The organism is Nonomuraea rosea, assembly GCF_039539705.1.
GTDB classification, from domain to species: Bacteria; Actinomycetota; Actinomycetes; order Streptosporangiales; family Streptosporangiaceae; genus Nonomuraea; species Nonomuraea rosea.
On the sequence record NZ_BAABDQ010000002.1, the window covers coordinates 1 to 55927 of the forward strand.

General features: G+C 70.9%; 52 protein-coding genes (1 of these 52 cut by a window edge). 19 read left to right on the forward strand and 33 right to left on the reverse strand.

Annotated features, from left to right (window positions below):
• The 3 genes from ABEA43_RS04080 to ABEA43_RS04090 all read right to left on the reverse strand — a co-directional run.
• The coding region (locus ABEA43_RS04080) for a protein kinase domain-containing protein (protein WP_345558804.1) at window positions 1-1162 on the reverse strand (1162 nt) is incomplete at its 3' end.
• Window positions 1163-1193: 31 nt separating this feature from the next.
• Window positions 1194-2168: a GNAT family N-acetyltransferase gene (locus tag ABEA43_RS04085; RefSeq protein WP_345558806.1), complete on the reverse strand. Its 975-nt coding sequence runs from the start codon at window positions 2166-2168 to the stop codon at window positions 1194-1196.
• Between the two features lie 118 nt (window positions 2169-2286).
• Window positions 2287-2532, reverse strand: coding sequence for a DUF2630 family protein (locus ABEA43_RS04090; protein ID WP_345558808.1), 246 nt, complete (start codon window positions 2530-2532; stop codon window positions 2287-2289).
• Window positions 2533-2570: 38 nt separating this feature from the next.
• On the opposite strand from ABEA43_RS04090, the gene ddaH (ABEA43_RS04095) reads away from it, so the two are divergent.
• Window positions 2571-3317 (forward strand): dimethylargininase, encoded by a 747-nt coding sequence (gene ddaH, locus ABEA43_RS04095; protein ID WP_345558810.1) that lies wholly within the window; start codon window positions 2571-2573, stop codon window positions 3315-3317.
• Window positions 3318-3572: 255 nt separating this feature from the next.
• Window positions 3573-5279, forward strand: a complete 1707-nt coding sequence (gene leuA, locus ABEA43_RS04100) for a 2-isopropylmalate synthase (RefSeq protein WP_345558812.1) — start codon at window positions 3573-3575, stop codon at window positions 5277-5279.
• 127 nt (window positions 5280-5406) lie between these two features.
• On the opposite strand, the gene ABEA43_RS04105 is transcribed toward leuA, so the two are convergent.
• The 3 genes from ABEA43_RS04105 to ABEA43_RS04115 form a co-directional block, all read right to left on the reverse strand.
• Entirely contained in the window at window positions 5407-5529 is a 123-nt protein-coding gene (locus ABEA43_RS04105; protein ID WP_345558814.1) for a hypothetical protein, read from the reverse strand.
• A 467-nt stretch (window positions 5530-5996) separates the two neighbouring features.
• The gene (locus ABEA43_RS04110; RefSeq protein ID WP_345558816.1) at window positions 5997-8180 is read right to left on the reverse strand and encodes a hypothetical protein; all 2184 of its coding nucleotides are present in this window, start codon (window positions 8178-8180) and stop codon (window positions 5997-5999) included.
• Window positions 8177-8419: a hypothetical protein gene (locus ABEA43_RS04115; protein ID WP_345558818.1), complete on the reverse strand. Its 243-nt coding sequence runs from the start codon at window positions 8417-8419 to the stop codon at window positions 8177-8179. Before ABEA43_RS04115 ends, ABEA43_RS04110 begins: the two co-directional genes overlap by 4 nt.
• Before the next feature lie 291 nt (window positions 8420-8710).
• On the opposite strand from ABEA43_RS04115, the gene ABEA43_RS04120 reads away from it, so the two are divergent.
• The 3 genes from ABEA43_RS04120 to ABEA43_RS04130 are packed head-to-tail and all read left to right on the forward strand — an operon-like array spanning window position 8711 to window position 13072.
• On the forward strand, window positions 8711-10108 hold the full coding sequence (locus tag ABEA43_RS04120) for an MFS transporter (protein ID WP_345558820.1): 1398 nt from the start codon (window positions 8711-8713) through the stop codon (window positions 10106-10108).
• On the forward strand, window positions 10105-12468 hold the full coding sequence (locus tag ABEA43_RS04125; protein WP_345558821.1) for a PEP/pyruvate-binding domain-containing protein: 2364 nt from the start codon (window positions 10105-10107) through the stop codon (window positions 12466-12468). The genes ABEA43_RS04120 and ABEA43_RS04125 overlap by 4 nt, the downstream gene beginning before the upstream one ends.
• A gap of 10 nt (window positions 12469-12478) precedes the next feature.
• Window positions 12479-13072, forward strand: coding sequence for a TetR/AcrR family transcriptional regulator (locus ABEA43_RS04130; protein ID WP_345558823.1), 594 nt, complete (start codon window positions 12479-12481; stop codon window positions 13070-13072).
• A gap of 11 nt (window positions 13073-13083) precedes the next feature.
• On the opposite strand, the gene ABEA43_RS04135 is transcribed toward ABEA43_RS04130, so the two are convergent.
• The 3 genes from ABEA43_RS04135 to ABEA43_RS04145 are packed head-to-tail and all read right to left on the reverse strand — an operon-like array spanning window position 13084 to window position 15020.
• A complete protein-coding gene (locus ABEA43_RS04135) occupies window positions 13084-13977 on the reverse strand; it encodes a hypothetical protein (RefSeq protein WP_345558825.1) in 894 nt (297 codons plus the stop codon).
• On the reverse strand, window positions 13974-14303 hold the full coding sequence (locus ABEA43_RS04140; RefSeq protein ID WP_345558827.1) for a PadR family transcriptional regulator: 330 nt from the start codon (window positions 14301-14303) through the stop codon (window positions 13974-13976). The genes ABEA43_RS04135 and ABEA43_RS04140 overlap by 4 nt, the downstream gene beginning before the upstream one ends.
• 24 nt (window positions 14304-14327) lie before the next feature.
• A complete protein-coding gene (locus ABEA43_RS04145) occupies window positions 14328-15020 on the reverse strand; it encodes a TetR/AcrR family transcriptional regulator (protein ID WP_345558829.1) in 693 nt (230 codons plus the stop codon).
• 132 nt (window positions 15021-15152) lie between these two features.
• Here ABEA43_RS04145 and ABEA43_RS04150 point away from each other — a divergent pair, with 132 nt between their 5' ends.
• From ABEA43_RS04150 to ABEA43_RS04160, 3 genes are read left to right on the forward strand one after another with little or no spacing between them, the layout of a single operon-like run.
• The gene (locus tag ABEA43_RS04150) at window positions 15153-15506 is read left to right on the forward strand and encodes a YrdB family protein (protein ID WP_345558831.1); all 354 of its coding nucleotides are present in this window, start codon (window positions 15153-15155) and stop codon (window positions 15504-15506) included.
• Between the two features lie 2 nt (window positions 15507-15508).
• The gene (locus tag ABEA43_RS04155; RefSeq protein WP_345558832.1) at window positions 15509-16420 is read left to right on the forward strand and encodes an NAD-dependent epimerase/dehydratase family protein; all 912 of its coding nucleotides are present in this window, start codon (window positions 15509-15511) and stop codon (window positions 16418-16420) included.
• Window positions 16417-17304, forward strand: a complete 888-nt coding sequence (locus ABEA43_RS04160; RefSeq protein ID WP_345558834.1) for a Gfo/Idh/MocA family protein — start codon at window positions 16417-16419, stop codon at window positions 17302-17304. The genes ABEA43_RS04155 and ABEA43_RS04160 overlap by 4 nt, the downstream gene beginning before the upstream one ends.
• 91 nt (window positions 17305-17395) lie before the next feature.
• On the opposite strand, the gene ABEA43_RS04165 is transcribed toward ABEA43_RS04160, so the two are convergent.
• The 4 genes from ABEA43_RS04165 to ABEA43_RS04180 are packed head-to-tail and all read right to left on the reverse strand — an operon-like array spanning window position 17396 to window position 21777.
• Entirely contained in the window at window positions 17396-18220 is an 825-nt protein-coding gene (locus ABEA43_RS04165) for a trypsin-like serine peptidase (protein WP_345558836.1), read from the reverse strand.
• 56 nt (window positions 18221-18276) lie between these two features.
• A complete protein-coding gene (locus tag ABEA43_RS04170; protein ID WP_345558838.1) occupies window positions 18277-19281 on the reverse strand; it encodes an acetamidase/formamidase family protein in 1005 nt (334 codons plus the stop codon).
• Window positions 19278-20645, reverse strand: coding sequence for an APC family permease (locus ABEA43_RS04175; RefSeq protein ID WP_345558840.1), 1368 nt, complete (start codon window positions 20643-20645; stop codon window positions 19278-19280). The genes ABEA43_RS04170 and ABEA43_RS04175 overlap by 4 nt, the downstream gene beginning before the upstream one ends.
• A 52-nt stretch (window positions 20646-20697) precedes the next feature.
• A complete protein-coding gene (locus ABEA43_RS04180) occupies window positions 20698-21777 on the reverse strand; it encodes a substrate-binding domain-containing protein (RefSeq protein WP_345558842.1) in 1080 nt (359 codons plus the stop codon).
• 49 nt (window positions 21778-21826) lie between these two features.
• On the opposite strand from ABEA43_RS04180, the gene ABEA43_RS04185 reads away from it, so the two are divergent.
• The gene (locus ABEA43_RS04185; RefSeq protein WP_345558844.1) at window positions 21827-22273 is read left to right on the forward strand and encodes a MarR family winged helix-turn-helix transcriptional regulator; all 447 of its coding nucleotides are present in this window, start codon (window positions 21827-21829) and stop codon (window positions 22271-22273) included.
• A gap of 178 nt (window positions 22274-22451) precedes the next feature.
• On the opposite strand, the gene ABEA43_RS04190 is transcribed toward ABEA43_RS04185, so the two are convergent.
• The gene (locus ABEA43_RS04190) at window positions 22452-23729 is read right to left on the reverse strand and encodes a Glu/Leu/Phe/Val family dehydrogenase (RefSeq protein WP_345558846.1); all 1278 of its coding nucleotides are present in this window, start codon (window positions 23727-23729) and stop codon (window positions 22452-22454) included.
• Window positions 23730-23943: 214 nt separating this feature from the next.
• Between ABEA43_RS04190 and ABEA43_RS04195 the strand changes: the two genes are divergently transcribed.
• From ABEA43_RS04195 to ABEA43_RS04210, 4 genes are all read left to right on the forward strand, one after another.
• Complete coding sequence (locus tag ABEA43_RS04195) at window positions 23944-25497, forward strand: alkaline phosphatase D family protein (RefSeq protein WP_345558848.1); 1554 nt, start codon at window positions 23944-23946, stop codon at window positions 25495-25497.
• Between the two features lie 6 nt (window positions 25498-25503).
• Window positions 25504-26235: a class I SAM-dependent methyltransferase gene (locus tag ABEA43_RS04200; RefSeq protein WP_345558850.1), complete on the forward strand. Its 732-nt coding sequence runs from the start codon at window positions 25504-25506 to the stop codon at window positions 26233-26235.
• Between the two features lie 80 nt (window positions 26236-26315).
• Window positions 26316-26891, forward strand: a complete 576-nt coding sequence (locus ABEA43_RS04205; RefSeq protein WP_345558852.1) for an RNA polymerase sigma factor — start codon at window positions 26316-26318, stop codon at window positions 26889-26891.
• On the forward strand, window positions 26884-28332 hold the full coding sequence (locus ABEA43_RS04210; protein WP_345558853.1) for a CU044_5270 family protein: 1449 nt from the start codon (window positions 26884-26886) through the stop codon (window positions 28330-28332). The genes ABEA43_RS04205 and ABEA43_RS04210 overlap by 8 nt, the downstream gene beginning before the upstream one ends.
• 225 nt (window positions 28333-28557) lie before the next feature.
• Here the strand turns inward: ABEA43_RS04210 and rocD are convergent, their stop codons facing one another.
• From rocD to ABEA43_RS04225, 3 genes are all read right to left on the reverse strand, one after another.
• A complete protein-coding gene (rocD, locus tag ABEA43_RS04215; protein ID WP_345558855.1) occupies window positions 28558-29772 on the reverse strand; it encodes an ornithine--oxo-acid transaminase in 1215 nt (404 codons plus the stop codon).
• 1 nt (window position 29773) lies between these two features.
• A complete protein-coding gene (gene ddaH, locus ABEA43_RS04220) occupies window positions 29774-30571 on the reverse strand; it encodes a dimethylargininase (RefSeq protein ID WP_345558857.1) in 798 nt (265 codons plus the stop codon).
• Window positions 30572-30694: 123 nt separating this feature from the next.
• Window positions 30695-31180 carry an Lrp/AsnC family transcriptional regulator gene (locus ABEA43_RS04225; protein WP_345558859.1) on the reverse strand — a complete coding sequence of 162 codons (486 nt, stop codon included), beginning with the start codon at window positions 31178-31180 and terminating at the stop codon, window positions 30695-30697.
• Window positions 31181-31272: 92 nt separating this feature from the next.
• Between ABEA43_RS04225 and ABEA43_RS04230 the strand changes: the two genes are divergently transcribed.
• Window positions 31273-33624, forward strand: coding sequence for a GH1 family beta-glucosidase (locus tag ABEA43_RS04230; protein ID WP_345558861.1), 2352 nt, complete (start codon window positions 31273-31275; stop codon window positions 33622-33624).
• Between the two features lie 34 nt (window positions 33625-33658).
• On the opposite strand, the gene ABEA43_RS04235 is transcribed toward ABEA43_RS04230, so the two are convergent.
• Window positions 33659-34624, reverse strand: a complete 966-nt coding sequence (locus ABEA43_RS04235; protein WP_345558863.1) for an isopenicillin N synthase family dioxygenase — start codon at window positions 34622-34624, stop codon at window positions 33659-33661.
• A gap of 95 nt (window positions 34625-34719) precedes the next feature.
• On the opposite strand from ABEA43_RS04235, the gene ABEA43_RS04240 reads away from it, so the two are divergent.
• Window positions 34720-35892, forward strand: a complete 1173-nt coding sequence (locus tag ABEA43_RS04240) for a hypothetical protein (RefSeq protein WP_345558865.1) — start codon at window positions 34720-34722, stop codon at window positions 35890-35892.
• 99 nt (window positions 35893-35991) lie between these two features.
• On the opposite strand, the gene ABEA43_RS04245 is transcribed toward ABEA43_RS04240, so the two are convergent.
• The 5 genes from ABEA43_RS04245 to ABEA43_RS04265 all read right to left on the reverse strand — a co-directional run bounded on the left by ABEA43_RS04245 (window position 35992) and on the right by ABEA43_RS04265 (window position 42280).
• Complete coding sequence (locus tag ABEA43_RS04245) at window positions 35992-37395, reverse strand: glycoside hydrolase family 16 protein (RefSeq protein ID WP_345558866.1); 1404 nt, start codon at window positions 37393-37395, stop codon at window positions 35992-35994.
• 213 nt (window positions 37396-37608) lie between these two features.
• Window positions 37609-38307 (reverse strand): vWA domain-containing protein, encoded by a 699-nt coding sequence (locus ABEA43_RS04250; RefSeq protein ID WP_345558868.1) that lies wholly within the window; start codon window positions 38305-38307, stop codon window positions 37609-37611.
• A 182-nt stretch (window positions 38308-38489) separates the two neighbouring features.
• Window positions 38490-39671: a hypothetical protein gene (locus ABEA43_RS04255; protein ID WP_345558870.1), complete on the reverse strand. Its 1182-nt coding sequence runs from the start codon at window positions 39669-39671 to the stop codon at window positions 38490-38492.
• 369 nt (window positions 39672-40040) lie between these two features.
• Window positions 40041-40760: a DUF5941 domain-containing protein gene (locus tag ABEA43_RS04260; RefSeq protein ID WP_345558872.1), complete on the reverse strand. Its 720-nt coding sequence runs from the start codon at window positions 40758-40760 to the stop codon at window positions 40041-40043.
• On the reverse strand, window positions 40757-42280 hold the full coding sequence (locus tag ABEA43_RS04265; protein ID WP_345558874.1) for a CDP-alcohol phosphatidyltransferase family protein: 1524 nt from the start codon (window positions 42278-42280) through the stop codon (window positions 40757-40759). Before ABEA43_RS04265 ends, ABEA43_RS04260 begins: the two co-directional genes overlap by 4 nt.
• Window positions 42281-42431: 151 nt before the next feature.
• On the opposite strand from ABEA43_RS04265, the gene recO reads away from it, so the two are divergent.
• Window positions 42432-43166 carry a DNA repair protein RecO gene (gene recO / locus ABEA43_RS04270; RefSeq protein WP_345558876.1) on the forward strand — a complete coding sequence of 245 codons (735 nt, stop codon included), beginning with the start codon at window positions 42432-42434 and terminating at the stop codon, window positions 43164-43166.
• Complete coding sequence (locus ABEA43_RS04275) at window positions 43163-43936, forward strand: isoprenyl transferase (protein ID WP_345558878.1); 774 nt, start codon at window positions 43163-43165, stop codon at window positions 43934-43936. The genes recO and ABEA43_RS04275 overlap by 4 nt, the downstream gene beginning before the upstream one ends.
• Here ABEA43_RS04275 and ABEA43_RS04280 read toward each other — a convergent pair.
• Complete coding sequence (locus tag ABEA43_RS04280) at window positions 43933-44340, reverse strand: AraC family transcriptional regulator (RefSeq protein ID WP_345558880.1); 408 nt, start codon at window positions 44338-44340, stop codon at window positions 43933-43935. The genes ABEA43_RS04275 and ABEA43_RS04280 overlap by 4 nt on opposite strands.
• A gap of 180 nt (window positions 44341-44520) precedes the next feature.
• Between ABEA43_RS04280 and ABEA43_RS04285 the strand changes: the two genes are divergently transcribed.
• The gene (locus ABEA43_RS04285) at window positions 44521-46119 is read left to right on the forward strand and encodes an ABC transporter permease (protein ID WP_345558882.1); all 1599 of its coding nucleotides are present in this window, start codon (window positions 44521-44523) and stop codon (window positions 46117-46119) included.
• A gap of 105 nt (window positions 46120-46224) precedes the next feature.
• On the opposite strand, the gene ABEA43_RS04290 is transcribed toward ABEA43_RS04285, so the two are convergent.
• On the reverse strand, window positions 46225-46752 hold the full coding sequence (locus tag ABEA43_RS04290) for a CGNR zinc finger domain-containing protein (protein ID WP_345559840.1): 528 nt from the start codon (window positions 46750-46752) through the stop codon (window positions 46225-46227).
• Between the two features lie 92 nt (window positions 46753-46844).
• On the opposite strand from ABEA43_RS04290, the gene ABEA43_RS04295 reads away from it, so the two are divergent.
• Window positions 46845-47762: a DMT family transporter gene (locus ABEA43_RS04295; protein ID WP_345558884.1), complete on the forward strand. Its 918-nt coding sequence runs from the start codon at window positions 46845-46847 to the stop codon at window positions 47760-47762.
• Here the strand turns inward: ABEA43_RS04295 and ABEA43_RS04300 are convergent.
• The 8 genes from ABEA43_RS04300 to ABEA43_RS04335 form a co-directional block, all read right to left on the reverse strand.
• The gene (locus tag ABEA43_RS04300) at window positions 47702-48091 is read right to left on the reverse strand and encodes a Fur family transcriptional regulator (RefSeq protein ID WP_345558886.1); all 390 of its coding nucleotides are present in this window, start codon (window positions 48089-48091) and stop codon (window positions 47702-47704) included. The two genes, ABEA43_RS04295 and ABEA43_RS04300, sit on opposite strands and share 61 nt — an antisense overlap.
• Window positions 48088-48960, reverse strand: a complete 873-nt coding sequence (locus ABEA43_RS04305; protein WP_345559841.1) for a metal ABC transporter permease — start codon at window positions 48958-48960, stop codon at window positions 48088-48090. The genes ABEA43_RS04300 and ABEA43_RS04305 overlap by 4 nt, the downstream gene beginning before the upstream one ends.
• Window positions 48960-49739 carry a metal ABC transporter ATP-binding protein gene (locus ABEA43_RS04310; protein ID WP_345558888.1) on the reverse strand — a complete coding sequence of 260 codons (780 nt, stop codon included), beginning with the start codon at window positions 49737-49739 and terminating at the stop codon, window positions 48960-48962. Before ABEA43_RS04310 ends, ABEA43_RS04305 begins: the two co-directional genes overlap by 1 nt.
• Window positions 49736-50659 carry a metal ABC transporter substrate-binding protein gene (locus ABEA43_RS04315; RefSeq protein WP_345558890.1) on the reverse strand — a complete coding sequence of 308 codons (924 nt, stop codon included), beginning with the start codon at window positions 50657-50659 and terminating at the stop codon, window positions 49736-49738. Before ABEA43_RS04315 ends, ABEA43_RS04310 begins: the two co-directional genes overlap by 4 nt.
• Window positions 50660-50983: 324 nt before the next feature.
• Window positions 50984-51844: a formate dehydrogenase accessory sulfurtransferase FdhD gene (fdhD, locus tag ABEA43_RS04320; protein ID WP_345558892.1), complete on the reverse strand. Its 861-nt coding sequence runs from the start codon at window positions 51842-51844 to the stop codon at window positions 50984-50986.
• Window positions 51845-51885: 41 nt separating this feature from the next.
• Window positions 51886-52728, reverse strand: a complete 843-nt coding sequence (locus ABEA43_RS04325) for a 2Fe-2S iron-sulfur cluster-binding protein (protein WP_345558894.1) — start codon at window positions 52726-52728, stop codon at window positions 51886-51888.
• Complete coding sequence (locus tag ABEA43_RS04330) at window positions 52725-54542, reverse strand: NAD(P)H-dependent oxidoreductase subunit E (RefSeq protein ID WP_345558896.1); 1818 nt, start codon at window positions 54540-54542, stop codon at window positions 52725-52727. The genes ABEA43_RS04325 and ABEA43_RS04330 overlap by 4 nt, the downstream gene beginning before the upstream one ends.
• 4 nt (window positions 54543-54546) lie before the next feature.
• Window positions 54547-55927 carry the 3' portion of a molybdopterin oxidoreductase family protein gene (locus ABEA43_RS04335; protein WP_345558898.1) on the reverse strand. It continues 521 nt past the right edge of the window, so only the last 1381 of its 1902 coding nucleotides appear in the window; its start codon lies off the right edge, out of view — the gene reads right to left on this strand; it ends in the stop codon at window positions 54547-54549.

The following is a 55927-nucleotide window of genomic DNA, read 5'->3' on the forward strand; positions in this document are numbered from 1 at the left end:
GCAGGCGCCGCCGCCAGCCGGCCGCCGCCGCCCGCACCTCGCTCTGGGCCGACCCGGCCGTGTCACGGTCGGCGGCACTGGGGGGCGCGGTCGCGGCCGCATCGCCGGGCGTGTGGGCGTAACTTGGCGCGTGCGCGTCGCCTGGCGCGTGCGCGTCGCTTGACACGTGGGCGTCGCTTGGCGTGTGGGCGTCGCTTGGCGTGTGGGCGTCGCCTGGCACGTGCGCGTCGCTTGGCGCGTGGGCGTCGCTTGGCGCGTGGGACGCAGCCGAAGGGCCCGTCGCCGCCGCGCCCGTGGGTCCTGCGCTTGCCAGGCCCGTTTCCGTGGTGCTGGAGGCGGCGGGGAACGGGTTCGGGGCTGGTGCGGAGGACATGCTGAGGCGGTCCATGAGCTGCTGCGCCGTGGGACGTTGGGCCGGATTCTTGGACAGCGCCGCCTGCACCAGCTCCAGCAGCGGCCCGGACAGCCCGCGCAGCTCCGGCGTCTCGTTCACGATGCGCAGGAGGACCGTGGGCACCGAGCCCGACCCGAACGGCGGGAGGCCGCTGGCGGCGAAGGCCACCGTGCTCCCCCAGGCGAAGATGTCCGCCGCCGGCCCGATCTGCGCGCCCGACACCTGCTCAGGCGACATGTACGACGGCGTCCCCACGATCGCGCTGCTCACCTCCGAGTCCGCGAGCTGCGCGAGACCGAAGTCGATGACCTTGGGCCCCACCTGGGAGAGCAGCACGTTCGACGGCTTGAGGTCGCGGTGCACCACCCCGGCCCCGTGGATGGCACGCAGCGCCATCGCCATCGCCGCGGCCAGGCCGTCCAGCGCCGACCCCCGCAGCGGCCCGGACTCCCGGACGGCGTCGACCAGGCTCTGCCCCTCGACGTATTCGGTGACCAGGTACGCCACGTCCCCCTCGGCGTCGGCGTCGAGCACGGGAGCCGTACAGAACCTGGCGACCCGCTTGGCCGCGGCGATCTCCCTGGCGAAGCGCCGCCTGAAGTCGGCGTCCGCGCTCATCCTGGCGCGGATCAGCTTGACGGCCACCCGCGCCCCGCCGGGGTCGCGCGCCAGGTAGACGACGCCCATGCCGCCCTCGCCCAGCCGGCCCAGGAGGGTGTACGGCCCCACCTGCCGGGGATCGCCGTCTTGTAACACCGACAAGGTCATAGACGGCCAGATTAGCGGCCAGGCTGGTGGATCACACGTCCAGCCGCCACTGGTTCCATTCGTCGAACAGCTCGAAGCCCATGGCCTCGTTGATGGCCAGCATGTGGGTGTTGGAGGTGGCGTTCCAGGTGATGACGCGTTCGAGGTGGGGCTCGCGCTCGCGCATCCAGAGCAGGTTGCGCAGCTTGAGCAGCAGGCCCAGCCGGTGGCCCCGGTGCTCGCCCAGCACCGTCGTGTCCGCCTGGTAGCACCAGCCGTCGGAGCGGTCGGCCGCGAGGTAGAGGCGTGTGTAACCGGCGGGCGCCCCGTCGGAGTCGCGGCGCGCGATCGTGGTGTAGCAGGTCTCGCCGCTGTCCGGGATCCGCCGCTCGTGGTCGCGGATGCGGTCGAGGCTGAAGTTCATGTCCTCGAGGTCGCCGTCGCGCGGGGCGTCGTTCATGCCGCCCGTCACGGTCACGAGGTCGGGCAGCAGCTCCGGGCCCGCCGGGCCGATCCACTGCTCCAGGCTGTAGCCCGGCACCTCGGGCACCATCGCCTCCAGGGCGGGCCAGTCGGCCGTACGCAGGTCGAGCGTGCGGCGGGCCTCCGTGAGCGCGACCGTCATGCCGTGGGCGCGGGCGAAACGGGCGCCCGCGCCGATCACGGGCGTCTCTGTCAGCATCAGCCGCCTGCCGTGGGCACGCAGCCGGCCCACGGCGTGCTCGAACAGGGCCGAGCCGAGGCCTTTGGTCCGCCGTTCCGGGCGCACCACGAGGGGCAGGACGGTGCCCACATGGGTGTTGTCGAGGAGGTGGAGCGCCAGGCGGTAGCCGCCGGTCACCTTGCCGTCCTCGACCACCGCCCAGAGCTCGGTCCGCAGGCCGGGAGTGTCCACGCACAGGTGGGCGCGGAAGCGGGCGAGCGAGAGCTGGGGGCCGGGGTCGTCAGTGGCGGCGGCCACGTACGCGTCGTGCAGGCCCGCGATGAGATCGCCCTGGCTGAGGGGGTCGATGGGCTGAATCACCATGCGCCCAGCAAAGCGCACGCATCAGCCCGGAGCGACCGAATTTCCAGCGGTGCGCCGGCCTGACGGCTACCGCGCCGCCGCCCACGACCGCCGGGGCCACGGACGGACCGCCAGGCTCTCACTGGCGGTAGTTCTCCACCTCGCTCACGGGGCGGGCGGCGGCGTTGTCCGGGTCCTCGCCCGCGCTGCGCCTGGCCCTGCGCTGCCTGAGCAGGTCCCAGCACTGGTCGAGCGCCGTCTCCAGCTCCTTGATACGGCTGCGCTCCTCGTCCGAGGTGACCTCGCCGGCCGTCAGCTTGCCCCGCAGATCGTGCTCCTCGGTGACCAGAGCACTGATCCTGGTGAGAATCTCGTCGTCCCGCATGAGCATGACTCTAATCACTGCGTGATAGAACACGCCCTATGTCTGGTATCGCGCTGGTAAGAAAGCCCGGCCCCCGGATCTCCGAGGGCATCGTCACCCACATCGAGCGCGAACCAGTCGACTACGAACGCGCCCTCGCCCAGCACGACGCCTATGTCGCCGCGCTGGCCGGGAGCGGGTGGCGGCCCGTGTACGTCCCGCCGGCGGACGAGTTGCCCGATGCGCCGTTCGTGGAGGACACGCTGGTGGTGTCGGGGCGGCTGGCCGTACTGACCAGGCCGGGTGCGGCGGGGCGGCGGCCTGAGGTGGAGGCGGTGGCGCAGGCCGTACGCGAGGCGGGGCTGACGGCGGTCAGGATCGCGCGGCCCGGCACCCTGGACGGCGGCGACGTGCTGCAGGCCAACGCCACCGTGTACGTCGGGAGGTCCGCGCGCACCAACGACGAGGGGATCGCGCAACTGGCCGCCCTGCTGCCGGAGCGCCGGATCGTGCCGGTGGACATGTCCGGCGTGCTGCACCTGAAGTCGGCGGTCACGGCCCTGCCCGACGGTACGCTGATCGGTGACCCCGGCCGGGTGGACCTGCCCGATCTGCTCGTACCGCCGGAGGAGCCGGGTGCGCACGTGGTGCCGCTGGGCGGGGATCGCGTCCTGCTGGCCGCCTCGGCGCCGAAGACCGCCACCCTGCTTGAAAGGCGCGGATTTATCGTGACGAGCGTTGATATTTCGGAGTTTGAGAGGCTGGAAGGCTGCGTCACCTGCCTCAGCGTCCTCGTACCGGACTGACGGGCTTTCTCGACCGGGCTTTCTCGATGGGGCCTGACCGATGGGGTTTGGCGGATCCAGGCCGAGCCGCCGACGCCCTGTGTTCAAGATGTGAGATCAGGGACGGCGCATCCCGAGACGTCTGGTACCGTGCATGGCATGCTGCGCGGACTCCTTCTTAGCTGCCGCGGCGGGGGCCTCTAAGGCCGGCTCCCTCGCCGCGGAGCGAGTCATGCGCGTCGGCCGCTTTCTTCCGACCGACGAGGAGCAGCAACCATGACCGCTCAGCAGCCCAGCAATATGCCGATCCAGCGCTACCAGGCATTCGAGCCGATCCGGCTGACCGACCGCACGTGGCCCGATCAGGTGATCACCAAGGCGCCCCGATGGTGCGCGGTGGACCTGCGTGACGGCAACCAGGCGCTGATCGACCCGATGGACCCCCATCGCAAGCTCAAGATGTTCGAGCTGCTGGTAGGCATGGGCTACAAGGAGATCGAAGTAGGCTTCCCCGCCGCCTCGCAGACCGACTTCGACTTCATCCGGCAGATCATCGAAGAGGGCCGCGTCCCGGACGACGTGGTCATCCAGGTACTGACCCAGGCCAGGCCGGAGCTGATCGAGCGGACCTTCGAGTCGATCGAGGGCGCGAAGCAGGCCATCGTCCACCTGTACAACTCGACCTCCACCCTCCAGCGCCGCGTCGTGTTCGGCCAGGACAGAGACGGCATCACCGCCATCGCGGTCGAAGGCGCCAAGCTGGTCAAGAAGCTCGCCGACGCGACCGACGTGGACGTCTACTTCCAGTATTCGCCGGAGTCGTTCACCGGCACCGAGCTGGACTACGCCGTCGAGGTGTGCGACGCGGTCAACGACGTGTGGCAGCCCACCCCCGACCGCAAGGTCATCGTCAACCTGCCCGCCACCGTCGAGATGGCCACCCCCAACATCTACGCCGACCAGATCGAGTGGATGCACCGCAACCTCAAGCACCGCGACTCGATCGTCCTGTCGCTCCACCCGCACAACGACCGCGGCAGCGCCGTGGCCGCCGCCGAGCTGGGCTACATGGCGGGCGCCGACCGCATCGAGGGCTGCCTGTTCGGCAACGGCGAGCGCACGGGCAACGTGTGCCTGGTCACCCTGGGCATGAACCTGTTCTCCCAGGGCGTCGACCCCGAGATCGACTTCAGCGACATCGACGAGATCCGCCGCATCACCGAATACTGCAACCAGCTGCCCGTGCACCCGCGCCACCCGTGGGGCGGCGAGCTGGTCTACACCGCCTTCTCCGGCTCCCACCAGGACGCCATCAAGAAGGGCTTCGAGCACCTCGAACGCGACGCCGCGGTGGCGGGGGTGCCGGTGGACGAGTTCACCTGGGCGGTTCCCTACCTGCCGATCGACCCGAAGGACATCGGCCGCACCTACGAGGCCGTCATCCGGGTCAACAGCCAGTCGGGCAAGGGCGGGGTCGCCTACATCATGAAGGCCGACCACCAGCTCGACCTGCCGCGGCGGCTGCAGATCGAGTTCTCCAAGGTCGTCCAGGCCCGTACGGACGAGCAGGGCGGCGAGATCGGCCCGGCCGCGATGTACGAGATCTTCCGCGACGAATACCTGCCGAACCCGGCCAACCGGTGGGGCCGCCTCAGCCTCATGGCCCACCGCCACGAGTCCACGGTGGACGACAAGGACCGCATCAGCGCCGACGTCCGCCTCGACGGGGAGATCCGCGAGATCGCGGGCACCGGCAACGGGCCGATCTCGGCGTTCATCGACGCGATCGCGGGCGTCGGCATCTCCGTCCGCGTCCTCGACTACGTGGAGCACGCGATGAGCGCAGGCACCGACGCCAAGGCCGCCTCCTACCTGGAGTGCGAGGCGAACGGTCAGGTGCTGTGGGGTGTGGGCGTCGACGCCAACACCACCACGGCAGCGCTCAAGGCCGTCATCTCCGCCGTGAACCGCGCCTCCCGCTGACCCCATAAGTCTCCACGCCCGGCCCCCGCAACGACCTGCGGGGCCGGTGCCCGGCACGCGCCCACAAGGCCCGCCCCTCACCACTCGACCGCACCCCGTGACAACGGGAGGTGCGGTCGAGTCGTTTCTATGCGCCGGGGGTGCAGTCGTACAGGTCGCCGTAGCGTTTTTGGGCGATGCGCATGAGCGCGATCAGATCCTTGATCGCATCCCTGCCCTTGGCGACCTGGGCCAGATAGATGTCGATCATGCGCTCTCGGCCACTGCAGCGGAATGTGGCGCTCACTCGGTATGGCTGGTCGGTGAATGGAGCGCTCCGCACGTGTGCGGCCATGCCGTCACCAAGGTCGGGAGAAAGGGCGACTCCGCCGTATCTGCTGTAGAGCGGCCGCCTGTCCTCATTCATGAGAAAATCCATGTGCTCTCGCGGCATCCCCGGGCCCTCCCGCGCCCACCACACCTCCAGAGGATGTGGAGCCGGGTCAGGAGCTCGGCAGTCCCCGTTGCTTTCTGTGCCGTTGGTCTTCTCGGTGAGAGGGCCGGACAAACCACTGACGAGGCGAAAAGCCTGCTCGGGAACGAGTTTGCAGACGTAGGGCGACGAATCTGCGACCGGCCGCGGGACGGGTGCCGGTGCAGGGACGTTTTGCTTCTCCAAGGTGCACGCCGCGGCGAGCAACAGAAGAGCAGGCAGAGCTGGGGAAAACCCAGGGCACCTCACTTGTCACCTTCGTGCGTGGAGGCGATTTCGAGGTCGAGATAGTCGTCCACCTCACTTGTGCTGCGGAAGGTGTTGCTGAAGTCGGTGAGCAGCTCGCTGCTGCCTCCTCTTGTGCGAGCCCAGTGGAGAAACTCGCTATATTCCCGCGATGTCATCGCGGCGAAGGACGTGATCGTAGGTGGATCCCCGGCGGCGAAAGGCTGATTGCGGAGTTCCAGCTCGTCGAGCAAACCCTTGTTCAGCATGGTGGTCGCGAGCATCTGCTCGGCCAGCCTTTCCACTGCCAGCCGATTGTCGGCCAGCGTCCGGTGCGCCTCGTCCAAGCTCCGCCCGTTCTCGGACAATTGCCGGGCGACCTGCTTGGCGATCTCGTCGTACGCGGCTCCGGCGAGCTTGTCGTAACCCTTGCCGGCCAGATCCCCGAACGCTCCTACGGCCAATTCGCCCAAGCGTTTGGCTCCCGGCACCGGGAGCAGCCCCAGCGCTTCGCCCACCATGGTTTTCAGCGCCTCATCGGCCTTCTTGTCGTCGAGCCCCTGTGCGATCAGCACCTGACGGCGGATCTCCACCAGGTGAGAGAAAGGACGTGCCTCTTCCACGGTCCGGTCCGTCAGGAATTGCATGACATCGGCCTTGTCGACCTGGCCATTCTGGTTGTGGTCGAACCGTTTGACGTCCGCCTGGGTGAAGCCGAGTCGTTCGGCGTTGGAGGCGTCGAGGCCGAGTGGGGGCACGGTGTCGAGTGCGGCTCGCATGTGTTCGGTCTGTGCTCTCACCAGCGCCTCGAACCCCGCGTCGCTGGAGGTGGCCAGCGTCAGCGCGTACGACATGTCCGCGGCCGCGACCTGGCCGAAGGACGCGCGGTCCAGGAGCAGCCGGGAGAGCTGGTCGATGTTGGCCGCGAGCGCGCACGCCAGCGGATGGCTCAGCGGGGCGAAACGCTGGAAAGCGGAGCTGTCGACGATCTCCAGGTTGCCGCCGCAACCCTTGCAGAAGGCGTTGCGCATCTCGTCGGCGAGGGTCTTGGTCAGCTCGGCGGCCAGCCTCCTGGAGACGGCGTCCTGGCCGGTCGTCGCGCTCACCAGCAGCTCGTTGAACGGCGCGTGGTCGCCCAGGTAGCGGGCGGCGTCCCAGCGGGTCGTCAGCAGATAGTCCAGCACGTTCGGCTTCCACCCGGCCGGCGTGTGGTCCAGCAGTGCCTGGGACGCCTCCCGGCCGGAGCTCGCCGCGTGGAACAGGTCGTCCAGCACCGCCGACCGGCTCTTCGCTCCGGGAGCGCTCATCTCCTGGTCCGGTCGCAGCAGGGTGCCGAGCCCGAGCGCGCCGGCCAGGTCGATCAGGGGGATCTGCGCTCTCGCGAAGACCCGGCCCAGCGGGTCTCTGGCGGCCGCCCATTCGTCCTTGCGCTTCTCGTACTCGTAGACGATCGCGTCACGCCCCACGACCTCCATGAACTCCTTCGAGAACGGCGTCCGCCCGTCGTGGGCCCGCCAGATGAGCGCCTGGGCCTGGTAGCCCGTGTACGTCACGTCGCCCGCCCTGTGCTCGGCCCGGCCCTCACGGACCAGGTCCTTGCGGAAAGCGGGATCGGTGCCCTCGGCGAGAGCCGTGCTCAGCATGCGCAGGGCCGTCCTGCCCTGGCGGGAGAGCTGGGCCACGAGCTCGGCGTCCCCGCAGGCCCTGGCGTCGCGCAGCCGGACGGCGAGCGCGCCGGGCAGCCGCGTCACGCCCCGGGCGCCGAGCACGCCCAGGAACGCCTTGACGAACTCAGCGTCCCCGGCCCGCGTCGCGTACTTCCCCAGCTCGGCCAGCGCCCCGGCGTCTCCGTCCGCGCTCCGCAGTGCGGCGCGACCGGCCAGGGTCCCGTCCAGCAGCCCCTTGGCGGCGTCGAGGCAGTCGGGCAGCTCCAGGAAGCTCCCGGCGGGCGTGCTCGTGCCGAAGGTGACCCGCTGCCGCTGCAGCTCGTGCACCAGCCGCTGCCGTCGCCTCAGGTCCTCGGCCTGCGTCGTGACCCGCCCGGCCAGCTGCCGCAGCCGCGCCGCCGGCGAGGTGTCCAGGCCGGCGCTCTGCAGCTCGCCGTGCAGGGCCCGGGCCAGCTCGTCCAGCCGCCTGGCGGCCTCGGCGTGCTTGCCCGCCATCGCGTCGAACTGGGCCGGCTTGACCCCGGTGAACTCCGTCACGGCGTCTCCTGAGCCGTGGCCAGCCGCCGGTGAGCGCTGTGCACGGCCTGCCGGAGCATGTCGCGCAGCTCCCGTTGTTCGGCGTGGACCTGGGCATCGAACCGGGCGCCCGCCGGCCCCACCCATGCGTCGTTCGCCATCAGGCGGCAGGACGGATCGAGCGCCCACCAGTGCTCGTCGGACAGCCGCTGGATCCGCTGTGCCACGGCTCGGATCGCCTCGCGATCGAGGTCGGCCACAAATGGTCCCCTTAACGGCTCGCTGCGCTGGAACAACTTTCGCACGGTAATCAATGGCACCTCAATAGAACAAGCCGATCCTCGATGAAAGGTATGGCCCGTTTGTGTTTTGCGAATGAATAGGGGATTTGCGCCGAAGGATAGAAAAGGGTATTTCCGCAAAGTGCTAAGTGAAAGTGGCCGTCGAGGGTGCCTGGGCCGCGGCCGGGGTGGCTGGATAGTGAACGTTGCGTTTCGATGCGATGAACCGTATCCTCCTTAGAGAACGAAGCGTTCTCTAAGGAGGGTGTCATGGGCCTCGTGCTGTCCGGACTGATCCTGGCGATGCTGCTGGGCGCCCTGGACCAGACGATCATGGCGCCGGCCCTGCCCGCCGTGGCCGGTGGCCTGGGCGGGTTCGATCAGATGCCCGCCGTGGTCAGCGCCTACCTCGTCGCCGCCACCGTCGTCATGCCCGTCTACGGCAAGCTCGGCGACCGGTACGGCCGCAAGCCCACCATGCAGGTGGCCATCGTGGTGTTCGTGACCGGAGCCGTGCTGTGCGCGGTGGCCACGTCGATGCCGCAGTTCATCGCGTTCCGCGCCATCCAGGGCGTGGGCGGCGGCGGGCTGATGATCGGGGCACAGGCGATCATCGGGGAGATCGTGAGCCCGCGTGAGCGGGGGCGCTACCTCGGGTTCATCGGGGCCGCCTACGTCGTGGCGGCCGTGGGCGGGCCGCTGATCGGCGGGTTCTTCATCGACCGGCTGAGCTGGCGGTGGATCTTCGCCATCTACCCGCCCCTCGGCCTGCTGGCGCTGGTCGTGCTGACCCTCACGCTGCGGCTGCCGCCCAGGCCGCGTACGCGGGCGCCGCTCGACGTCGCGGGGGCCGTGACGCTGGCCGTCGCGGTGGTGGGCGTGGTCATGACCGGGCAGACCAGGAACCCCGCCTACCTGCTGCTGGCCGCGGCGGGGGCGGTGGGATGGCTGGTCAGCGCGCGTTTCGCCAAGGATCCGATCCTGCCGCTGCGGTTGTTCAAGGACCGGGCCTTCGCGGTGCCGGTGGCGATCAGCGCGCTCATCGGGTTCGCGCTGTTCGGGACGATCACGTACATGCCCGCCTATCTGCAGATCGCCCTCGGCACCAGCGCCACGCAGGCGGGGCTGCTGGTGACCGCGCTCATGGGCGGCGTGCTGACCACCACCATCGTCTCCGGGCGGCTGATCACGCGGACGGGACGGTACAAGCCGTACCCCGTCGCGGGCACGGCCCTGGCGGCGGCCGGGCTCGGGCTGATCGGGCTCGCCGGCGGCGCGCCGGTCGCGCTGGCCGGGGCGATGCTGGTGACCGGGCTGGGCGTCGGGCTGGTCATGCAGGTCATGGTGCTGGCCGCGCAGAACGCCGTGGAGTACGAAGACCTCGGCACCGCCACGTCCTCGGTGACGTTCCTGCGCCAGATCGGCGCCTCGGCCGGGGTCGCGCTGGTGGGCGCGCTGATCACCTGGCGCTTCTCCGGCGTGATCCCCGCCACGGGATCCGCCACCGGACCCGCCGAGCTGCCCGAAAGCGTGCGCGCCGCGTTCGCCGAGGCCGTGCCCCCGGTGTTCGCGGCCATGGCGCCGCTGCTGGCCGTGGCGTTCTTCCTCGCGCTGGCGCTGCCGGCGCGTCCGCTCCGCACCACCGCATACGTCGAGGAGAAGATGTGAAACTCGTCGCACCCCTGAGCGCGTTCGGCCGCGAGGACCTGGCCATGGCCGGGGGCAAGGGCGCGAACCTGGGCGAGCTCGTCAGGAACGCCTTCCCCGTCCCCGACGGCTTCGTCGTCACCACGCACGCCTACGGCCTGGTCGCGCAGGGCCACGACACGCGGGCGTACTTCGAGGAGGCCGTGCTGCCCGATGACCTGCGGCAGGCGATCGCCGGCGCCTACGCCGCGCTCGGCGGCGGCCCGGTGGCCGTGCGGTCGAGCGCCACCGCCGAGGACCTGCCCGGGGCCGCGTTCGCCGGACAGCAGGACACCTACCTGAACGTGGTCGGCGAGCCTGCCCTGCTCGACGCCGTACGCCACTGCTGGGGCTCGCTCTGGACCGACCGCGCGATCGCCTACCGGGCCAAGCTCGCCATCGACGACTCCGAGGTGCGGATCGCGGTGGTCGTCCAGAGCATGGTCGAGGCCGACACGGCAGGCGTCCTGTTCACCGCGAACCCCGTCACGGGCGACCGCACCCAGCTCGTCATCGACGCCAGCAGCGGCCTGGGCGAGGCCGTGGTGTCCGGGCTCGTCACCCCCGACCACTACGTGATCGGTCCCTCGGGCGCGCCCGTCTACACGCCGGGCCGCCGCGAGGTGGTCATCAGAGGTACGGCGGGCGGCGGCGTGACCCACGAGACCGGCGCGGTCACGCCCGCCGAGCCGCTGCCCGGCGCGGTGCTCGACGAGCTGGCCGGGCTCGGCAAGCAGGTCGCCGCCCACTTCGGCCGCCCGCAGGACATCGAGTGGGCCTACGCGGGCGGCCGGGTCCACCTCCTGCAGGCCCGCCCCATGACGGCGCTGCCGCCGCCCCCGGTCGGCAAGCTGAACCCCGTCCAGCGGCGCATCTGCAGCGTCCTGCTCGAATACCTCCCCGAGCGCCCCTACCCGATCGACATGACGACCTGGGTCCCGTACGGGCCGGTCGGCCTGATGGGCAAGGTGACCGCCAGCTTCGGCCTGTACGGCGTGTTAAGCGGGTTCCTGCGGGAGCAGGAGGGCGTCGTCTACCAGCTCGTGCCGCCGAGGCCGCGGCCCAGCGCCGCTGTCCTGCTCACCCCGTTCCGCCTCGTGGCCCGGGCCAGGAAGTACGATCCGGCCCGGTGGACGCAGGACCCGCGCTTCCGCGACTACCTCGCCGCGATCACCGAGCTGGCCGCCCGCGACCTGGGCTCGATGCCGTGGGAGCGGCTCGTCCACGTGCCCAGGCAGGCGCTCGCCCTGGTCGAGCCGGTGGCCGACCTGCGCGTGGACTACCTGCCCGGCACCGGGTTCGCGCTGCTGCGGCTGCTGGCGGCGGTCAAGCTGCTCGGGCGCGGCAGGCTGTTCGGCGACCTGCTGCACGGGGCCCGTACCAGGACCTCCGACACCAACCAGGCACTGGAGCGGCTGGCCGCGCACGCCAGGCGCACCGGCGCGCTCGACGCCGAACCGATGCCGGCGGAGTTCGCGGCGGAGCTGACGGAGTTCCTGGCCGAGTACGGTCACCGCGAGACCGCCAGCCCGATCCTCGTCACGCCGCCCACCTGGGGGGACGCCCCCGAGATCGTGCTGGGGCTGATCAGGGTGCTGGCCGTCGAGCCGCCCGCGCAGAAGGAGGCGGACGACGCGCTCGAACGCCTGCTCCGCCACCCGCTCCTGCGCTCGCGCGGCCGTCGCGCCAGGATCAGGCGCTGGGCCGAGGCGGCCCGCGCGGGCATCGCCTTCCGCGAGGACAGCCACTTCTCCTTCATGATGCCGCAGCCCGTCCTGCGCAGGTCGCTGCTGGAGATGGGCCGCCGCCTGTGCGACGCGGGCGCGCTCCAGCAGCCTGAAGACGTCTTCCACCTGCGGCTGGAGGAGCTGGAGTCGATCAAGGAGGTGTCCGCGCTGACGGCGGTGCAGGCGGAGCGGCTGCGGGAGGCCGTGCGCGCGCGGGCGGCCAAGCGCGAGGAGCTGTCCGGCGTCCGGCTCATCGACCCGGCCGTGGTCTTCCCCGTCCGTGAGACGGGCGACGCGCTGGTCACCGGGTCGCCGGCGAGCGGCGGCGTGGCGACGGGCCCGGTGAAGGTGATCAGGGATTCGGCCGGGTTCGCCAAGCTCAGTCCCGGGGACGTGCTCGTCTGCCCGTACACGAACCCGTCGTGGACGCCCCTCTTCCAGCAGGCGGCGGCCGTGGTCGTGGACACCGGCGGGGCGGGGTCGCACGCGGCCATCGTGGCCAGGGAGTACGGCATCCCGGCCGTCATGGGCACGGGCAGGGGCACGTACGTGCTGGAGGACGGCCAGGTCGTCACCGTCAACGGAAACGCCGGCACAGTCACCCGCGCTCCTTAAGATGCATTCCATGGTCACCGACCACCGCAAGCAGCCACGACGCCGGGGAGAGGCGCTCAGCGCCGCCATCTACCAGGCGACGCTCGACGAGCTGGCCGAGACCGGCTACGCCGGGCTGACCATGGAGCGCGTCGCCGAGCGCGCCAGGGCCAGCAAGGCCTCCCTCTACCGGCGCTGGCCCACCCGCATCGAGCTGGTGATGGAGGCGGTCTACCACAGCCTGCCCACTCCCGAGTCGTCACCCGACACGGGCAACCTGCGCGACGACCTGCTGGCCATGCTCCGCCGTACGGCACAGGCTCTGTCGGGGCCGGCCGGCGAGGCGATGCGCGGGCTGCTCGGCGAGGCGCTCAGAGGGGAGTCGCCGCTGGGAGCCATGCGGCGCAACTCCCAGGGCACGGCCAGGCGGCTGATGGAGGAGATCGTCCGCCGCGCCGTGGAGCGCGGCGAGGTCGACCCGGACGTCGTCACCCCCCGCCGCCTCGACTCCGGGCACGCGCTGCTCCGCCACCACTTCCTCTTCGAGGGCCCGCCCATCCCCGACACGCTCGTCGTCGAGATCGTGGACGAGGTGCTCGTGCCACTCCTGCTGCCCGGCCGCTGAGCACGGAGAGCTCAGGCCGGGCTGAGCTCGCCGCCCGTCATGGTCCGGCTGTGGCGCAGCGCGCTCCTGCCGACCAGGGCGCCCATCCCGATGCTGACCAGCGCGCTCGCCGCGACCACGGCCACGAACGGCCATGTCACGCCCGGCAGGCCCAGCGCCACCAGGCAGGCGACGGGCACCCAGGCGATCGCGTTGCAGATGGCCGCGACCGCGAGGATCCGGCCGGCGCCGCGTACGTCGGAGGCCAGCGAGGGCGCGGCGGACGCGATCATGGGCAGCGGCAGCACCAGCGCCAGGACGATCGGCGTATGGAAGCCGCCGATCATTGCGTCGCCCAGCGGCCCGACGGGCCGGCCGGTGTTGCCGATGGCGAGGCTGTAGAAGGCCAGGGCGACGGGCATGACGAGCAGCACGGCCGTCACGACCACCCGCCGTGCCGCCATCCGCGTGACGGCCCCGTAGACGGAGCGATGCATCGCGGTGCGGCAGGTCATGATCATCGGAACCACCGACAACAGGGCCATGACGCTCGCCGAGAGGTGCAGCATCGTCGCCAGGTCACGCAACCGGGCGGCGGCCCCGCCCGCCCCGGTCATCCCGCTCATCCCGGCGGCCGCGGCCCAGTCGCCGTGGGGTCCGGCCACGGCGCGCACGCCCGGGTTCCACAGCAGCAACAACACGGCGCCGGCGACGGAGAGCACCGCCGCGAGCGGGATCCTGAGCGGCTTGGCCCCGGGAATGCGCTTGTGGTGCAGCCACGCGTCGGCCGCGCTCCAGAGGAGATCGAGCACCGTGCGCACGCGGACCGGCCGCGCGGCGATCAGATCGTCGACCTCGTCGCCGTAGCGCTGCCGCCACGCCTGCGGGTAGAGGCTGAGCACGCCCCTCGCGATCGCGCGCCTCATGACACCCCCCAGACGAGCCCGGTGCGCCGGACCCCGGTCTGCTCGATGCGGCGCAGGGTGGCGAGCTGCTCGCGCAGGGCGTCGCGCCCGCCCTCGGTGATCCGGTACGGCTTGCGCCGCTCGGCCGTCTCGACCGGCTCGATCCAGCCGCGCTCCTCCAGCCGCATCAGCGCGCCGTAGAGCGTGCCAGGCTCCAGTGAGGTCCCGGAGAACTCCTCTATGTCGCCGATCATCCGATAGCCGTGTTTCTGCCCGTCGGCCAGGCTGATGAGAACCAGCAGCGCCACGTCCGTGAAGCGGCCGAGCTCCTGATTTTTGCGTGCCATGTATTAAGTTAAACTTACTAAGTCTTACTGAGCAAGTCCTATGGTCTCCGCCATCAGGCGCATCGCGTGGTCGAAGGCGGCGGACCGGTTCTCGATCGTGTTGTTGAACTGGCCGAACACCTCGAAGTTGACCCAGCCGTACATCGCGGCCCAGGAGACGACGGCCGGCCAGATCACGTTGTCGGGGACCTCCGGCATGAGCTGCCTGAACGTGGCGGCGTCCGATTCAAGGCCCTCGGGGGGCTCGGTCGCGGACGGCCGTACGGCACCCGCCCGCCAGGCGTCGGAGAGCAGGCGGCCCAGGACGGTGACGTCGCGCACCCGGGCCGCGACCGTGTCCTGCGGCGCCTGGTAGCCGGGCACGGGGGAGCCGTAGAGCAGCGCGTACTCGTGCGGGTGCGCCACCGCCCAGTCCCGCACCGCGTGGCAGACCGTCAGCCACCGGCGCGGGAAGTCGTCCTGCGGGCAGCCGGCGTCGGCGCGCTCCACGGTCTCGCCGAGCGCGTTGTAGCCGTCGATGATCAGCGCGGTGAGCAGGTCATCGCGGCTCGGGAAATAGCGGTAGATGGCCGAGGAGACCATGCCCATCTCGCGCGCTACGGCCCGCAGGGACAGGCCGCCCGCGCCCTCGGTGGCGAGCTGGCGGCGCGCGATGTCGGTGATCTCCCTGGTCAGCTCGGCTCTGACGCGTTCTCTGGCGGTACGGCTGGCAGTCATGGACAGCAGGTTACCAGAGCAGTGCAAGTAAACGAGAGCACTGCTCTTGACGAATGCCGCTCTCTTGAGAGAGCATTGCTCTCGTAAGCGAACGGCGATAACCAGGCGCCGACTGATCCGACGGAGGACCTCATGCTCACCCTCGCCAAGGGCGCCAACGCGGCGCTGATGTTCTTCCTGGAGCTCGGGGTGCTGGCCGCCGTTGGCTATTGGGGCTTCACGCTGGGCGCGGGCTGGCCGATCAGGCTGCTGGCCGGGCTCGGCGGGCCGGCGTTGTTCATCGCCGCGTGGGCGTTGTTCGGGGCGGGCGGCGGGGCGAACGCCACGTACCCGCTCACCGGCCTGGCCCGCGCGGCGCTGGAAATCCTCTGGTTCGGCGGCGGCGCCCTCGCGCTCTACGCCTCCGGCCTGGTCACCTGGGGCGTCGTCTTCTACGGGCTCTTCGTACTCAACGCGGTTCTCCGCATCATCTGGAAGCAGGTCTGATCATGGGCAAGCACATCGTCGTGGGTTCCGGCCAGGTCGGCACGCATCTGGCCGGCAAGCTCCTCGGACAGGGGCACGAGGTCACCGTCGTGACCCGCTCGGGCAGCGGCCCGGAAGGGGCGGTCAAGGTGGCCGCCGACGTCACGGACCGCGCCAGGATGAGCGAGATCGCCAGGGGCGCGGACGTCCTCTACAACTGCGTCAACCCCCAGTACCACCGCTGGCTCACCGACTGGCCGCCGATGGCCGAGTCGTTCCTGGCCGCCGCCGAGTCGAGCGGTGCCGCCTACGTCATGCTGGGCAACCTCTACCCGTACGGCCCCGTCTCGGTCCCGATGACCGAGGACCTGCCGCTTGTCTCCACCAGTCCCAAGGCGCAGGTGCGGGCGAAGATGTGGCAGGACGCGCTGGCCCTGCACGAGGCCGGCCGGATCAGGGCCGTCGAGGTGCGCGGCTCCGACTACTTCGGGCCGGGCGCGACCGACCAGTCCTTCCTCGGCGACCGTTTCCTCGCACCGCTCAGGGCGGGCAAGACCATCCAGCTCATCCATCCCGCCGACCAGCCGCACAGCTGGACCTACCTGCCCGACGTGGCCGACGCGCTGATCGTGGCCGGCCGTGACGAGCGGGCCTGGGGCCGCCCCTGGCACGTGCCCACCGCGGCCCCGCTGACCTTCCGCCAGTTCGGCGACCGGATGGCCGCGCTGCTCGGCCTGCCCGCGCCCAAGATGACGCAGCTGCCGTGGCCGCTGCTGCGCGCGGTGGGGCTGGTCACACCCATGATCGGCGAGCTGCGGCACACGCGCTACCAGTTCACCGCCCCGTACGTGCTCGACTCCTCGGCCTTCCAGCGGACGTTCGGCGTCGTGCCTACGCCGATCGAGACGGCGCTCAAGGCTACGCTCGACGGGTGAAGATAGCCATGATCGGCCTGGGCGACATCGCGGAGAAGGCCTACCTGCCGGTTCTCGCCGCGCAGCCCGCCCTCGACCTGCACCTCTGCACCCGCAACAGGGCCCGGCTCGACCGGCTCGGCGACGCCTACCGGATCGCCGAGCGGTCGGAGCACGTGGACGAGGTGATCAAGGCGGGGGTGGCCGCGGCCTTCGTCCACGCTGCCACCGACGCCCACCCGGAGATCGTCGAGCCGCTGCTCAGCGCCGGGATCCACGTCTACGTGGACAAGCCGATCGCCTACACGCTGGCCGAGTCCGAGCACCTCGTGCGGCTGGCCAAGGCCGAGAACAGGTCCCTGATGGTCGGCTTCAACCGCCGCCACGCGCCGGGATACGCCGGACTCGCCGCACTTCCCCGTCATCTCATCCTGATGGAGAAGAACCGTGCGAACTACCCCGATGCTCCCCGCCGGGCGATATTCGATGACTTCATCCACGTGGTCGACACGCTCAGGTTCCTCGCCCCCGGCCCGGTCACCGGCACCTCGATCAGGACCCGCGTCAAGGACGGCCTGATCGAGCACATCGTCCTGGAGCTGTCGGGCGACGGCTTCACGGCCATCGGCGTCATGAACCGGGCGAGCGGCGCCAACGAGGAGACCTGCGAGGTCATGGGCGACGGGATCAAGCGCCGCGTGGTCAACCTCGGCGACGTCATCGACTACAGGGACGGCGAAACCCTCGCCAGGCGGCCCGACTGGGTCCCGGTCGGCAGGCAGCGCGGCATCGAGCAGGTCTGCCTGGAGTTCCTGACCGCCGTGCGCGAAGGCCGGACGATCAGCGCGGACGACGCCCTGGCCACCCACGCCATCTGCGAGGACATCGTCGCCCAGGCCACCTGAGCCACCTGAGCCGCCTGAGCCACCTGAGCCACCCGAGCCACCTGAGCCACCCGAGCCGCCCGAGCCGCCCGAGCCGCCTGAACAGGCTCTCTCAGCGGACCGGCACGAGCCGCATCGACGCGTCGGCCTTGGTGAACATCCGCTGGAACGGCGCGCCGCCCAGCCTGGTGAGCACGGTGTACCCCTTCGTGTCGCTCAGCGGGCTGGACGACGACACGACGCCCGCCAGCGCACCGCCGTACACCGCGGGCCCGCCGCTGCCCCCGGCCGCCGCGTGGCAGTTGCGGGTGACCATCACCCCCGGCCCCTCCGCGACCCCTTCGACCGTGTCGCCCACGCACCGGTACATCTGCGTGCCCGGATAGCCCTTGCCCGCCGGGTAGCCGAGCAGTTCGAGCCCGCGCAGCGCCGTGCCCCTGGCGGTGGGCATCGGCGGCAGCCCGCGGCCGGTGACGGCCTCCAGCGGGCGCTTGCGCCGTACGACCCCGACCAGGCCCACGTCGTACGGCAGCAGGTCGGTCGAGTACGGCCGGCCGCGCCACCTCGACGGCACGAACGTGCGGACCGCGGGCCAGATCCCCAGCCGCGGCCGCCCCTGGTCGTAACCGGGCAGGAAGGCGAGCTGCTTGAGCGGGCGGCCGTCGTGATACAGGCAGTGCGCGGCCGTCAGCACCAGGCTGCGGCTGCGCGAGCCGATCACCGTCCCCCCGCACAGCACGTCCGTCCGCGACACGGGGTCGCGGCCGAGCAGCACCCCGGTGAGCCGGCGCGCCCCCGTGTACGGGCGCGGCACCGGCGCGTAGCCCAGGCGGTCACCGTCAGGAGTCAGGACCCGGGGAACGGGTACGTTGCGTTGCGACACCTCGGTGACGGCGGCTGGATCGAGCAGGACCAGAGACAGCACCAACCTGAGCACCCTCACACTGTACGCAGAAGATGATCAGTGCTCTGACCTGCGACATCCAGGTTTACTCAACTTGTGTACTGGGTGCCGAGCGCCCGCAGCCGCGCGTGCGCCGATCCGTAGACCGCCGCGTCGCCCAGATACGCCTTGGGCAGCTTGGCGACCATCGTGTAGTTGCTGTCGCACACGTTCCCGACCGGCGCCTGCCCGGCCTGGCTGACGAGCTGGTAGGCGTCGAGCGTGTCCAGCCCGGTCAGCTCCGACGTCCAGGTGACCAGGTCGTGCTGGCTGATCCGGTACGCGTCCTCCAGCGGCCTGGCCGAGCCGGTCGACATGAGGTGCAGGTCGTCCTCCAGCCGCGGCCACGGCGTGGCCACGCCCTTGATGAGCTCGACCGCGACCACGGTGTTCATGGCCGACTCCACCGCGGTGCCGCAGACCTCGCCGTGCCCCTGCAACCCGTGGCCGTCGCCGATCGAGAACATGCCGCCCTCGACGTTGACGCCCAGGTAGACGGTGACGCCCGCGCGCAGCTCGGGGGTGTCCATGTTGCCGCCGTGCGCGTCGGGCGTGATCGTCATGCGGGCCTCGTTCGCAGCCGGCGCCACGCCGACCGTGCCGTGCATCGGGTCGAGCGGCAGCGCCACGCTGAAGTCGCTGTTGCGGGCGTGGTAGACGGCCACGCCCCGCTCCAGGTCGATGTCGTAGCGCCAGACCCGCTCCTCCAGCGGCGGGTGCAGCATGGCCGTGGTGTGCGTCGCGGTCAGCGCGCCGAAGTGCGGGAACGTCGTGGAGACGGCCCAGTCTCTGGCCGGGGTGATCGAGACGAAGTGCAGGGCCAGCGTGTCGCCCGGCTCCGCGCCCTCCACGTGGAAGGGCCCGGTCACGGGGTTCAGATAGGGGAACTCGCACACCTGGGACGGCAGGTCGTCCACGCTCCGGACCAGGCCGCCGAAGCAGTCCTCCGTGTACAGCTCCATGATCGTGCCCGGCCGCACCTTGCCGACGGCCGGGCGCCCACCGAAGGTGTAGCTCAGCTCGTCGGGCGAGGGATGGTAGGAGACGACGTTCACTTGACCTCCGAGGGAAGTACGGGCCGGCGGCCGAGCACATACGACACGCCCAGGATTATCAGCCCGATGGCCAGCCAGATGCCGCCGACCCACTGAGCCGCGACGTTCTGGTTGATGACGACCGCCACCAGGATGAGGAACCCGATCACGGGCGCGATCAGGTGCGACCACCAGTTGCCCGTGCGGCGGCGGAAGAAGTAGTGGACGACCACGGCGACGTGCAGCAGCAGGAAGGCCGACATGGCGCCGAAGTTGACCAGCGAGGTCAGCTCGCCGAGGCCGGTGCTCCTGGTGCTCATGAAGATGCCGACGATCAGCGAGAGGACGGCGACCACCAGGGTCGCGTTGACCGGCACCTGGTGCTTGGGGTCCACCTTGGCCAGGAACCGGGGGAGCTGGCGGTCTCGGGCCATCGCGAACAGCAGGCGCGAGGTGGCCGCCTGCGCGACCAGCGAGTTGGCGAAGCCCCACGCGATGGCGGTGGCCACGGCGGTGAGCACGGCCAGCCAGTGCCCGCCGGCGAACTCGGCGGTGGTGTAGAACGCGTTGCCGGTGGGGTCGCCGACGTTGATCAGCTCATCGCGGTTGGGGGTGAGCAGTGCCGCGACCCACGTCTGCACCACGAACAGCACCGCGGCCACGGCCAGCGCGGCCACCATGGAGCGGCCGAGCCTGCGGGCGTCCTCACGGTTCTCCTCGGCCAGGGTGGAGATGCCGTCGAAGCCGAGGAACGACAGCACGGCCACCGACGCCGCCGCGAACACCACGCTCCAGGTGAATCCCGAGGACTCGAAGAGCGGGGTCAGCGCGCCGGTCTGCGCCTTGCCCTGGGCCAGCGCGATGCCGGCGACCACGAGGAAGATCGCCAGCACCGCCAGCTCGGCCACCAGCATGATCCGGGTGATCCTGGCCGTCATCTGGATGCCGAAATAGTTCACGATCGTGTTGAGCAGCACGAATGCGATCAGCCAGGCCCAGACGGGGATCGCGGGCACGAAGGAGTTCATGGCCACACCGGCCACGAGGTAGAGCAGGGACGGCACGAGCACGTAGTCGAGCAGGATCGCCCAGCCGGCCATGAACCCCACGGGCGCGGCGATGCCCCGCCCCGCGTAGGTGTAGACCGACCCGGCCATGGGGAAGGCCCTGGCCATCTGCGCGTACGACAGCGCCGTGAACGCCATCGCCACCAGCCCGACGACGTACGCCAGCGCCACCATCCCGTGGGAGAAGTGGAAGACGTTGCCGAAGATGCCGAAGGGTGCGATCGGCACCATGAAGATCAGGCCATAGATCATCAGATCGGCGAAGCCTAAGGAGCGCTTCAGCTCCTGGCGATAGCCGAACTGCTCGATTGTGCTCATGGACGGCTCCTAGCTGCTTGGGGGGCGATTCGCACCTTAGAGCCAAAGCTTTCTAGTGAAAAGGTTTCTTTAGAAAGAAGTCCAGGCCATCGGCCCTGGCCAGGTGGACGGGGTGGCACACCTGCCGGTTGAGCAAAGTGAGCGTCCCGCGTGCGCTCGTGATCGTGGCGCCGTCGGCGGAGGCGTCCATGGCGGGCACGGCCAGCGACCCGGCGCGGGCGGACAGGGCGGCCAGCATGGCGACGGCCTCGTAGCAGCCGTGGCCGTGCGCGTTCAGCATGGGGGCGTCGCGGCCGAACCTGGCGGCGTACCGCTCGGCGAAGTCGCGGCTGGCCTCGGTGGGCAGGTCGCGGAAGTAGCCCATGGAGGCGTACAGGCCGCCGGTGACGTCGCCGCCGATGCCCAGCAGCCCGTGCTCCTCCAGCGCGCCGCACAGCCGGGCCGCGCCGAGCCCGGCGGACGCGTACGCCCGGTTGAACGCCACCAGATCGCTGCCGATCAGCGTCAGCAGGATCGCGTCCGGCCTGGCGTCGGCCACCCGGTCGAGCAGTCGCACGGCCGCGCCGTACCGGGCGAAGCTCTCGCCCACCACGGTGGCGCCGTGCGCGCGCAGGCGGCGGCGGGCGTCGGCGTGCACCAGGCGCGGCCAGATGTAGTCGTTGCCCAGCAGGTACCAGCGGCGGGCCCGGCGCGCGCCGGCCAGCCACTCGATGCCCGGCGAGAGCTGCCTGCCGGGGGGTTCGCCGAGGAAGTAGACGCCGGGCGCGTGGCCGCCGCCCTCGTACGGCGGGGCGTACACGAACGGGACCCGCCCGGCGATCGCGGCCACCACCGCCACCCGCACGTCGCTGGCATGGGCGCCCGCGACGGCCGCCACCGTCCGCGACCCGACCAGCCCGGACACCTCGGCGGCCACCTGGCGCGCGGGCCGCCCGCCGTCGATGAGCACCAGCTCGACCGGCCGGCCCAGGATGCCGCCCGCGGCGTTGAGCTCTTCGGCGGCCAGCACGGCGCAGTTGATCGCACAGGGCCCCATCAGGCCGAGCACCCCGGACACCGGAACGATCAGGCCGATCCTGATCGAGCCTGACGGGAGGAGCCGCGCTTCGAGAGGATCGACGATCGCCGCCACGCCGACGAGTATCCTCCGTCATAGCTCCCCGATGAAAGGACCTTTCTCCATGACCGCTTCTGGGCTCGGGTCCTCACTCTCCTACCTGCTCAGCCGTGCGGAGCGCGGGGTCAACCGCGGCCTGGCCGCGGTGCTCGCGGGGGAGGACGTCACGGTCGAGCAGTGGCGCATCCTGCGCGCGCTGACCGACGGGCGCGGGCACTCGATGGGCGAGCTGGCCGAGGCGGTGCTGATGCCGCACCCGACGCTGACCAAGGCGGTCGACCGGCTGATCGACCGGGCGCTGGTCTATCGCGGGCCGTCGGCGGGTGACCGGCGGCGGGTGGCGGTGTTCGTGTCCGACCGGGGGGCCGAGCTGCTCGCGCGGGTGGACGGCGCGGCGGCCGAGCATCACCGGCTCATCGAGGGCGCGTTCGGGCGGGAGCGCACGGAGCAGCTCATGCGCGACCTGGAGAGCCTGATGGAGGCGCTCGACTACGCCGAGCTGCGGGTCTGACCTGACCTACGGCCGGTCCTCCGGAGCCATGGCCGGCTATCCGGTGCCGGCGGACCTGGCCCGGCAGGGCATGCTCGCCCTCTGCCGGGACCTGCACCGGCTCAACATCCTGGCCACCTACCGCCGCTACGAGACCGAATGGGCGCGCAGGCCCGCGTCGGGCCTGCGCGCCTATTTGTCAGGGGTACAGGCCGCGCATCTGGTGCGCTTCGGCCACCCGGCCGACGCCGATCACGTGCGCCGCCTGCCTGAGCGTCAGGCCGCGCTCGGCGGCCAGCGTCGTGACCTCGGTGAAGGCGTTCAGCATGAGGTCGCGCAGCTTGAGCTCGACCTCACCGGAGCTCCAGGAGTAGGCCTGCATGTTCTGCACCCACTCCAGGTAGGACACGATCACCCCGCCCGCGTTGGCCAGGATGTCGGGCACGACCATGGTGCCGCCGGCGGCCAGGATCTCGTCGGCCTCCGGCGTGGTGGGCCCGTTGGCGCCCTCCACGATCAGGCGGGCGCGGACCCGGTGCGCGTTCGTCTCGGTGATCGCGCCTTCCAGCGCCGCCGGGACCAGGACGTCCACGTCCAGCTCGAACAGCTCGTCCTGGGCCATCGCGTCGGCGTGGCGGTAGCCGCGCACGCCGCCGGACTCGGCCGCCCAGGCGCGCAGCCCCGCGATGTCGAGGCCGGCGCCCGCGTAGACGGCGCCGGTCGCGTCGGACACCGCCACCACCTTGCAGCCCGCGTCGGCGAGGTACTGCGCGGCCGGCGCGCCCACCTTGCCGAAGCCCTGCACGGCCACGGTCACGCCCTCGGGCGAGCGGCCGAGCGCGGCCAGCGTCGTGATCTGCACGCCGCGCGCGGTCGCGCCGGTACGCCCGAGCGAGCCGCCCAGCGTCGTGGGCTTGCCGGTGACCACGCCGGGCACCGAGTAGCCGGTGTTGACGCTGTAGGTGTCCATGATCCAGGCCATGGTCTGTTCGTCGGTGCCGACGTCGGGAGCAGGGATGTCCTTCTCCGGGCCGATCAGCGGCAGGATCTCGTTGACGTAGCGGCGGGTCATCCGCTCCAGCTCGCGGGTGGTGAGCCCGGCCGGATCCACGGCCACGCCGCCTTTGGCGCCGCCGTACGGGATGCCGACCAGTGCGCACTTCCACGTCATCCACATCGCGAGCGCGGTGACCTCGTGGATGTCGGTGCCGGGATGAAACCGCAGGCCGCCCTTGGCGGGCCCGCGTGAGACGTTGTGCTGGACGCGGAAGCCCTGGACGACGTCCAGGCGGCCGTCCTCACGCCGCACGGGGACCGAGACGGTCAGCGAGCGGCGCGGCGTGGCCAGCATCGTACGGAGCCCGTCGTCGAGCCCGAGCTGCCCGGCGGCCTGGTCGAGTTGGTGGAGAGCGGAGTCGAGGGCCTGACGGCCCGGGGTGATCAGGGCCGGCGTCTTTGACGGCACCATGATGCTCATGGAAGAAGATCCTCCTGCTATGACGCCCTATTTGCGGAGAAAGCGCCGTTGCCTTCCCCTTTTGGGCGTTGTTGTCACGATCATCCTAGGGCGGGGCGTTTGACCTTGCCTAGTTGTTGTTGAAATCCAAGCCGTTGATCGAGATGCTGCGAACCGTGCCACTCTGGCAGGCTTACGGACAGGAGTGTGCCGAATCGTCGATCCAGGGGGTGGGATGCCCGCACTCGTGGTGGGACCGTTGCTGCGTTACGTCGACTCTGACAGCGCCTCGATCTGGGTGGAGACCGTCGACCCTTGCACGGTCACCATCGAGGCGGGCGGCAGGGCTTACCGGTCGCCTACCTTCACCGTGCACGGACACCACTACGCGATCGTGGATCTCGTTGCGTTGTCCCAGGATATCGCGTCCTATTCGGTGAAGCTCGATGGGGAGCAGGTATGGCCCATGGCGGGTCGCCCGCCGAGCCGCATCCGGCTGGTGCCCCCTGACGGGGTCCGCAAGCTGACGTTCGGGTCGTGCCGTACGAGCGTGCCGCACGACGCCGCGCACCGGCTGACGCACGGCGACGACGTCCTGCGGGCCTACGGCGATCACCTGGTGACGGCGGAGGAGGAGGAGTGGCCGGATCTGCTGCTGTTCCTCGGCGACCAGGTCTACGCCGACAATCCCTCGCCCGAGATGCTCGCCTACATCAAGGAGCGCAGGGACACCGAGCCGCAGAAGGAGATCGCCGACTTCGAGGAATACGCCGAGCTCTACCGCCTGGCCTGGACCGACCCGGAGATCCGGTGGCTGCTGTCCACCGTGCCCACGGCGATGATCTTCGACGATCACGACCTGCGTGACGACTGGAACACCTCGCAGCCCTGGCGCGAGAAGATGGCCACGACGTCGTGGTGGCCCCGCCGGGTCGTCGCGGGGCTGGGGGCGTACTGGATCTATCAGCACCTCGGCAACCTGTCACCGGCGGAGCGCGCGGAGGATCCGCTGGTGCGCACGCTGCTGGACGGCGGGGGCGACGGTGGCGACGTGCTGGACGCGTTCGCCGAGAAGGCCGACGCCGAGCCGAGCAGCAACCGCTGGAGCTACGCCCGCGACCTCGGGCACGCCAAGCTCATCATGATCGACACCAGGTGTGCCAGGCAGCTCACGCCCGGCGACCGCCGGATGCTCGACCCGGGTGAGTGGGCCTGGCTCGAAGAGCAGGTCACGGGCCCGGCCGAGCGGCTGATCATCGGCTCGTCGATCCCGTTCCTGCTGCCCGAGGGCGTGCACGGCGTCCAGAACTGGAACGAGGCCCTGGCCGACGGCAAGTGGGGGCCGCTGGTGCGGCGGTGGTCGGAGGCGTTCAGGCAGGCCGTCGACCTGGAGCACTGGGCGGCGTTCCGGCGCTCGTTCGACGACCTGGCCAGGCTGCTGGTCCGGATCAAGAAGCCGGTGATGATCCTGTCCGGCGACGTCCACTACTCCTACCTCGCCAAGGCCGACGCCGGGCCGATCTACCAGATCGTCTGCTCGCCGATCCGCAACCCGCTCAGCCGGCTGCTGCGCTGGGCCAACGTGTTCACCCAGTTCGGCCTGGCCACGCTCGTGGGCGGGCTGCTCGCCCGGCTGGCGGGCATCCGGCGGCCGCCGTTCAGGTGGCGGGTGGTCAAGGGGCCGTGGTTCCAGAACGCGCTGGCCACGCTGACCCTGCCCGACGTCGTGACCTGGTACGAGTCGGCCGGCGACGAGGTCAAGCCGATCGACTCCGTCCCACTACGCTGACCCTTCATGTATGAGGATGACTACGCCGTCGCCGTGCCGTTCTACGACCTGTGGCACGGGGACGGGCACGTCCCCGCCGTGCGCGAGCAGCTTCCGCCGCTGCTGGAGGGGGTGCGCCGCGCCGTCATCGAGATCGGCGCGGGCACCGGCCTGATCACCGAGGTGATCGCCAGGGAGACGCCGGCCGAGATCTTCGCCGTCGAGCCGTCGCTCGGCATGCGCTCGGTCCTGGTCAACCGCCTGGCCGCCGACCCCGGTCTGCTGCGCCGCGTGACCGTCCTGCCCTGCGGGGCCCTGGACGTGGAGGTCGACGAGCCGGTCGAGGCGATCGTGATGATCTCCGTGCTGCAGAGCTTCTCCGCCGGGGAGCGGGCCGAGCTGTGGCGGGTGCTGGCCAGGCAGCTGGAGCCGGGCGGGCGGCTGGTGTTCAACTGGCGCGAGCGGGCCGCACCAGTGCCTCGTGACTCCGTGCCAGGCGAGCTCGCCGTCATGGCCTCCTACCAGGTGGGCAGGCACGACTACGAGATCGCCGGCCAGGTGATCGAGGTCGCGGGCGAGAGCGTCACCTCGCGCTTCCGCTACCGGGTCAGGCAGCGCGGCGTGGTGATCAGCGAGGACGAGGTGGTCAGCACGAGCCACTGGCCGGCCGGCGAGCTGCTGGAGTCCGAGCTGGCGAAGGCCGGCTTCACCCGGGGCGAGGCTCCCGACGGCCTATATGTCTGGCATCTGGCGAAATAGTGGGAACCGGTCTCCCGCATGCGGCCAAGAACAGGATGACCGCATGAGAGAGGACCGGCACAGTGGTGGGTGTTCAATACGTGCCTGAGACGCTGGACGACTCGACGTTGATCGGGCATTCGCTCAGCGACCCGGAGCGATTCGCGGCGTTGTTCGACCGGCACGCCGACGAGATCCACAGGTACGCGGCCCGCCGTCTCGGGGGCGAGCTGGCCGATGACGTGACGGGCGAGGTGTTCCTCGTCGCGTTCCGGGGGCGAGCGCGTTACGACCGCTCGTGGCCGGACGCCAGACCCTGGCTGTACGGCATCGCGACCAAGGTCGTCGCCCAGCACCGCAGGGCGGAGCGGCGGCGCACCGCGGCCATGGCCAAGGTGAGCGTGGAGCGTCCTGGGACGTTCGACGACCGCAGCGCCGACCGGGTCACCGCCGAGCAGCTCCAGCCTCGCCTGGCCAGGGCGCTGACCCGGCTGAGCGCCGGTGAGCGGGATCTGCTGCTGCTGGTGGCCTGGGCGGACCTGAGCTACGAGGACGCGGCGCTCGCGCTCGGCGTGCCGATCGGCACCGTCCGGTCCAGGTTGCACAGGCTCCGCGTCAAGGTGCGCAGGGCACTCGGCGGCATCGATCCCTTCGCAGAGGAGTCCCGTGATGGATAGACCCGATGGACCTGGCACGGACGGCGGCGGCGCGGACCGGCGCGACAGCGAGTGGCCCAACGTGGGCGGGCCCGGCGTGAACCGGCCTGACGTGAATCAGCCTGGCGTGAGCCGGACTGGCTCGGATGAGGATGAGATCCGGGTGTTCGCCGACGGGCGGCCCGCGGTGCCGCCGTATCGGGCGGAAGCCCGTGCGCGGGCGCGGGAGCGGCTGCTGGGGGAGGCCGGGCAGCGGCACGGCACGTTCCGCTTTCGCCTGCCGCGGCTCGGTCTGCAGGCCGCGGCCGCGTTCGGGGTGACGGTCGTCCTGGTCGGCGGTGTGGCCGTGGCCCTGTCGAACCAGGGCGCGGGCGGCGTGGACCCGGCCGCGCCGGTGACGCAGTCGGCCGTCGTGTCGTCCGAGACGCCGTCCGGCGAGCTGAGCCCGCGCCCCGGCCAGTTCATCCTGGTCGAGTCCAGCACCATGTACGGCATGTTCAGCATGGGGCAGAAGGGCGAGGTGGAGTCGCGGCAGCTTTACCGGACGAACAGGAAGATCTGGCAGTCGGTGGACGGCAGCGCGAATGGGCTGCTGTTCATCGAGGAGCTCGCTTCCAAGCCCTGGCCAGGACAGTCGCTGCCCGACCAGGCCGAGCGGGGTGAGCCGGGCTCGACCTGGCACACCCTGGCGTCGTGTCCCGCCCAGCTCGGGGAGGCCCGCCTCGACTACGCCTTCCTGAGCACCCTGCCGGCCGACGCCACCGCGATGCGGGAACGCCTCTACCGGCTGAGCGGCGGCCCCCACATCGAGGCCAAGGGCATCGACGCGGACGAGGCCGCGTTCAACCAGGTGGGGGACATGGTGAGGGAGACGTACCTGCCCAGGGCCCAGCGGGACGCGCTGTTCGAGGCGGCCAAGTCGATCCCCGGCGTCGAGGTGGCCGAGGGGGTGGCGGACGGGTCGGATCGGAAGGGGGTCGCGCTCGCGCTGCCCGCGCGGGGCGGGACGCTGCGGCAGTTCATCTTCGACCCGGAGACGCACCTGTATCTGGGGGAGCGGTCCACGGTCGTGGACGCGAAGGCCGCCGTCGCGCCCAAGGGCAGCGTCGTGGGGTTGTCGGCGCAGACGAAGGTGTCGGTGGTGGACGAGCTGCCGGAGGTCACGGTGTCCACCAAGGGCGACGCGGCCTGCGCCACGCCTGAGCCGCTGCCGTCGGACGCCCCGGCCGCCGAGCCGGCCGTCACTCCGCCCAGCGAGTTCCCCAGCGGGGCCCCGACCGGGTCGCCCCAGGTGACGGCGCCTGCGGAGCAGCCGGTTCCGCTGCCCACGGGGTCTCCGCAGGTGACGGCCCCTGCGGAGCAGCCGCCTGTGGACGGCGTCGCGAAGACGCCGGAGGCCGCGCCGACCACGGTCCAGCCGACGAGCAGCACCGCCCCTGAGGCGGCTCCGGCCGGCGGCTGACCACGAAGCCGGGCGACCGGGCGCATGCGTCGGCGGTCAGCCGCGTGAAACACGGAGCCGGGTGACCAGATGCATGTGTCGGCAATCAGCCGCGTGAACCACGGAGCCGGGTGACCGGGCGCACGTGTCGGTGGCCGGCCCCGTGAACCTCAGGAGCGTTTCCCTGGACAGGCCCCAGCCACGTGTGGTGGCTGGGGCCTGCCGTGCGGAGCCGTAAAAGAGGAATCAACCGGTCTTGAGCTCATAGAGAGCGTCGGCGAGCTGGCCGATCGCCCAGAGCAGGTCGTCCTCGGAGATCACGATCGGCGGCGCGAGGCGGATCGTCGAGCCGTGCGTGTCCTTGGCGAGCACCCCCCGCTTCATCAGCGCCTTCGACACCTCGCGCCCGGTCGCGATCGACGGGTCGATGTCCACGCCCGCCCAGAGCCCGCGCCCGCGCACCTCGATCACGCCCTGACCGATCAGCTCGCGCAGCCGCGTGTGCAGCACCTCGCCGAGCTTGGTGGCCCTGGCCTGGAACTCGCCGGTGTTCAGCAGCTCGATGACCGCGTTGCCGACCGCGCACGCCAGCGGGTTCCCGCCGAACGTGGACCCGTGCTGCCCCGGCTGGATGACCCCGAGCACGTCCCGGTTCGCGGCGATGGCCGAGACCGGCACGACGCCGCCCCCGAGCGCCTTGCCCAGGACGTAGATGTCCGGCACGACCCCTTCGAAGTCGCACGCGAACGTCTGCCCGGTTCGCCCCAGCCCGGACTGGATCTCGTCGGCGATCATCAGGATCCCCTCGGCCGAGCAGAGCGCGCGTACCTCGCTCAGATAGCCGTCCGGCGGCACCAGCACCCCGGCCTCGCCCTGGATCGGCTCGACCAGGACGGCGACCGTGTTCGCGTCGGCGGCCTGCCTGATCGCGTCCGCGGAGCCGTAGCGGACGACCCGGAAGCCCGGCGTGTAAGGGCCGAAGTCGTCGCGCGCGTCCGGGTCGGTGGAGAAGCTGATGATTGTGGTGGTGCGGCCGTGGAAGTTGCCGTCCATGACGATGATGTTCGCCTGGTCCGGCTCCACGCCCTTGACCTGGTAACCCCACTTGCGCGCCACCTTGACGGCGGTCTCGACGGCCTCGGCGCCGGTGTTCATGGGCAGGATCATGTCCTTGCCCGTGAGGTCACCGAGCCCGGCGCAGAACTGCGCGAACTGGTCGTGGTAGAAGGCCCGGCTGGTCAGGGTCAGGTTCTTGAGCTGCTCCTGAGCGGCCTCGATGATCTTCGGGTGGCCGTGGCCGAAGTTGAGCGAGGAATAGCCGGACAGGCAGTCCAGATACCGCTTGCCCTCGACGTCGGTGACCCAGGCGCCGTGCGCCTCATGGATCACCACGGGAAGTGGATGGTAGTTGTGCGCGCTGCGGCGCTCGCTCACTTCGATCAGCTCTGCGCTGGTGGTCATGTCAGTTTTCCCCCCTGATCTCAAGTGTGCAGCACTTGGGGCCCCCACCCGCTTTACGCAGCTCCGACAGATCGATCGGGATCACTTCGTACCCGAGTCGCTTGAGCTGCAGCTGGAGGTTGGAGGCCTCGGCGCTGACGATCACGTTCGTGCCGTCGCTGACCGCGTTCAGCCCGAGCACCTCCGCGTCCTCGGCGGTGGCGAGCACCGCGTCGGGGAACATCGCGCGCAGCACCTCCTGGCTGCCCGCGGAGAAGGCCTGCGGGTAGTAGGCCACGTTGCGGCCGTCCAGCGGGAACAGCGCCGTGTCCAGGTGGTAGAAGCGCGGGTCGACGAGCTTCAGCGAGATCACGGGCCGGCCCAGGTATTCCTGCGCCTCCTGGTGGGCGACGACCTCCGTGCGGAAGCCGGTGCCGGCCAGGATGACCTCGTCGAGAGTGAGGAAGTCGCCCTCGCCCTCGTTCACATGGCTCGCGTCGAGCGTCGGATAGCCGCGCTCGGCGAACCACCGCAGGTAGGCCGGGCCCTCGGCGCCGCGCTGCGGATAGGCGAACTTGGCGCCGTAGACGCGGCCGCCGACGACCAGGGCGCCGTTGGCGGCGAACACCATGTCGGGCAGCCCGTCGATCGGGTCGATCAGGCTGACGCGGTGTCCGAGCTCCTCGTACGCCGCCTTCAGACCCTCCCACTGCCGGACCGCCACATCGCGGTCCGAGCCCCGCTCGGGGTGCATCCACGGGTTGATCGCGTACTCGACCGTGAAGTACTCCGGGCGGCACATCAGGAAGTGTTTGGGCATGCAGCTCTCCGTCGTGATTTACCAGGTGAAACCCCATTGGGGGGACGGGAGACAGCCTAAGAATGCATGTTTATGCAGGCCAAGTAGTCGGCATTGCGTCTTGGCGCGGGTTCGTTGCGTCTTTCAGCCAGTGGGGCCCGGTCCGTTGCGCGGCTCGGGCGGAGCCGTGCCAGGCGGTGCGTCAACGAGCCGGGAAAGCACGATGGAGCTCTTGGTACGCACCACGAACGACTGCGACGCGATGCGCTCGATCACCCGCTCCACATGACGGACGTCGGTGGCCCTGATGTGCAGCAGCGCGTCCGCCTCTCCGGTGATCGTGGCGGCCCCCACTACCTCGGGAAACTTGGCCACGGCCAGCGCGATGTCCGACGGCTTGGTCTTGCCCTGGCAGAACAGCTCCACATACGCCTCGGTCGTCCAGCCGAGCGCCTGCGGCGCCACCAGCGCGCTGAAGCCGGTGATCGCGCCGCTCTCGCGCAACCGATCCACCCGCCGCTTGACCGCCGACGCGCTCAGCCCGACCTGATGCCCGATGTCGGCGTAGGTCGCGCGGGCGTCCTCGACGAGTGCCGCGATGATGTCACGATCCAGCCGATCCAGTTCCACGCGCTCTGTATACCGCCTGGCCAGGCTGGCGCGCGACGAGCGGCGCGCGGGACACTGGGTCATCTAACGTTCGCCGGAGGGTATTCACCATCATGAGCACAGCAGGCTTCCCCGAAGGATTCGTCTGGGGAGTGTCGACGTCGGCTTTCCAGATCGAGGGGGGCATCTCCGCCGACGGGCGCGGCCCGTCCATTTGGGATGGCTTTTCCGCCGACCGGGTGGAGGCGTGCGATCATTACCACCGCCACCCCGAAGACGTGCAGCTCATGAAAGACCTCGGAATGGCCGCCTACCGATTCTCGGTGAGCTGGGGGCGGATCCTGCCGGACGGCTCGGGAACGGTGAACAAGGCCGGGCTCGACTTCTACGACCGGCTGCTCGACGAATTGCTCGCGGCGGGCATCACGCCTTATGCGACCCTCTATCACTGGGATCTGCCGCAGGCGCTCGAGGACAAGGGCGGCTGGCCGCTCCGCGACACCGCGCGCCATTTCGCCGACTACGCCGCGGCCGTGCACGACCGGCTGGGCGACCGCGTGGACACGTGGTTCACGCTGAACGAGCCGTGGGTGGCGGCCTTCCTCGGCTACGGCTCCGGCATCCACGCGCCGGGCAGGAAGTCGGCCGCGGACGCGTTCACCGCCGCGCACCACATGCTGCTCGCGCACGGGCTCGCCGTGCAGGCCCTGCGCGCCGGCGGGGCCTCGAAGATCGGCGTCGTGCTCAACAGCTCGCCCGTCCTGACCCCCGCCCAGGTGAGCGACTTCGGCAGAGAGCTGTCCGAGGAGGACGCCGAGGCCGTGACCAGGATCGACGCCCTGGCGAACCGGCAGTTCCTGGACCCGATGCTGCGTGGCTCCTACCCGGCCGACCTGATCCCGGTCATCGAACGCAGCGCGGGCCTCGACCACATCCTCGACGGCGACCTCGACCTCATCGCCCAGCCCATCGACCTGCTCGGCGTCAACTACTACACGCCGCTGGTGGTGCAGGCGCAGCCCAGCGAGCCCGCCGACCCGGCTTTCCCGGGCAGCGAGGGCATCCTTTTCTGTACGGTCCCGACGGCGGTCACCGCGATGGGCTGGTCGATCGTCCCCAATTGCCTCTCCCTGACCCTCGGCCGCCTTTCCCGCGAATATCCGGGCATCGATCTGATGGTCACGGAGAATGGCGCCGACTTCGTGGACGTGGTCACCGGTGACGGCATCCACGACGTCGACAGGATCAATTTCATCGAGGAGCACCTGCGCGCGCTGAAAGGCGCGATCGACGACGGCGCACCGGTCCGCGGATATCTCGTCTGGACGCTGCTCGACAATCTCGAATGGTCCGACGGATATCAGCGCAAGTTCGGCCTCGTCCACGTGGACTTCGCCACCCAGCGGCGGCGGATGAAGGACAGCGCGCTGTGGTATCGCGACGTGATCGCGCGCAACGGGCTGCCCGAGACCCGCCAGAAACGCCCCACGCTGGAGACCGTGGCCGCGCGTGCCGGGGTCTCCAGGGCCACGGTCTCGCGCGTGGTCAACGGCGAGGCGTCGGTCAGCCCGGAGGTTCGCGCGGCGGTGATGCAGGCCGTCGGAGAGCTCGGCTACGTCCCCAACGCGGCCGCGCGCAGCCTGGTCACCCGCCGCACCAACGCGATCGCCCTGGTCCTGTCCGTCCCCAGGCAGGGCGGCGACCCGCTGACGGCCGCCGTCGTCCAGTACGTCACGAGCCTGCTGGAGGGTGCGGGCAAGCAGATCACGCTCATGCTGGCCGACACGGCGGAGAGCCATCGCCGCATCGTCGCGCACGTCGAGGCCGGATTGTCGGACGGCGTCGTGCTGCTGCCGCCGGACAGGGCCGACACCCTGGCCGAGCGGCTCTCGCGTACCGGGGTGCCGGTCGTGCTGCTCGGCAAGCCGTCGATCGCGTCGCTGGTGCCGTACGTGGACGTGGACAACGCCGGCGGTGCGACGGCCGTCACCGAGCACCTCATCGCGCGCGGGCGCCGCCAGATCGGCATGATCTGCGGTCCCATGGACCTGATCGCCGTCCAGGACCGCCTGGCCGGGCACCGGACGGCCCTGCAACGCGCGGGCATGCGGCCGCTCCTGGCGCTGGCCGACGACCTGACGCGCCCGTCAGGCGCGGCGGCGGCGCAGCGGCTGATCGGCGACAACCCGTCGCTGGACGCGATCTTCGCGGCCGGCGACCAGCTCGCCATCGGCGCGCTGCAGGCCGCGCGGGAGGCCGGGCGGCGGGTGCCGGAGGAGCTGGCGATCGTGGGCTTCGACGACGTGGACGCCGCCTCGGCCACGACTCCGGCGCTCACCACCGTCCGCGTTCCCGTCGCCGACCAGGCGCTGGCGCTCGCGCGGCTGATGCTGTCGCGGCTGGAGGGCCGGCAGACCACGTCCGTGGTGCTCCCGGCCAGGCTCGTGGTCAGGGACTCGACCTGAGCCCCGGTGGTGGTCACGAGCTGCGCGGCCGTCGTCAGGCGAGGCCCTCGAACAGGCTGGGGAAGACCTTGGACACCTTGGCCAGCAGGTAGTCCCCGTAGGTGCCGGTGAAGTCGACCTGGCCGTCCCAGCGGTGGCCGGGCGCGTAGGGAAGGGGCGGGACCTCGCTGTCCCACCCGGGGTCGAAGAAGAACGGATAGCTGAGGCGCTCGTTGCCACTGCGGTTGCGCACGCGGTGCGGGGTCGAGCGGTATTGGCCGCCGGTGAGCTTGTCGAGCATGTCGCCGATGTTGCAGACGAACGTTCCGTCCAGCGGCGGGGCGTCGATCCAGCCGCGTGCGGTGCGTACTTGGAGGCCGCCGTTGGAGTCCTGGAGGAGGAGGGTGAGCAGGCCGTAGTCGGTGTGCTCGCCGACGCCCCAGGCGTCGGGGTCGGGCGGGGCGGGCGGGTAGTGAAATATCCGGAAAAGGATGGTCGGATCGGCCGTGTAGCCGGTACGGAAGTAGCCCTCCTCCAGCCCGAGGCTCAGCGCGACGCCGGACATGACCGCCTGGGCCACCCCGGTCATCGTGCCGAGGTACTCCAGCACCGCGTCCCGCAATTCGGGCACCTGGGACGGGAACAGGTTCGGGCCGTGCAGCGGCAACGGTCCCGGCGGCTCCTCGGCGCCGAAGTAGACGCCCTCCTTCAGGTCCGGCCGCCCCGAGGTCAGCTCGCCGCCCACGGGGAAGAAGCCCCGCCAGGCCCGGCCGCCCCGCTCCATCGAGATCTCGGCCTTGACCTCGTCCGGCAGGGCGAAGAAGCGGCGGCTCGCCTGGTCGAGCCGGGCGAGCAGGTTCGGCGGGACGCCGTGTCCCGAGACGTAGAAGAAGCCGTTGTCCCGGCAGGCCGCCCCGATGGCCTCGGCGACGGCCCGCTTGCCGGAGCCGACGCCGAGCCCGTCGTTGGGGTGTCGGTCGGCGAGGAGTGGCGCGACATCGATCACCGGTAGTTCGCTCACATCACCATTCTCACCCGTGCCGCCTCCGGCATGATTCCCCCCAACCCCGGCGTCGGGACTTAGCATCGAAGCCAGGACCCCGTGCAGGAGGCCAGATGCGCTTCATCCGCCGGATGCAGGACGAGCCCGCCGAGCCTGGCCAGATCACGCGCATCGCGCCCGCCGTCGGCTACGACGGCGACCTCTACCATCTGCCGGACTGGCCGCAGCGCCGCCAGGAGGAGCGCGAGCTCGGCCGCGCGCACGCCACCGACGGCCAGATCGACACGCTCACCCTCCAGACCGGCAGCGTGCCGCGCTTCCACGAGCTGGAGGACGAGCGGCTGGAGGAGCTGGCCAGGATCGAGGACCGTACGGAGCAGGAGGCCCAGCGGGCGCGGGCCGAGCTCGAGTCCCAGAAGATCAGGCTCGGGGAGTCGCAGCGCACGTTCGGCGAGGCCCGCAAGGCGCTCGACGACAGCCAGCACCGCGTCACCGAGCTGGAGCAGCCCAGCCGGCGTCCCGGCGACGGCCGCCCCAGCTCCATCGCCATCTCGGGCAGTCACTGGCCGGTCATCCGCCACTGGCTGCCCGCCGCGCTCCTGCTGCTGCTCCTGCTGATCGTCGAGGTGCCCATCCTCTACCAGGTGATCCTGAGCTGGGGCGACAGCATCGCGATGACCGCCCTGCTCGCCGCCGGCGCCGCTCTGATCATGCTGGTGGCCCCGCATATGTACGGGCGGGCGTTCCGGTCCTGGCAGGAGCACGGGAGCTCGGCCAAGGGCCGCTGGCTGCTGGCCGGAGTGGCGCTCGTCTGGCTGGGACTGATCGTCGCGGTCGCCGTCCTGCGCCGGGACGCCCTGGTCAAGCCCTTGATCGTGGACGGCCAGGAGATCGGGCCCACCTCGGACGGCGTGGGCCAGCTCCCCACCATGATCCTCCTCCTGGCCCTCCTGGTGGCCACCGCCCTGATCGCCGCCGACCTGGGCCGCAGGATGCACAACCCGAACGACCGCCGGCTCAGGGAGCTCCGGGCCAAGCGCGACGCCGAGGCCAGGACCTGCGCCACCGCCCAGGCCGCCTACCAGCGGGACGCGGGCTATGCGGAGAGCGTCGCCCAGTTCCTCCAGGCGGTGGACCGGCGCAAGGCCAGCCGGTTGCGGCAGCTGGACAGCGGGTTCGACAGCCTGGCGACGGCGTACCTCGGGGGAGTGGTCGAGGGGCTGAGGGATCCGGAGGCGGCGAGCTGGGCCGAACGCATCGTCCTCCGCCGCCGCACCCGCTCCTGACCCGGACACGCCGCGCGCCGCAGTCGTGCTGCCGCCTCCTGAACCCCCACGCGTGAAGCAGCCGCCGAGCGCTGGGCTCGGCGGCTGCGATGGGTGGGGTCACGCGGTCGAGAAGGTCAGCCAGTTGACGTTCACGAAGTCGGCCGGCTGGCCGCTGCTGAAGGTCAGATACACCGTGTGCGTGCCGGTCACGCCCGTGATGTTCGCCGGCACCGTACGCCAGCTCTGCCACCCGCCGGTGTTGGCCAGCGCGAAGTCGCCGATGACCGCGCCCGTCGGACTGTCCAGCCGGACCTGCACCAGCCCGCTGACGGCGGCCGCCGCCCCCGAGGCCACCCTGGCCCTGAACTGCCTGGCCGCCTCCGAGCCGAAGTTCACCCCGTCGAAGCGGAGCCAGTCACCGTTGGAGATGGCCCCGATGTTCTGACCGCCGCCCGTGTCGGTGGTCGTCTCGACGATGGTGCCCGACTGGGCCTGGTAGCGCTCGGCCTGGATGGTCGAGCGGGCGTCGACGCCTCCAGGAGGCACGGTCGGGGTGACGGTCGGAGTCGGGCTCGTGGTCGTACCGCTCTGCCACACCGCCACGTAGTCCACCATCATCGGCCGGCCCGGCACGGTCGCCGCCGTCGGCGTCTGGCCGGCCAGGGCGTTGGGGAAGGCGCCGCCCATGGCCACGTTCAGCAGCAGGAAGTAGCCCGCGTGCCCGGTCATGTTGGACCAGGTCGCCGCGTCGAACTGCGACTGGTTCACGCTGTGGAACTGCTGGCCGTCCACGTACCACCGCAGCTGGTTCGGGCTGACGCTGCGGTCCCACTCGAAGCGGTAGGAATGGTAGGCGGCCTGGCAGGTGGAGCCGGGGCAGGCCCGGTTGGCGGCGAGGCCGCTGGTCTCGTTGCACGGCCCGCCCGGGTTGACGCCGCAGTGGAGGACGCCCCAGACGGAGTTGATGCCGTTGACGTTCTCCATGATGTCGAACTCGCCGATGCCCGGCCAGTTCCAGTAGTTCCCCCGGTACGGCGCGCCCAGCGCCCAGAACGCGGGCCAGTAGCCGAGCGCGGCGTCGCCGGTCACGTTCGGCATCTGGATGCGGCTCTCGATGCGGAGGACGCGTCCGTCGGCGGGCTTGAAGTCGGCGCGCCTGGTCTCGACGCGGGCCGAGGTCCACTCGCCGGAGGCGCTGCGCAGCGGCGTGATGCGCAGGTTGCCCGCGCCGTCGAGGCTGAGGTTGGAGGTGCTGGAGGTGTAGTTCTGGATCTCGCCGGTGCCCCAGTTGCCCGGGCCGCCCGGGTACGCGTGTCCCGTGTCGACGATCCAGTTGGACGACGAGGGCAGGGTGTTCGCGCTGCCGTTGAAGTCGTCGGACCAGACCAGCGACCAGCCCGCAGGCGTGGCCGGGACGGCGGCTGAGGCACTGATGGCCACCTTGACGAGCAGGCCGGTGAGTGCCAGGAGCACCGCGGCCACTGCCGCAAGGCGGCGCCGGTGCCGGGTGGTTGTCGTCATTCCTGCTCCAGAGGGGGGTGTGGAGGCGTGAGAGAGAGCGCTCTCTCAGCCGATGTGAACACGGCGTTTACTTCCTGTCAATATTCCGCACCGGCTGGGGCGTGCCGCCGTGATGCCTCTGGAGAAACAGTGGAGAGCGCTCTCGGATCAAGGACAGTCCGGAAGTCGGCGCCGGTGTCATGACGGGGTGCCGGACCCGTGACGGAGAACCTCTCAGAGCAGGTCTGCCGTGGTCGCGCCGGCCGCCTCGAACGCCTCCTTCCAGAAGCCTTCGAGCAGGGGGAACCGGTCAGGGCTCGACGTCTTCTCCCGCAGGAATCCGTGGACGACCACTGCATATCCGGTCAGGTCGGGCAGCAGACGCGCGTTCTTCAGCTCCTGGATCTTCTGCTTGCGTGCGTCCTCGTTCAGGTCGAGCTTGTTGATGTCCAGGTCGCCACGGTTGTTGATCAGGTCGCTGAACACGATGATCTGGTGGGCCTGATCCGGCCGCCGTTGCGCGCTGAGCTGCTTGACCAGGTAACGCAGCGCGCCCAGGACGTCCGACCCCTGGCCCTCGGCAGGGCAGTCGAACAGCTTGACCGCCCTCGGCAGCACCTCCGTGATGCGGTGCGCTCTGACGCGGTCCTCGACCATGGGGTTGTCGTTGGGGTTCTCGGACTGGGTGGCGGCGATGGCGACCGGGTCCTGGCGGCAGGTGCTGCTCTCCGAGCTGCCGGTGACCGCCGCGAAGGCGATCCAGTCGCAGTCCTGGGCGAAGGGCGGGAGCTTGGAGGTGACGTCGGCTCTTGACGTGGCGGGGTCGGCGTAGCTGGTGGAGTCGACGATCACGCCGCAGACGCCCTTGGCCTCCGTGCCGCACGCGGCCACGCCCGCCAGCATCAGGCCCAGCGCCGCCACCACCGCCCCCACCCGCCTTCTACTCCTCCGCCGGGCTTCACGCCCAACCCCGTGCGTGGCCTCTTGCTGGTCGGTCCTGCGCCTGGCCCCTTGCCTGGTGCTTTGCCGGACCCATCGGCTGGCCCCATGTCCGGGCCGCGCGCTCAGGGACGCGCGCGGTCGCGGGGTCCCCTCGTCGCCGCTCTCCTCCGCCATCAGTCGCCTTCCTGCCGGTCTCGCCAGGGCTCCCACTCGCTTGGGGCGTCGCGTTCGCTGGTGGCCGTCCGCGCACCCGGGGCGTCCGAGCCGGTGCGACGGCGGTCGGAGGCCGTAGTGGTGCCGGGCACGTCGGTGTTGCGTAGATCGTCCGGGTCCTCCCCCGTGCGCCACGCCGCGCGACCGTGCGGGACCTCACGGACGTCCTCAACATCCAGGACATCCTGAGCGTCCCGATCAGCCGGGGCGTCCCGAGCGTCCAGTTCCTCCTCAGCGTCCAGGGCGTCTTCGGCGTCGAGGGCAGTGTCCAGGGCGTCTTCGGAGGTCAGGGGGGTCGGGGCTGGTGGCTCGCCCTCGGCGTCTGCGGGGGCAGGGGACAGCTGATGGTGCTTTCCGCTCGGCAATTCTGCGGGTCGGCCGGCGTGCGGGTCCCGGGGCAACTCCCTCTGAAGCTCTCTCGGCAGGACCTCGGCGTGCCACACCTCGATCCGGTCCTCGACCTCGCGCAGGATCCGCCCGATCTCCTGGCGCCCCGAGATGGCCGCAGGGCTGTCGCCCGTGGCGTTCACCGCGATGACCTCGCCCTTCCACAGGGACGGGATCTCCTCCTTGCGCGGATGGGCCTTCAGCACGCCGCTCTTGTAGGCGGCGATGAGCTGTTCGGCCCTGGCGTGCACGGCCTCCACCTCGTGGTCGCGCTCGATCAGCGCGCTCTCCCACTCCTGGGTGAGGTGCTCGATGCGGGCCCGGGCGCGCTGCACGCTGGCGTTCGCCTCTTCGACCACGACTCGCCGCCGCGCCTCGGCCCGCCGTGTCCTGGCCTCGGCGATGGAGATGAACGGGTCAGGTGGGGCGGCGTCGGGTGCGGAGGCGGAGTGGCCGTTCGTGTACGCGGCCGGCTCCGGCCGGGTGTCGCTTCTGCCCAGCTCCCGCAGAATGATCTCGCGCGCTCCCAGCGCCCGATCGAGTAAGGCCGTACGCGCGGCGGCGAGTCGCCGGTCCACCTCGGTGACCTGTTCGCGGGCACGGGCACGGAGCTCCGTGACGTAAGAAGGTTGGAACTCCGGATCCGTGAACTCGCCTAAAGGGTGTTCGCGGGCGTCCCGCATCCCCCGCCGACGGGCCTCCTCCCGCTCGGCCGGCGGATCGCCCCGCTTGAACAGCCGCGACAAGAACGCCATCCGCGTCTCCTGGCTCCGGCCGGACCGGCACCCGGCCCGAGTGTTCCTGAACCCAGACTAATCGGCCACTTCCCGGAATGGTGGTGATGTCACCTCATGGCGCGGTGTCCTGCGTGACCACGTAACCGGCCCACGTTGCGCCGTTACGGCGGTCAGCCGGTGAAGGGTCAGCGACCGTCTCCTGGAGGGCCACCAGCCCCGTGCGGCGCGTGGCGGTCCGCCGGCGCAGCCGTACAGGATGGGGGTGGTTTCAGGCGTGCGTGCGGCGCCCTGAAAGGCGGCAAGAGACGTCAAATGCGTGCGGCGCCGCATGGAGCTTGCGGCGCCGCAGATGCAGCCGTTCACAAAGCCGCACATAACGTGGCGGGGTCAGCCCTTTTCGGCCTCGCCGGTGGCCTGTTCGAGGGCATCTTCGGGGGAGGCCTCCAGGTCCTGTTCGGCGTCGGCGCCCGCCTGGGCGGAGGCCTTGTCGAGGCGCACCCAGCTCGTCACGCTCTCCACCGCGAACAGCACGAACAGGTACGCCGTCAGCACCGCCAGCACCGGCGTCAGCACGTCGAAGGCGGCCCCGGCTCCGATGATCAGCAGGCGCAGCTCCCAGCCGAGCCCCGCGTAGAAGACCCACGCGGGCGGCCAGATGCTCTGCCGCGTCCGGTAAACCGTGTCGTAAGTGTGATATCCCACGACATAAACCAGCACGAACAGCAGCCACTTGGGCGCCTCGCCCGCCAGGCCGATCGCGATCATGGTGAAGAACTCGGCGCCGCGCAGCAGCGGCGGCGTGAGCCAGTCGAAGCGGCCCAGGTGGTCGCGCGGCGTCGTCGGCAGCACGAGCAGCAGCATGATCGCCACCGGCACGAGCAGGATCGGGCCGGATCTGGGCAGGCCGGTGACGGTTATGGCGATGACGGCCAGGAAGGCGATGAGCGTGGCCGGCACGGGCGGCAGGCCCTTGCCGAGCTTGCCCGTCAGCGCGTGGGCGAGCGGGCCGTCGTCGCGGTAGGCGAGCAGGCGGGCGGTCTGGATGCGGCGGCGTTCCTCGTCGGGGTCCGGCGTGGGGGTGGCCATGGCCTGCGGTGCGGTGATCATACGAGCGACCTCATGAGGCGTCCGGTGAGGGTGTAGGCGGCGGCGACGGAGCCCCAGATCACCAGCGTGAGGAAGGTGATCCGGGCGTCGAAGAGGGCGGCGGTGATCGCGATGGCCGCGAACCGCTCGCCGATGGGGAACACGATCATCTTGCGCGCCCAGTGGACGGCGCGGAACTTGCCCGCCCTCGTCCACATCTTGAGCACGCCACGCAGACCCTGGCTGCGCTCCACCTTGCGGCGGACGAGCGCCTGGCGCAGGCTGCGGTCGTCGGGGGCGTCCAGCGGCACGGTGGGCAGCGGGGACGGGGCCTTGCGGCGGTTGGAGATGCCGAAGGAGAAGTCGAGCAGGTGACGCACCGACTGCAGGCCGATCGCGGCCAGTGCGAGGATCCAGATGTCGTCGCCGTTGCCGGAGACCACCCAGCCGACGGCCAGGCCGGCGAAGACGACATATTCCTTGAACCGGTCGAACGTGGCGTCCAGCCACGCCCCCAGCACCCCGAACTTGCGGGCGTAACGGGCGACCTGCCCGTCGACGCAGTCGAAGACGAAGGCGAAGTAGATCAGCACGCCGCCCAGCACCATCCACGGGCGGTCGCCGGTGGCGAAGCAGGCGGCCGCCGCCACGCCCAGGACGATCGAGATCAGCGTCACCTGGTTGGGCGTCAGCCCGCGCCTGGCCGCCCAGCGGGCGATGAAGCGGGAGTAGGTGGAGACGAAGTACGTGGTGAAGAAGCCGTCGGCGCCCTTGACCGCGTGGTCGAGCCTGGCCCGGTCCTCGTTCATGCCGGCCATCTCGGCGCCGGCCTCGTTGATCTCCTCCTGGGTGGTGACCCGGCGGTAGAACAGGTCGCGGCGGCCCCGGATGCCGACCGACACGCCGTTGCGCACCAGGCCGAACACGATGAGCTGCATCAGGTCGTCGTCCTCGCCGAACCCGTCGGCCAGGTCCGCCAGCTCGCGGCACGTCTGCGCCAGCACCGGCGCGTTGCGCGCGCTCAGGTGCAGCGGGCCGAGCAGGACGGCGTTGGGCCTGGTCACGGCGTGGCGCGCGGTGCCGACCGACACGACGCGGGACTTGCCGACGCGCGAGCGCACGGGCAGCCCCTCAAGGTGGTTGAGGCCGATCTCGGGCTCTGCCTCGTCGATCGGTACGGACTCCTCCTGAGAGGTGTCCTCCTGCGCGTCCTCTGCCACCCCCAGACGCGGCTCCTTGGCGACGAGTGCCAGCGCGCCGCGCTTGGCCTTGCTGATCTGGTAGATCAGCTCGTCGTGCACCACCGAGTTTTCCGGGATGATGAACAGGTTCTCCGTTGCGGACTCCGCGACGTCGGCCAGCGCGCGCAGAGCGGCGGCCACGTCGCCTGACTCGATCGCGGCTGGTCGCGGATCCATGGTCGTGAGCTGGCTGCGCAGCCGCTCGGCCACGGTGGGGTTGCCGGGTAGCGCGGCCAGCCTCAGGCCGGTCGGAGAGGTGTCGGGGCCGGGCGGGGGGCCCAGCAGGACCACGCGGGTCATGACTCCCTTTCGAGGCAGTTGCGGGGGGTTGAACAACGGGTGATGCGGGGACAGACGTCAAAGTCTAGTGAGGGTCACGCAAAGTCGGGTCACCAGAGCATGCCCGTAACGTCCCGTCCGCCGGTATAGAGAGCGGCCGTAAGATGTCCGAGTGAGTCTCTACCGTGACGAAGGCGTGGTTCTGCGTACACAGAAGCTCGGAGAGGCCGACCGTATCATCACCATCCTGGCGAAGCGGACGGGGAAGATCCGGGCCGTGGCGAAGGGCGTGCGCCGCACGACCTCCCGCTTCGGGGCCAGGCTGGAGCCGTTCACCCATGTCGACCTGCAGCTTCATGTCGGGCGTACGCTCGACATGGTCACCCAGGCGGAGACCATCAGACCCTACGGGGAGACGCTGGCCGCCGACTATCCCCGCTACACCGCCGGCAGCGCGATGCTGGAGACCGCCGACCGGCTGACGCAAGGGGAGAAGGAGCCGGCGCTGCGGCAGTTCCTGCTGCTGGTGGGCGGGCTGCGCACGCTGGCCGACCGGGAGCACGAGGCCAGGCTGGTGCTGGACGCCTACTTCCTGCGCTCGCTGGCCGTGGCCGGCTACGCCCCCGCGCTGGACGCCTGCGCCAAGTGCCGGGCGCCGGCGGTCAGGGCGTTCGCCATCGTCGCGGGCGGCGTCGTGTGCGGGGCCTGCAAGCCGGCCGGCTCGGCCGCTCCCGCCGGAGAGACGATCGGGCTCATGACGGCGCTGCTGCGCGGCGACTGGGCCACCGCCGACGCCTCGCAGTCCCGCCATCGCAGCGAGTGCAGCGGGCTCGTCGCCGCATATCTGCAATGGCACCTCGAACACGGAATACGCTCTCTCCGACACGTGGAAAGGGAGCCTGTGTGAACGTACGACCTCCGACCCCGCATCCGTCGGGCGCCATCCCGCCGCCGATCCCGCGCGAGCTGGTGCCCGATCATGTCGCCATCATCATGGACGGCAACGGCCGCTGGGCCAAGGCGCGGGGCCTGCCACGCACCGAGGGGCACAAGGCGGGCGAGTCCTCGCTGTTCGACGTCATCGAGGGGGCTCTGGAGCTGGGAGTTCCCTATCTGAGCGCGTTCGCGTTCTCGACGGAGAACTGGCGGCGCTCGCCCGATGAGGTGCGGTTCCTCATGGGGTTCAACCGCGACGTGATCAGGCGGCGGCGCGACGAGCTCAACGCCATGGGCGTGCGCGTGCGGTGGGCCGGCCGGCCGGGGCGGCTGTGGAAGAGCGTCATCTCCGAGCTGCAGGCGGCCGAGGAGATGACGATCGCCAACCGCAAGCTGACCTTGCAGTTCTGCGTCAACTACGGCGGGCAGGCCGAGATCGTCGACGCGGCGGTCAAGCTGGCCGCGGACATCGCGGCGGGGCGGGTGAAGCCGTCCAAGGTCAACGAGAAGGTGTTCGCCCGCTATCTGGACGAGCCGGAGATCCCGCCGGTCGACCTGTTCCTGCGTTCGTCGGGTGAGCAGCGTTTCTCCAACTATCTGTTGTGGCAGTCGGCGTACGCGGAGATGGTCTTCCTCGACCGGCTGTGGCCCGACTTCGACCGCAGGGACCTGTGGGAGGCGTGCGAGATGTACGCCAAGCGCGACCGCCGCTACGGCGGGGCCATCCCCAACCAGGTCTAACCTGCCGCCTGCCCGCGATAACGGCCGGGCGCCGTCCCGAACTCCCGCTTGAACGCCTTGGCTAACGCGAACTCCGAGGCGTATCCGGTCCGCTCCGCCACCGAGCGCAGCGGCAGGTCGGAGTCGCGCAGGGCCGCGCCCCAGCCGGTCGCCAGGTCGCCGGGCCGGCTCTCGTACCAGGTGCGCAGGATGTACGGGAGCAGGACGTCGAGCAGCGCGGACGTGGCGGCGTCCGCGCCCGCCCCCGGTGCGGCCCCGCACATCATCTCGATCGCCGGCCCGGGACCGTCTTGGTGGAGGCGGCCGACGGGGGAGCCGTCGTCGAAGCGCGGGTTCGCGTCGGTCAGCGGCGTGCTGATCGCGTCGGCGAGCCCGTGACCCAGCTCCCGCGGCAGGAACACCACGTCACCCACCCCAGCGCGATCGCCTCGCCGCCCGCGACGTCTCCTGGCAGCCCCTGGACGACCCGCTATACGTGGGTATAGCTTGCTATTCGTACGAATAGTGAACTGTACCCACGAATAGGAGATGATCGCGGTGCGGTCTCCAGGGAGAGCCAAGCTGACATGCGCGGAGGCAGCCCGATGAGCGCCTTCGCCGGCACCGGCCACCTCGTCCGCCTGGCCCTGCGCCGCGAACGCGGCATCGCCCCCTGGTGGATCCTGCTGATCGTGTCCCTGGCCCTCGTGATGGTCTCCTACGTCCAACGGGCCATGGGCACGCCGGAGCTCAAGGCCACCTACATCAACCTCATCAGCACGAACGCCTTCCTGCGCGCGCTCGGCGGCGGCATCCCGGAGCCCCGCCTGGAAGTCCTCGCGACGTGGCGCAGCGGCGGGTTCCTGTATGTGGCGAGCGCGCTGGCGGCCCTGATGTCCGTGGTCCGGCACACTCGCAGGGAGGAGGACGCGGGCAGGAGCGAGCTGGTCCGCGCGGGCGTGGTGAGCCGCCGCGCGCCGCTGACCGCCGCCCTGCTGGTGGCGGGCGGGCTCAGCCTGCTCAGCGGGGTGCTGGCCGGCGTCGCTCTGATCGCGGTCGGGTTCGATCCGGCCGGGACGATCGCGTACGGGGCCGCCGTCACGGTCGCGGGCTGGGTGTTCGCGGCCATCGCCGCGGTCGCCGCCCAGTTCGCCAGGAACGCGCGTACGGCCACCACGATCGCCCTGTCCGTGCTCGGCGCCGCCTACGTGATGCGGTACGCGGGAGACGCCACCCGGCAGGAGTGGCTGAAGGACCTGTCACCCATCGGGTGGAGCCACCTGGTCCAGGCCTACCAGGACGAGCGCTGGTGGATGCTGGGCGTCTCCGTGCTGGCCGCCGGGCTCCTGGGCGCGGTGGCCTACCGGCTGGTCGATCGCCGCGATCTCGGCTCGGGGCTGCTGCCCGAGCGGCTGGGCAGGGCGGAGGCGCCGGAGCTGCGCGGCCCGATCAGCCTGGCCTGGCGGCTGCACCGCGGGCTGCTGGTCAAGTGGGCGGCGGGGGTCGCGTGCTTCGCCGTGGCGGGGGGCGCGCTGAGCCCGTTGAGCAAGGACCTGCTCTCACGGCCGAGCATCGTGGTCGAGAACATCAGGAGCATGCTCGGCGTGTCCGGCGGCGAAGCCCTCGGGGCGTACTCGTGGTATCTGATCCTGATCCTCGCGTACGCCGTCGCCCTCTATCCGGTGCTCATGACGTTGCGGCTGCGGTCGGAGGAGGTCTCGGGCCGCGCGGAGGCCGTGCAGGCGACGGCGGTGACCCGTCTGCGGTGGGCGGCCGGGCACCTGGTCGTGACCGGGCTCGGCACCGCGGCGCTGATGGCCCTGGCCGGGCTCGTCTTCGGCGTGACGTATTCGCTGCTCGTGGGGGAGCTCGCCGTCGATCTGCCGCGTTTCCTGGCGGGGGCGCTGAGCACCGTGCCGGCGGCGTGGTGTGTGGGGGCGGTGTGCGTGCTCGCCTACGGGCTGCTGCCGCGGGCGAGCGTGGCGATCTCCTGGGTCGTCTGGCTCCTGACCGCCGGGTCGGGGCAGGTCGCCGGCCCGTTGTACGGGCTGTGGGGCGGGAGCCCGCTGGAGCCGTTCCACTATGTCCCGAACGCGCTGATCGGCGCGTCGTCCGCCGTGCCGCCCGCCCTGACCCTGACGGTGATCGCGGCGCTCCTGCTGGGCGGCGGCCTGCTGGCCCTGCGCCGCCGCGACTTCGGCTGACGGGCGTGCAGGGGGCCGCTCAGGCGCGGCGGCGGGCCGGGGGAAGCGCTCAGGCGCGGCGGCGGGCCGGGAAGCGCTCAGGCGCGGCGGCGGGCCGGGAAGCGCTCAGGCGCGGCGGCGGGCGCGGTAGGCGGCCACGTGCATGCGGTTCCCGCACGTACGGCTGTCGCAGTAGACCCGTGACCGGTTGCGCGACTCGTCCACGAAGACGCGGTCGCAGTCGGGCGCCGAGCACGTGCGCAGGCGCTCGGCCTCCCCGTCGACCAGCAGATGCGCCAGCGCCACCCCGCAGTCGGCCGCGACGTGCTCGGCCAGCGAGGCGTCCGCGGCGAAGTAGTGGACGTGCAGCGGATGGCCGTCGTGCTCCGTGAGCCGCGGCGTGATCCTGGTCTCCGACAGCATCGCGTTCAGGGTCCGGACGGCGGTCGGCTGGTCGGGCGCGGTGAAGACCCGGTGGAACGCCTCGCGGACGAGCCGCACCTGCCCCAGGTCGCGGGCCGTGAGCGCGCCGATGCCGCTGATCTGATGAGACTGCACGAACGTCTGGAGCTCGGCCAAGGTGGCCAGGCCGTCGTCGCCGCCGGTGGATGGCGAGGTGTTGACCAGCGCGACAAGGGTGGCCAAAGAATGCACCATGTCATGGCCAAACGGCATGTTGACTCCTGTCCGCTCCGGGTCCTAGCGTGGTCGCAGCGTATCTCCTGCGCGGGCATACGGGGGTTTCCATGGGAGCACATCGGCGTATCGTGCTGATCGCGATCGCCGGCGCGTTGATCATCTCCACCTCGGCGCCCCTGGTCCGGTTATCCGGTGTGTCGCCGGCGACGTCCGCGTTGTTCCGCTGCGCGTACGCCGTGCCGCCCATGCTCGTGCTGGCCTGGCTGGAGCGGCGCAGGCTCGGACCGCTGCCGCTCAAGGGGATGGTGCTGGGCTGGCTGGCCGGAGTGGTGTTCGCGTTCGACCTGCTCTTCTGGCACCACACGATCGACTACGTGGGCGCGGGCCTGGCGACCGTGCTGGGCAACCTGCAGGTGTTCATCGTGGCGTTCGCCGCCTGGGCGCTGTTCAGTGAGCGGCCCTCGTCGCGGCTGATGGTGGGCACGCCCGTGGTGTTCGCCGGGGTCGTGCTGATCTCCGGGGTGTTCGACAGCGCCGCCTACGGGAGCGATCCGATCATGGGCGTGCTCGCGGGGGTGGCCACGTCGATCTCGTACGCGGCGTTCCTGCTCCTGCTGAAGGCCGGGCCCGAGCGTGCGGTGGGGCCGCTGGCGCACGCGACCGTGGTGGCCACCGTGATGATCGCGCTGCTCAGCCCGGTGTTCGGGGGCGCGGATCCCGTGCCGGACTGGCCCGCGCACGGCTGGCTGCTGCTGCTCGCGCTGGGGCCGCAGGTGCTCGGGTGGTCGCTGATCACGTACTCGCTGCCGCGTCAGCCCGCCGCGCTCACCGCGTTGCTGCTGCTGGTCCAGCCCATGACGACCGTCGCGCTGTCGACGGTGCTGCTCGGGGAGCGCCCGTCGCCGCTGCAGCTCGCCGGGTGCGCGGTGGTCGTGCTGGGCGTCCTGTACGGCTCCCGCCGCGCTCAGCCCGCCCGGACCGACGACGAGCAGGACGAGCAGGTGCCGAAGACCTCGACCGTGTGAGTGATCTCGGTGAACCCGTGCTCGCTGCCGACCATCTCCGCCCAGCGTTCGACGGCGGGCCCGGCCACCTCCACGGTGTGCCCGCAGCGGCGGCAGACCAGGTGGTGGTGATGGCTGTCGGTGGCGCACGCGCGGTAGACGGACTCGCCGTCGTCCGTGCGGAGCATGTCGACCTTGCCCCCGTCGGCCAGCGCCTGCAGGGCGCGGTAGACGGTGGTCAGGCCGATCTTGGCGCCGTGCAGGCGCATCTCGGCATAGACGTCCTGCGCACTGCGGAAGCCCTCGCTGTTGCGGAGGGTGTCGTGCACGGCATCGCGTCTCGTCGTCATGCGACCTCCTCGACGCGCAGCTTTGGTCGCTCGCTCACTGTTGACTCCTGGATACGGGCTCGCCGTACGAATTTACCGACCCCGAGGGCCAGGACGAAGCCGGCGAGCGCAAGAAGCACGATCGCGGCGCCAGGAGGAACCTTAGCCGAGTACGTGGAGGCGAGCAGCCCGCCGACGGAGGCCAGCACGCCGAACAGCATGGCCAGCCCCATCGTCGCGCGAAAACCCCTGGTGAGCTGCTGGCTGGTGGCCACCGGGATCACCATCAGCGCGCTGACCAGCAGCAGGCCGACCACCCGCATGGCGATGACGACCGTGAGCGCGGCCGTGACGGCGATCAGGAGGCTGAGGAAACGCACCGGCAGGCCGCTGGCCCTGGCCATCTCCTCGTCCTGGCAGAGCACGAACAGCTCCCTGCCGAAGATCGCGACCACCGCGATCACGGCGACGGCCAGCGCCGCGATGACCCAGATGTCCTGCTGGGTGACGCTGGCGATGGCGCCGAACAGGTAGGAGTTCAGCTTGGCGTTGCTGCCGCCGGGCGCGATGCCCATGAGCATGACGCCGCCCGCGATCCCGCCGTAGAACAGCAGCGCCAGCGCCACGTCACCGCTCGTCCGCCCGCGCGCCCTGACCAGCTCGATCGCCACCGCGCCGACGACGGACACGATCACGGCGGTCAGCACGGGGGTCGTGCCGGTCAGGAAGCCCAGCGCCACGCCGGTCAGCGCGACGTGGCCGATGCCGTCGCCCAGCAGCGCCAGCCGGCGCTGCACGATGAACGTCCCCACGGCGGGCGCGCACAGCCCCACCAGGAGCGCCGCGATCAGCGCGAGCTGGAAGAGCTCCTCCTGCAGCAGCTCGAAGATCACCGTGGTTCCCCCTGCCAGCCAGTGAGCGGTCCCGCCGTCGTCTCCGCGGCGTGCGGGTGCTGGTGTTCGTGTCCGGGCCTGGCGCAGTCGCCTTCCGGCCGCGGCGGCCTGCCGTCGTGCGCGACGCGTCCCTCGCGGATCACCACGCCGCGCGTGATGACCGGCTCCAGCGGGCCGAGCTCGTGCGCGACCAGGACGACCGTCTTGCCGCCGAGCACGAGGTCGGCGAGCGTGTCGGCGAGCAACTGCTGGGTCTCCGCGTCCACGCCGGCCGTCGGCTCGTCCATCACGTACGTGTCCGGTTCCCCCGCCAGCGCGCGGGCGATGAGCACCCGCTGCTGCTGGCCGCCGGACAGCGACTGGACGGGGTCGCCGGCCCGGTCGGCCAGCCTGACGGCCTCCAGCGCGGACGAGACCGCCGCCTTGTCGGCCGCGCTGGTCCTGCGGAGCCTGCTCTGCCTGGCGATGCGGCCCGACGCGACGACCTCGCGCACGGTCGCGGGCACGCCGCCGCCGACCTGGAGCCGCTGCGGCACGTAGCCGATGCGCCACCAGTCGCGGAACCTGCCGGGCGGCGAGCCGTACATCAGGGTCTTGCCGCCGGTCAGCGGCGTGAGGCCGAGCAGCGCCCGGACCAGCGTGGACTTGCCGGAGCCGTTGGCGCCGAGCAGCGCGACGACCTCCCCGGGGCACACGGTCAGGTCGATCCCGCGAAGGACGGGCTTGCCGTCGAAGGAGACCCGGCCGTTTGTCATCGCGAAGGCCGTTTCGCTCATGCCGTACACCCCAGTGCTGTTTGTAGGGTTTTGAGGTTATCGCGCATGGCAGACAGGTAGTCGCCGGAGGGCTTGCTCTCCAGCGGGTCGAGCACCGCCGTCTTCGCGCCGACCTCGCTCGCGAGCACCTCGGCCACCTTGGGGCTGACCAGGGTCTCGGTGAAGATCGTGGTCACGCCCTCGGCCTTGGCGACCTTGGCCACCTCGGAGATGCGCGTGGGCGAGGGCTCGGTGTCGGGGTCGAGCGTGATGCCGACCTGCTTGAGCCGGTAGCGGTCGGCCAGGTAGCTGAACGCCTCGTGCGCGGTGACCAGCGCCTTGGACTTACAGGTGCTCAGGCCCTTGGCGAACTCCTGGTCGAGCGTGCCCAGCGTGCTCGCGGCCGTGGCGGCGCGGTCCTTGAAGCCCTGCGCGTGCTCGGGATCGGCGGCGGCCAGGCGTTCGCCGAGCTTGGTGGCGACGGTGGCCAGGCGGGCGGGGTCGAGCCAGAGGTGCGGGTCGTAGGAGACCTCCTCGTGGCCGTGCTCCTCCTCCTCGCCCGCGTGCTCGCCCATGGGGATGGTGGTGACGGCGGTGGCGGCGTCGAAGCTCGTCTCCGCCTCGACCGCCTCGTCGACGGCGGGCTGCACGCCCTTGATGTAGACGGTCAGGGCGGCGTTGCGGATGCCGGTGACCTGCTGGATGCCCAGCTCCAGGTCATGCGGCTCGACGCCGGGCGCGGTGAGCACCGTCACCTGCACGTCGGATCCGCCCACCTGCTCGGTCAGCCACTGGAGGGGATAGAAGGCGGCGACCACCTCGGGCTTGTCACTCTGCCCAGCGGGGGTCTCGGCGGATCCGGATCCGCAGGCCGCGGTGGTGAGCAGGGCGGCTCCGGCCAGCAAACCGGCAGCACACGACCGGGAAAATCCTGACATCATGTGTGTCAGTATGCGACAAAATGAAAACGGTTGTCAAAATCTCACAGGCTGAAGCGAGGGAGTGCCGTCGTCTGGAGGAGCGGCGGGAGCGCAGCGACCAGAGCGGGGGAAGGCGGCGGCGTTGGGCGACCGAGCCCAGCCGAACGGAGAGAGGCCAGTGGACACAGTGCCGTCGTCTGGAGGAGTGGCGGGAGCGGAGCGACCAGAGCGGGGGAAGGCGGCGGCGTTGGGCGACCGAGCCCGCCTCACGGAGTGAGGCCATTAAACGGGGGGATGCCGGACGGCTTGCTGGGGGCCAGCGCGGCGCCGTACGGCATCCCGGTGTCACCCCGTCGTACGAGCGCCCGCTGAGCCGTAGCCGGCGCTCGGGGTGACGTTCAGGCGCCGCTCGCCCGTGTAGACGTTCATCGAGTCACCGCGCAAGAACCCGATGAGCGTCAGCCCCTCCTCCGCGGCCAGTTCGGCCGCGAGCGAGGACGGCGCCGAGACCGCGGCGAGCACCGGGACGCCTCCCATGACCGCCTTCTGCACCAGCTCGAACGACGCTCGCCCCGACACCATCAGCACGGTGCCGCGCAAGGGGAGCCGGTCGTTCCTGAGCGCCCAGCCGAGCAGCTTGTCCACCGCGTTGTGCCGCCCCACGTCCTCCCGGACGCACAACGGCTCGCCGTCGGCCGTGAACAGCCCGGCCGCGTGCAGCCCGCCCGTCCGGTCGAACACCCGCTGGGCCGCCCGCAGCCGGTCGGGGAGCGTGGCGACGGTCCGCTGCGACACCTCGACGGGGTCGTCGGCGGCGCTCCAGCGGGCCACGGTGCGCACCGCCTCCAGTGACGCCTTGCCGCAGACGCCGCAGGAGGAGGTGGTGTAGAAGTTGCGCGGCTCGGGGGCGGTGACGCCGGGCGCCAGCCGTACGTCCAGGACGTTGTAGGTGTTGCCGTCGTCCGCCGTCGCGCCCGCGCAGTAGCGGATCGTGGCGATGTCGTCGGAGGAGCCCACGGCGCCCTCGCTGACCAGGAACCCGGCGGCGAGGTCGAAGTCGTCGCCGGGGGTTCGCATGGTGACGGTCAGCGGTGTGCCGCCGAGCCTGATCTCCAGCGGCTCCTCGGCGGCCAGCGAGTCGATCCTGCTGGTGTGGGCGGTGTCCTTGACGCGCAGGATGCGCCGCTTGACGGTGACCCTAGACATGAGAGCCCGCCCTGCGCAGGCCCGGACCGTACAGAGCCGCCCTACACATAGCCGTACCCGAAGCGGCCCTTGACGCACAGGTTGCCCTTGGTGACCGGGTTGTCGTGCGGCGAGGACACCTTGACGATCTTGTTGTCCTGCACGTGCAGGGTCAGGTTGCAGCCGACCCCGCAGTAGCTGCAGATCGTCGTGGTCTCCGTCTGCCGCTCCTCGTCCCAGGTCCCCTCGGCCCGCATGTCGAACTCGGTCTTGAACGACAGCGCCCCCGTCGGGCACACCTCGACGCAGTTGCCGCAGTAGACGCAGGCCGAGTCGGTGAGCGGGGCGTCGAACTCCGTGGAGATCGTCGAGTCGAAGCCCCGGCCGGCGACGGAGATGGCGAAGGTGTTCTGCCACTGGTCACCGCAGGCGTCCACGCACTTGTAGCACATGATGCACTTGCTGTAGTCGCGTACGTAGAGGTCGTTGTCCACCTTGGCGGGCTGCTCGACGGTGGCCGCGTCCGGGCCGAACCTGGCGGGGTCGGCACCATACTCGGCCACCCACTCGGCGGCCCTGGGCGTGGTCGACAGGTCGACCGAGGAGCCGAGCAGCTCCAGCACGACCTTGCGGCTCTGCTTGGCCCGGTCGGTGTCCGTGCCGACCTTCATGCCGGCCTCGGCCTTCCTGGAGCAGGCGGGCGCGAGCGTCCTGGCGCCCGCCACCTCCACGACGCAGACGCGGCAGGCGTTCTTCGGAGTGAGCGTGTCGCCGTAACAGAGGGTCGGGATGTCCTTCCCGGCCGCCGAGCAGGCGTCGAGGATGGTCGAACCTTCCGGCACCCGTACGGCTTCGCCGTCGATCTCGACGTCGATGAGCCTCCGGGGCGGCTGGAGCGGGATCATTTGTACACTCCCAGGCGGTCGATGGCAGATTCGACGGCGTTCCAGGCTGTTTGTCCGAGGCCGCAGATCGAGGCGTCGCGCATGGTCTGGCCGACCTCGCGCAGCAGCACCAGATCGCGCTGATCGACCCGGCCCGACAGCCGGTGCAGGGCCTCCTCCTGGCGTACGGTGCCCACCCGGCAGGGCACGCACTGGCCGCAGGACTCGTCGCGGAAGAACTCCGCGATGCGCAGCAGGAGCCGTTTCAGGTCCACGGTGTCGTCGATGACGAGCACCACGCCGGAGCCGAGCGTCGCCCCCGCGTCCCTGGTGCCCTCGAAGGTGAGCGGGATGTCCAGCTCGGTGACGAACGCGCCGGCCGCGCCGCCGAGCAGCACCGCCCTGGTCGTGCCGGTGGTCCCGGCCAGCTCCAGCAGCTCCCGCAGGGTGGCGCCGAACGTGAGCTCGTACACGCCCGGCCGCTCGACCGCGCCCGAGACGCAGAACAGCTTGGGCTCCGCCTCCGTGTACGCCTGCGCGCCGCCCTCCAGGATCGGCAGCACGTTGACCAGGGTCTCCACGTTGTTGACCACGGTCGGCTTGCCGAACAGGCCCTTCTCCACGGGGAACGGCGGCTTGCTGCGCGGCTCGCCGCGCTGTCCCTCGATGGAGTTGAAGATCGCGGTCTCCTCGCCGCAGATGTACGCGCCCGCGCCCTTGCGCAGCTCGATGTCGAACGACAGGCCCTTGCCGAGGATGTCGTCGCCGAGCAGCCCACGCGATCGCGCGGTGGCGATCGCGTGCTGGAGCCGGGCGGCCGCCCGGGGATATTCGCCCCTGATGTAGAGGTATCCCTTGGCGCAGCCGGTGGCGTAGGCGGCGATCGTCATGGCCTCGACGAGCGCGTACGGGTCGCCCTCCATGATGACCCGGTCCTTGAACGTGCCCGGCTCGCTCTCGTCGGCGTTGCACACCAGGTAGTGCGGATGGTCGGGCTGGCGGGCGGCGGCCTCCCACTTGCGGCCGGTCGGGAAGGCCGCGCCGCCCCTGCCGACCAGGCCGGACTCCAGCACCTCGCGGATCACCCCGGCAGGGCCGAGCTCGAACGCCCTGCGCAGGGCACGGTAGCCGCCCGCCGCCCGGTAGGCGTCCAGGCTGGTGGGATCGACCACGCCCACCCGGCGCAGCAGCGTCAGTCCGGGCTTGCCGGCCTGCGGCACCGCCTCCGCCACGGGCGCGTCGCCGGCCACGTCGAGGCGCGGCGCGCTGCCGTTGGGGCTCGGTGCGGTGGCGACGGCGTCGGCGGCGGTGCTGAGCATGGTGTCGGGGTTCGCGGGGGCGTACACCTGGGCCTTGGGCGGCTGGCCGGCCTGCAGGGCGAGCGCGGCCGGGGCCCGCTCGCACAGGCCCAGGCACGGGCTCTCGTGCCACGACTTCCCTGGCGCGCCGAGCCGCTCCTCGACCCGCGCGCGTACGTCCTCCGCGCCCTTGGCCTGGCAGGCCAGGTCCGTGCAGACGTGCAGGACCCGCTCCGGCCGCGGCTCCATCGAGAACAGCGAGTAGAACGTGGCCACCCCGTACGCCTCCGCGGGCGGCACGGTGAGCCGCCGGCAGATGTACTCGAGCGCGCCCGCGCTGATCCACCCGACCCGGTCGTTGACCGCGTGCAGCGCGGGCAGCAGCAGGTCGCGGGCGGACTCGGCCCTGGCGGCCGAGCGCAGGTCGGCGTCGGTCCTGAAACCGCCGTCCCAAGCGTTGGCGGGCGGCCCGAGCAGGGCGTCGACCGCCGCGCGCTCTTCCTCGGACGGCTCCGCGCCACTGAATCTCAGATCCATCTGATCACCCGGCCTTGACGAGCTTCTCGACGCGTACGGCCGCCGCCTTGAACTCCGCCGTGCCCGCGATCGGGCAGGTCGCCTCGATGGTGAGGGAGTTGGTGTCCACGTCGTCGGGGAAGTGCATGGTCATGAACACGAGCCCGGGCCGCAGCGCGGGATCGATGTACACCGGCGCGACCACGGAGGCGCGCCGCGAGCTGATCCGCACCTCCTCGCCCGCGACCAGGCCGAGGCGCTCGGCGTCCTCCGGGCACAGCTCGACGGTCTCGCCGCGGCGCATGGGAGAGGCGAACCCCGAGGACTGCACGCCGGTGTTGTAGGAGTCGAGCCGGCGGCCGGTGGTCAGCCGGAGCGGATATTCCTCATCCAGCAGGTCCACCGGCGGCGAGTGCCGCAGCAGCGCGAACGGCGCGGGCGTGCCCCGCTTGACCGGGTCGCTCTCCCACAGCCGCCCGTGCAGGTAGGGCGGCTCCAGCGCGTCCTCGGACGGGCACGGCCACTGGATGCCCTGCAGGTCGCTCAGCCGCTGGTAGGTCATGCCCGCGTGCTGGGGGGACAGGGCGCGCAGCTCGTTCCAGACCTCTTCCGCGCCGTCGTAGTGCCAGTCGTGACCCATCCTGGCGGCTATCTCGCACATGATCCAGATGTCGTCGCGGGCCTCGCCCGGCGGCTCCAGGGCCTTGCGGACCCGCTGGACGCGGCGCTCGCTGTTGGTGAACGTGCCGTCGGCCTCGCACCAGGCGGCGCTGGCGGGCAGCACGACGTCGGCCATCTGGGCGGTCTTGGTGAGGAAGATGTCCTGGACGACGAGGTGGTCGAGCATGGACAGGCGCTTGATGCAGGCGAGCGAGTCGGCCTCGGACTGCACGGGGTTCTCACCGATCAGGTAGCAGGTGGTCACCTCGCCGTCGGCCATCGCCTCCAGCATCTGGGTCAGGTTGAGCCCGTAGCGGGGCTGGATCTCCTTGCCCCAGACGCCCTCGAAGCGCTGCCTCGTGGCCGGGTCGAGGATGTCCTGGAAGCCCGGCAGGCGGTTGGGGATGGCGCCCATGTCGCCGCCGCCCTGCACGTTGTTCTGGCCGCGCAACGGCGACAGGCCCGAGCCGTAGCGGCCGACGTGGCCGGTGAGCAGGGACAAATTGATCAGCGCCCGGACGTTGTCGGTCGCGTTGTGGTGCTCGGTGATGCCGAGCGTCCAGCAGAGCTGGGCGCGGTCGGCGCGGGCGTAGGCGTGGGCCAGCTCCCGGATCGCGGCCGCGGGCACGCCGGTGACCTGCTCGGCGGCGCTGAGCGTCCAGGGCTCGATCGACTCCTTGTACTCCTCGAAGCCGGTCGTGGCCCGCTCGATGAACGCCTCGTTGTGCAGCCCGGCGTGGATGATC

What these genes read in the sequence shown, in the direction of transcription:
- fdhD (WP_345558892.1), bottom strand. Translation starts at nt 51,844, where the DNA reads ATGTCTAGGGTCACCGTCAAGCGGCGCATCCTGCGCGTCAAGGACACC.
- ddaH (WP_345558810.1), top strand. Translation starts at nt 2,571, where the DNA reads ATGTCTGGTATCGCGCTGGTAAGAAAGCCCGGCCCCCGGATCTCCGAG.
- ABEA43_RS04105 (WP_345558814.1), bottom strand. Translation starts at nt 5,529, where the DNA reads ATGATCGACATCTATCTGGCCCAGGTCGCCAAGGGCAGGGATGCGATC.
- ABEA43_RS04135 (WP_345558825.1), bottom strand. Translation starts at nt 13,977, where the DNA reads ATGAGGCGCGCGATCGCGAGGGGCGTGCTCAGCCTCTACCCGCAGGCG.
- ABEA43_RS04285 (WP_345558882.1), top strand. Translation starts at nt 44,521, where the DNA reads ATGAGCGCCTTCGCCGGCACCGGCCACCTCGTCCGCCTGGCCCTGCGC.
- ABEA43_RS04090 (WP_345558808.1), bottom strand. Translation starts at nt 2,532, where the DNA reads ATGCGGGACGACGAGATTCTCACCAGGATCAGTGCTCTGGTCACCGAG.
- ABEA43_RS04200 (WP_345558850.1), top strand. Translation starts at nt 25,504, where the DNA reads ATGTATGAGGATGACTACGCCGTCGCCGTGCCGTTCTACGACCTGTGG.
- ABEA43_RS04230 (WP_345558861.1), top strand. Translation starts at nt 31,273, where the DNA reads ATGAGCACAGCAGGCTTCCCCGAAGGATTCGTCTGGGGAGTGTCGACG.
- ABEA43_RS04145 (WP_345558829.1), bottom strand. Translation starts at nt 15,020, where the DNA reads ATGACTGCCAGCCGTACCGCCAGAGAACGCGTCAGAGCCGAGCTGACC.
- ABEA43_RS04190 (WP_345558846.1), bottom strand. Translation starts at nt 23,729, where the DNA reads ATGAGCATCATGGTGCCGTCAAAGACGCCGGCCCTGATCACCCCGGGC.
- ABEA43_RS04300 (WP_345558886.1), bottom strand. Translation starts at nt 48,091, where the DNA reads ATGACGACGAGACGCGATGCCGTGCACGACACCCTCCGCAACAGCGAG.
- ABEA43_RS04185 (WP_345558844.1), top strand. Translation starts at nt 21,827, where the DNA reads ATGACCGCTTCTGGGCTCGGGTCCTCACTCTCCTACCTGCTCAGCCGT.
- ABEA43_RS04260 (WP_345558872.1), bottom strand. Translation starts at nt 40,760, where the DNA reads ATGATCACCGCACCGCAGGCCATGGCCACCCCCACGCCGGACCCCGAC.
- ABEA43_RS04120 (WP_345558820.1), top strand. Translation starts at nt 8,711, where the DNA reads ATGGGCCTCGTGCTGTCCGGACTGATCCTGGCGATGCTGCTGGGCGCC.
- ABEA43_RS04140 (WP_345558827.1), bottom strand. Translation starts at nt 14,303, where the DNA reads ATGGCACGCAAAAATCAGGAGCTCGGCCGCTTCACGGACGTGGCGCTG.
- rocD (WP_345558855.1), bottom strand. Translation starts at nt 29,772, where the DNA reads ATGACCACCAGCGCAGAGCTGATCGAAGTGAGCGAGCGCCGCAGCGCG.
- ABEA43_RS04210 (WP_345558853.1), top strand. Translation starts at nt 26,884, where the DNA reads ATGGATAGACCCGATGGACCTGGCACGGACGGCGGCGGCGCGGACCGG.
- ABEA43_RS04150 (WP_345558831.1), top strand. Translation starts at nt 15,153, where the DNA reads ATGCTCACCCTCGCCAAGGGCGCCAACGCGGCGCTGATGTTCTTCCTG.
- ABEA43_RS04330 (WP_345558896.1), bottom strand. Translation starts at nt 54,542, where the DNA reads ATGGATCTGAGATTCAGTGGCGCGGAGCCGTCCGAGGAAGAGCGCGCG.
- ABEA43_RS04240 (WP_345558865.1), top strand. Translation starts at nt 34,720, where the DNA reads ATGCGCTTCATCCGCCGGATGCAGGACGAGCCCGCCGAGCCTGGCCAG.
- ABEA43_RS04085 (WP_345558806.1), bottom strand. Translation starts at nt 2,168, where the DNA reads ATGGTGATTCAGCCCATCGACCCCCTCAGCCAGGGCGATCTCATCGCG.
- ABEA43_RS04315 (WP_345558890.1), bottom strand. Translation starts at nt 50,659, where the DNA reads ATGATGTCAGGATTTTCCCGGTCGTGTGCTGCCGGTTTGCTGGCCGGA.
- ABEA43_RS04310 (WP_345558888.1), bottom strand. Translation starts at nt 49,739, where the DNA reads ATGAGCGAAACGGCCTTCGCGATGACAAACGGCCGGGTCTCCTTCGAC.
- ABEA43_RS04265 (WP_345558874.1), bottom strand. Translation starts at nt 42,280, where the DNA reads ATGACCCGCGTGGTCCTGCTGGGCCCCCCGCCCGGCCCCGACACCTCT.
- ABEA43_RS04325 (WP_345558894.1), bottom strand. Translation starts at nt 52,728, where the DNA reads ATGATCCCGCTCCAGCCGCCCCGGAGGCTCATCGACGTCGAGATCGAC.
- ABEA43_RS04155 (WP_345558832.1), top strand. Translation starts at nt 15,509, where the DNA reads ATGGGCAAGCACATCGTCGTGGGTTCCGGCCAGGTCGGCACGCATCTG.
- ABEA43_RS04295 (WP_345558884.1), top strand. Translation starts at nt 46,845, where the DNA reads ATGGGAGCACATCGGCGTATCGTGCTGATCGCGATCGCCGGCGCGTTG.
- ABEA43_RS04195 (WP_345558848.1), top strand. Translation starts at nt 23,944, where the DNA reads ATGCCCGCACTCGTGGTGGGACCGTTGCTGCGTTACGTCGACTCTGAC.
- leuA (WP_345558812.1), top strand. Translation starts at nt 3,573, where the DNA reads ATGACCGCTCAGCAGCCCAGCAATATGCCGATCCAGCGCTACCAGGCA.
- ABEA43_RS04130 (WP_345558823.1), top strand. Translation starts at nt 12,479, where the DNA reads ATGGTCACCGACCACCGCAAGCAGCCACGACGCCGGGGAGAGGCGCTC.
- ABEA43_RS04175 (WP_345558840.1), bottom strand. Translation starts at nt 20,645, where the DNA reads ATGAGCACAATCGAGCAGTTCGGCTATCGCCAGGAGCTGAAGCGCTCC.
- ABEA43_RS04245 (WP_345558866.1), bottom strand. Translation starts at nt 37,395, where the DNA reads ATGACGACAACCACCCGGCACCGGCGCCGCCTTGCGGCAGTGGCCGCG.
- ddaH (WP_345558857.1), bottom strand. Translation starts at nt 30,571, where the DNA reads ATGCCCAAACACTTCCTGATGTGCCGCCCGGAGTACTTCACGGTCGAG.
- ABEA43_RS04255 (WP_345558870.1), bottom strand. Translation starts at nt 39,671, where the DNA reads ATGGCGTTCTTGTCGCGGCTGTTCAAGCGGGGCGATCCGCCGGCCGAG.